Origin of the sequence: Flavonifractor sp. An91 (assembly GCF_002159225.1) — a bacterium.
Lineage (GTDB): Bacteria > Bacillota > Clostridia > Oscillospirales > Oscillospiraceae > Flavonifractor > Flavonifractor avicola.
Window position 1 is genome coordinate 1 of record NZ_NFHA01000013.1, and the last position, 55,664, is coordinate 55,664.

At 60.3% G+C, this 55,664-nt stretch carries 59 protein-coding genes and 1 other annotated feature (1 of these 60 running past the window's edge); of the genes, 40 read left to right on the forward strand and 19 right to left on the reverse strand.

The window, feature by feature from the left end:
* Positions 1–117: 117 nt before the first annotated feature.
* The 3 genes from B5G42_RS08970 to B5G42_RS08980 form a co-directional block, all read right to left on the reverse strand.
* Complete coding sequence (locus B5G42_RS08970) at positions 118–843, reverse strand: polysaccharide deacetylase family protein (protein WP_242961181.1); 726 nt, start codon at positions 841–843, stop codon at positions 118–120.
* Positions 844–921: 78 nt separating this feature from the next.
* A complete protein-coding gene (locus B5G42_RS08975) occupies positions 922–1,599 on the reverse strand; it encodes a DUF2461 domain-containing protein (RefSeq protein ID WP_087269249.1) in 678 nt (225 codons plus the stop codon).
* 74 nt (positions 1,600–1,673) lie between these two features.
* Positions 1,674–3,536: a VanW family protein gene (locus tag B5G42_RS08980; protein WP_087269252.1), complete on the reverse strand. Its 1,863-nt coding sequence runs from the start codon at positions 3,534–3,536 to the stop codon at positions 1,674–1,676.
* Between the two features lie 363 nt (positions 3,537–3,899).
* Here B5G42_RS08980 and B5G42_RS08985 point away from each other — a divergent pair, with 363 nt between their 5' ends.
* Positions 3,900–5,012 (forward strand): 5-bromo-4-chloroindolyl phosphate hydrolysis family protein, encoded by a 1,113-nt coding sequence (locus B5G42_RS08985; protein ID WP_087269254.1) that lies wholly within the window; start codon positions 3,900–3,902, stop codon positions 5,010–5,012.
* Between the two features lie 338 nt (positions 5,013–5,350).
* On the opposite strand, the gene B5G42_RS08990 is transcribed toward B5G42_RS08985, so the two are convergent.
* Positions 5,351–6,049 carry an Ig-like domain-containing protein gene (locus B5G42_RS08990; RefSeq protein WP_087269258.1) on the reverse strand — a complete coding sequence of 233 codons (699 nt, stop codon included), beginning with the start codon at positions 6,047–6,049 and terminating at the stop codon, positions 5,351–5,353.
* A 178-nt stretch (positions 6,050–6,227) separates the two neighbouring features.
* Here B5G42_RS08990 and B5G42_RS08995 point away from each other — a divergent pair, with 178 nt between their 5' ends.
* Positions 6,228–7,649 carry an AAA family ATPase gene (locus tag B5G42_RS08995; RefSeq protein WP_087269261.1) on the forward strand — a complete coding sequence of 474 codons (1,422 nt, stop codon included), beginning with the start codon at positions 6,228–6,230 and terminating at the stop codon, positions 7,647–7,649.
* Between the two features lie 39 nt (positions 7,650–7,688).
* On the opposite strand, the gene B5G42_RS09000 is transcribed toward B5G42_RS08995, so the two are convergent.
* Entirely contained in the window at positions 7,689–8,105 is a 417-nt protein-coding gene (locus B5G42_RS09000) for a hypothetical protein (RefSeq protein WP_087187848.1), read from the reverse strand.
* A gap of 183 nt (positions 8,106–8,288) precedes the next feature.
* On the opposite strand from B5G42_RS09000, the gene murI reads away from it, so the two are divergent.
* The 8 genes from murI (at position 8,289) to B5G42_RS09040 (ending at position 19,924) form a co-directional block, all read left to right on the forward strand.
* Positions 8,289–9,104 carry a glutamate racemase gene (murI, locus tag B5G42_RS09005; RefSeq protein ID WP_087269264.1) on the forward strand — a complete coding sequence of 272 codons (816 nt, stop codon included), beginning with the start codon at positions 8,289–8,291 and terminating at the stop codon, positions 9,102–9,104.
* A gap of 88 nt (positions 9,105–9,192) precedes the next feature.
* Entirely contained in the window at positions 9,193–9,636 is a 444-nt protein-coding gene (locus B5G42_RS09010) for a DUF1934 domain-containing protein (protein ID WP_087269268.1), read from the forward strand.
* 194 nt (positions 9,637–9,830) lie between these two features.
* Complete coding sequence (argS, locus tag B5G42_RS09015; RefSeq protein WP_087269271.1) at positions 9,831–11,579, forward strand: arginine--tRNA ligase; 1,749 nt, start codon at positions 9,831–9,833, stop codon at positions 11,577–11,579.
* 110 nt (positions 11,580–11,689) lie between these two features.
* Positions 11,690–13,117, forward strand: coding sequence for an IS1182 family transposase (locus tag B5G42_RS09020; protein WP_242961182.1), 1,428 nt, complete (start codon positions 11,690–11,692; stop codon positions 13,115–13,117).
* 354 nt (positions 13,118–13,471) lie between these two features.
* On the forward strand, positions 13,472–14,746 hold the full coding sequence (locus B5G42_RS09025) for a glycosyltransferase family 2 protein (protein ID WP_087269275.1): 1,275 nt from the start codon (positions 13,472–13,474) through the stop codon (positions 14,744–14,746).
* A gap of 129 nt (positions 14,747–14,875) precedes the next feature.
* A complete protein-coding gene (locus tag B5G42_RS09030) occupies positions 14,876–16,096 on the forward strand; it encodes a homocysteine S-methyltransferase family protein (protein ID WP_087269278.1) in 1,221 nt (406 codons plus the stop codon).
* Positions 16,097–16,318: 222 nt separating this feature from the next.
* On the forward strand, positions 16,319–18,640 hold the full coding sequence (locus B5G42_RS09035) for an anaerobic ribonucleoside triphosphate reductase (protein ID WP_087269282.1): 2,322 nt from the start codon (positions 16,319–16,321) through the stop codon (positions 18,638–18,640).
* 78 nt (positions 18,641–18,718) lie between these two features.
* Positions 18,719–19,924 (forward strand): class I SAM-dependent rRNA methyltransferase, encoded by a 1,206-nt coding sequence (locus B5G42_RS09040; RefSeq protein WP_087269285.1) that lies wholly within the window; start codon positions 18,719–18,721, stop codon positions 19,922–19,924.
* Between the two features lie 43 nt (positions 19,925–19,967).
* Here B5G42_RS09040 and B5G42_RS09045 read toward each other — a convergent pair whose 3' ends face one another.
* The 3 genes from B5G42_RS09045 to proB all read right to left on the reverse strand — a co-directional run bounded on the left by B5G42_RS09045 (position 19,968) and on the right by proB (position 22,518).
* A complete protein-coding gene (locus tag B5G42_RS09045) occupies positions 19,968–20,294 on the reverse strand; it encodes a hypothetical protein (RefSeq protein ID WP_087269288.1) in 327 nt (108 codons plus the stop codon).
* Between the two features lie 87 nt (positions 20,295–20,381).
* On the reverse strand, positions 20,382–21,629 hold the full coding sequence (locus B5G42_RS09050) for a glutamate-5-semialdehyde dehydrogenase (RefSeq protein ID WP_087269291.1): 1,248 nt from the start codon (positions 21,627–21,629) through the stop codon (positions 20,382–20,384).
* A 76-nt stretch (positions 21,630–21,705) separates the two neighbouring features.
* On the reverse strand, positions 21,706–22,518 hold the full coding sequence (proB, locus tag B5G42_RS09055) for a glutamate 5-kinase (RefSeq protein WP_087269294.1): 813 nt from the start codon (positions 22,516–22,518) through the stop codon (positions 21,706–21,708).
* A 193-nt stretch (positions 22,519–22,711) separates the two neighbouring features.
* Here proB and B5G42_RS09060 point away from each other — a divergent pair, with 193 nt between their 5' ends.
* The 5 genes from B5G42_RS09060 (at position 22,712) to eno (ending at position 28,321) form a co-directional block, all read left to right on the forward strand.
* Positions 22,712–23,206 (forward strand): tRNA (cytidine(34)-2'-O)-methyltransferase, encoded by a 495-nt coding sequence (locus B5G42_RS09060; RefSeq protein ID WP_087269297.1) that lies wholly within the window; start codon positions 22,712–22,714, stop codon positions 23,204–23,206.
* A complete protein-coding gene (locus B5G42_RS09065) occupies positions 23,203–24,474 on the forward strand; it encodes a phosphoglycerate kinase (RefSeq protein ID WP_087269300.1) in 1,272 nt (423 codons plus the stop codon). The genes B5G42_RS09060 and B5G42_RS09065 overlap by 4 nt, the downstream gene beginning before the upstream one ends.
* 87 nt (positions 24,475–24,561) lie before the next feature.
* Positions 24,562–25,335, forward strand: a complete 774-nt coding sequence (gene tpiA / locus B5G42_RS09070) for a triose-phosphate isomerase (protein ID WP_087187861.1) — start codon at positions 24,562–24,564, stop codon at positions 25,333–25,335.
* A 34-nt stretch (positions 25,336–25,369) separates the two neighbouring features.
* Entirely contained in the window at positions 25,370–26,890 is a 1,521-nt protein-coding gene (gene gpmI, locus B5G42_RS09075) for a 2,3-bisphosphoglycerate-independent phosphoglycerate mutase (protein ID WP_087269303.1), read from the forward strand.
* 129 nt (positions 26,891–27,019) lie between these two features.
* On the forward strand, positions 27,020–28,321 hold the full coding sequence (gene eno, locus B5G42_RS09080; RefSeq protein WP_087187863.1) for a phosphopyruvate hydratase: 1,302 nt from the start codon (positions 27,020–27,022) through the stop codon (positions 28,319–28,321).
* 503 nt (positions 28,322–28,824) lie between these two features.
* On the opposite strand, the gene B5G42_RS09090 is transcribed toward eno, so the two are convergent.
* Positions 28,825–30,483, reverse strand: a complete 1,659-nt coding sequence (locus B5G42_RS09090; protein WP_164475018.1) for a ribonuclease J — start codon at positions 30,481–30,483, stop codon at positions 28,825–28,827.
* Positions 30,484–30,827: 344 nt separating this feature from the next.
* On the opposite strand from B5G42_RS09090, the gene B5G42_RS09095 reads away from it, so the two are divergent.
* Together B5G42_RS09095 and B5G42_RS09100 are read left to right on the forward strand one after the other, a co-directional pair.
* Entirely contained in the window at positions 30,828–31,049 is a 222-nt protein-coding gene (locus tag B5G42_RS09095) for a DUF1653 domain-containing protein (protein ID WP_087269313.1), read from the forward strand.
* A 3-nt stretch (positions 31,050–31,052) separates the two neighbouring features.
* Positions 31,053–31,385: an arsenate reductase family protein gene (locus tag B5G42_RS09100; RefSeq protein ID WP_087269316.1), complete on the forward strand. Its 333-nt coding sequence runs from the start codon at positions 31,053–31,055 to the stop codon at positions 31,383–31,385.
* A gap of 1 nt (position 31,386) precedes the next feature.
* Here the strand turns inward: B5G42_RS09100 and B5G42_RS09105 are convergent, their stop codons facing one another.
* Positions 31,387–32,370 (reverse strand): helix-turn-helix transcriptional regulator, encoded by a 984-nt coding sequence (locus B5G42_RS09105; RefSeq protein ID WP_087269319.1) that lies wholly within the window; start codon positions 32,368–32,370, stop codon positions 31,387–31,389.
* Between the two features lie 172 nt (positions 32,371–32,542).
* Between B5G42_RS09105 and B5G42_RS09110 the strand changes: the two genes are divergently transcribed.
* Positions 32,543–33,310 carry a C40 family peptidase gene (locus tag B5G42_RS09110; protein WP_242961183.1) on the forward strand — a complete coding sequence of 256 codons (768 nt, stop codon included), beginning with the start codon at positions 32,543–32,545 and terminating at the stop codon, positions 33,308–33,310.
* A 198-nt stretch (positions 33,311–33,508) separates the two neighbouring features.
* A complete protein-coding gene (locus B5G42_RS09115) occupies positions 33,509–34,438 on the forward strand; it encodes an LCP family protein (RefSeq protein WP_242961189.1) in 930 nt (309 codons plus the stop codon).
* A 37-nt stretch (positions 34,439–34,475) separates the two neighbouring features.
* On the opposite strand, the gene B5G42_RS09120 is transcribed toward B5G42_RS09115, so the two are convergent.
* Both B5G42_RS09120 and aroF read right to left on the reverse strand, forming a co-directional pair.
* Positions 34,476–35,336, reverse strand: a complete 861-nt coding sequence (locus tag B5G42_RS09120) for a prephenate dehydrogenase (protein ID WP_087269328.1) — start codon at positions 35,334–35,336, stop codon at positions 34,476–34,478.
* 14 nt (positions 35,337–35,350) lie between these two features.
* Entirely contained in the window at positions 35,351–36,367 is a 1,017-nt protein-coding gene (aroF, locus tag B5G42_RS09125; RefSeq protein WP_087269331.1) for a 3-deoxy-7-phosphoheptulonate synthase, read from the reverse strand.
* A gap of 294 nt (positions 36,368–36,661) precedes the next feature.
* Between aroF and B5G42_RS09130 the strand changes: the two genes are divergently transcribed.
* Both B5G42_RS09130 and B5G42_RS09135 read left to right on the forward strand, forming a co-directional pair.
* Entirely contained in the window at positions 36,662–37,108 is a 447-nt protein-coding gene (locus tag B5G42_RS09130) for an RrF2 family transcriptional regulator (protein ID WP_087189295.1), read from the forward strand.
* Positions 37,109–37,180: 72 nt separating this feature from the next.
* Positions 37,181–37,891 carry a helix-turn-helix domain-containing protein gene (locus tag B5G42_RS09135; RefSeq protein WP_087269336.1) on the forward strand — a complete coding sequence of 237 codons (711 nt, stop codon included), beginning with the start codon at positions 37,181–37,183 and terminating at the stop codon, positions 37,889–37,891.
* A 42-nt stretch (positions 37,892–37,933) separates the two neighbouring features.
* On the opposite strand, the gene cysK is transcribed toward B5G42_RS09135, so the two are convergent.
* The 7 genes from cysK to rpsF all read right to left on the reverse strand — a co-directional run bounded on the left by cysK (position 37,934) and on the right by rpsF (position 43,405).
* Positions 37,934–38,848 (reverse strand): cysteine synthase A, encoded by a 915-nt coding sequence (cysK, locus tag B5G42_RS09140; RefSeq protein WP_087269339.1) that lies wholly within the window; start codon positions 38,846–38,848, stop codon positions 37,934–37,936.
* Positions 38,849–38,978: 130 nt separating this feature from the next.
* Positions 38,979–39,872, reverse strand: a complete 894-nt coding sequence (locus B5G42_RS09145; protein WP_087269342.1) for a MetQ/NlpA family ABC transporter substrate-binding protein — start codon at positions 39,870–39,872, stop codon at positions 38,979–38,981.
* A 71-nt stretch (positions 39,873–39,943) separates the two neighbouring features.
* Positions 39,944–40,187: a binding site (T-box leader), on the reverse strand.
* A 131-nt stretch (positions 40,188–40,318) separates the two neighbouring features.
* On the reverse strand, positions 40,319–41,074 hold the full coding sequence (locus B5G42_RS09150; protein WP_087269345.1) for a methionine ABC transporter permease: 756 nt from the start codon (positions 41,072–41,074) through the stop codon (positions 40,319–40,321).
* The gene (locus tag B5G42_RS09155; protein ID WP_087189290.1) at positions 41,067–42,071 is read right to left on the reverse strand and encodes a methionine ABC transporter ATP-binding protein; all 1,005 of its coding nucleotides are present in this window, start codon (positions 42,069–42,071) and stop codon (positions 41,067–41,069) included. Before B5G42_RS09155 ends, B5G42_RS09150 begins: the two co-directional genes overlap by 8 nt.
* 224 nt (positions 42,072–42,295) lie before the next feature.
* On the reverse strand, positions 42,296–42,535 hold the full coding sequence (gene rpsR, locus B5G42_RS09160; protein WP_007490771.1) for a 30S ribosomal protein S18: 240 nt from the start codon (positions 42,533–42,535) through the stop codon (positions 42,296–42,298).
* Positions 42,536–42,610: 75 nt separating this feature from the next.
* Positions 42,611–43,093, reverse strand: a complete 483-nt coding sequence (gene ssb / locus B5G42_RS09165; protein WP_087269348.1) for a single-stranded DNA-binding protein — start codon at positions 43,091–43,093, stop codon at positions 42,611–42,613.
* Positions 43,094–43,108: 15 nt separating this feature from the next.
* A complete protein-coding gene (rpsF, locus tag B5G42_RS09170; protein ID WP_087189288.1) occupies positions 43,109–43,405 on the reverse strand; it encodes a 30S ribosomal protein S6 in 297 nt (98 codons plus the stop codon).
* Between the two features lie 283 nt (positions 43,406–43,688).
* On the opposite strand from rpsF, the gene B5G42_RS09175 reads away from it, so the two are divergent.
* The 19 genes from B5G42_RS09175 to B5G42_RS09265 form a co-directional block, all read left to right on the forward strand.
* Entirely contained in the window at positions 43,689–44,429 is a 741-nt protein-coding gene (locus tag B5G42_RS09175; protein ID WP_242961184.1) for a PepSY domain-containing protein, read from the forward strand.
* A gap of 194 nt (positions 44,430–44,623) precedes the next feature.
* On the forward strand, positions 44,624–44,884 hold the full coding sequence (locus B5G42_RS09180) for an XRE family transcriptional regulator (RefSeq protein ID WP_242961185.1): 261 nt from the start codon (positions 44,624–44,626) through the stop codon (positions 44,882–44,884).
* Positions 44,881–46,134, forward strand: a complete 1,254-nt coding sequence (locus tag B5G42_RS09185) for a PBSX family phage terminase large subunit (protein WP_087269354.1) — start codon at positions 44,881–44,883, stop codon at positions 46,132–46,134. The genes B5G42_RS09180 and B5G42_RS09185 overlap by 4 nt, the downstream gene beginning before the upstream one ends.
* A 29-nt stretch (positions 46,135–46,163) precedes the next feature.
* On the forward strand, positions 46,164–47,339 hold the full coding sequence (locus B5G42_RS09190; RefSeq protein WP_087269357.1) for a phage portal protein: 1,176 nt from the start codon (positions 46,164–46,166) through the stop codon (positions 47,337–47,339).
* Positions 47,336–48,223, forward strand: coding sequence for a hypothetical protein (locus B5G42_RS09195; protein ID WP_087269360.1), 888 nt, complete (start codon positions 47,336–47,338; stop codon positions 48,221–48,223). Before B5G42_RS09190 ends, B5G42_RS09195 begins: the two co-directional genes overlap by 4 nt.
* An 87-nt stretch (positions 48,224–48,310) precedes the next feature.
* The gene (locus B5G42_RS09200; RefSeq protein WP_087269363.1) at positions 48,311–48,655 is read left to right on the forward strand and encodes a hypothetical protein; all 345 of its coding nucleotides are present in this window, start codon (positions 48,311–48,313) and stop codon (positions 48,653–48,655) included.
* Between the two features lie 18 nt (positions 48,656–48,673).
* Entirely contained in the window at positions 48,674–49,708 is a 1,035-nt protein-coding gene (locus B5G42_RS09205) for a phage major capsid protein (RefSeq protein ID WP_087269366.1), read from the forward strand.
* Positions 49,705–50,067 carry a hypothetical protein gene (locus tag B5G42_RS09210; RefSeq protein WP_087269369.1) on the forward strand — a complete coding sequence of 121 codons (363 nt, stop codon included), beginning with the start codon at positions 49,705–49,707 and terminating at the stop codon, positions 50,065–50,067. Before B5G42_RS09205 ends, B5G42_RS09210 begins: the two co-directional genes overlap by 4 nt.
* Complete coding sequence (locus B5G42_RS09215; RefSeq protein ID WP_087269372.1) at positions 50,064–50,393, forward strand: hypothetical protein; 330 nt, start codon at positions 50,064–50,066, stop codon at positions 50,391–50,393. The genes B5G42_RS09210 and B5G42_RS09215 overlap by 4 nt, the downstream gene beginning before the upstream one ends.
* A 55-nt stretch (positions 50,394–50,448) precedes the next feature.
* Positions 50,449–50,946, forward strand: coding sequence for a hypothetical protein (locus B5G42_RS09220; RefSeq protein ID WP_087269375.1), 498 nt, complete (start codon positions 50,449–50,451; stop codon positions 50,944–50,946).
* Positions 50,947–50,948: 2 nt separating this feature from the next.
* A complete protein-coding gene (locus tag B5G42_RS09225) occupies positions 50,949–51,971 on the forward strand; it encodes a phage tail sheath C-terminal domain-containing protein (protein WP_242961186.1) in 1,023 nt (340 codons plus the stop codon).
* 12 nt (positions 51,972–51,983) lie between these two features.
* Positions 51,984–52,373, forward strand: a complete 390-nt coding sequence (locus tag B5G42_RS09230; protein ID WP_087269381.1) for a hypothetical protein — start codon at positions 51,984–51,986, stop codon at positions 52,371–52,373.
* 17 nt (positions 52,374–52,390) lie between these two features.
* A complete protein-coding gene (locus B5G42_RS09235; RefSeq protein WP_242959096.1) occupies positions 52,391–52,810 on the forward strand; it encodes a hypothetical protein in 420 nt (139 codons plus the stop codon).
* Entirely contained in the window at positions 52,807–53,016 is a 210-nt protein-coding gene (locus B5G42_RS09240; protein ID WP_087269384.1) for a molybdopterin oxidoreductase, read from the forward strand. The genes B5G42_RS09235 and B5G42_RS09240 overlap by 4 nt, the downstream gene beginning before the upstream one ends.
* A complete protein-coding gene (locus tag B5G42_RS09245) occupies positions 53,013–53,525 on the forward strand; it encodes a hypothetical protein (protein WP_087269387.1) in 513 nt (170 codons plus the stop codon). The genes B5G42_RS09240 and B5G42_RS09245 overlap by 4 nt, the downstream gene beginning before the upstream one ends.
* Positions 53,526–53,536: 11 nt before the next feature.
* Positions 53,537–54,097, forward strand: coding sequence for a SafA/ExsA family spore coat assembly protein (gene safA, locus B5G42_RS09250; protein WP_087269390.1), 561 nt, complete (start codon positions 53,537–53,539; stop codon positions 54,095–54,097).
* On the forward strand, positions 54,097–55,044 hold the full coding sequence (locus tag B5G42_RS09255; protein ID WP_087269393.1) for a hypothetical protein: 948 nt from the start codon (positions 54,097–54,099) through the stop codon (positions 55,042–55,044). Before safA ends, B5G42_RS09255 begins: the two co-directional genes overlap by 1 nt.
* A 12-nt stretch (positions 55,045–55,056) precedes the next feature.
* Entirely contained in the window at positions 55,057–55,422 is a 366-nt protein-coding gene (locus B5G42_RS09260; RefSeq protein ID WP_087269396.1) for a hypothetical protein, read from the forward strand.
* A 4-nt stretch (positions 55,423–55,426) separates the two neighbouring features.
* Positions 55,427–55,664, forward strand: the 5' portion of a protein-coding gene (locus tag B5G42_RS09265; protein WP_087269399.1) for a hypothetical protein. 110 nt of this gene lie beyond the right edge of the window; only the first 238 of its 348 coding nucleotides appear in the window; its start codon is at positions 55,427–55,429; its stop codon lies off the right edge, out of view.

Here is a 55,664-nt window from a genome sequence, read left to right on the forward strand (position 1 = left end):
TAAAACGAAACCTGGCGTTAATTAACGCCAGGCCTCGCAAAGTTTTGAATTTCCATTCTGCCCAGGAATTATGGGACTTCGAACTCAATTCCTGTTGCATTTAGTTTGACAATTCACTCATGGGTAGGCATTCCAATATACCTCACCCGGGTCCAGGGAGAGTCCCCTGGCGGCAAAGAGCTGGTCAATGGTGCAGAAATAGTAGCCCTGGGCGTGGAGCTTGTCCACAATCTGCAACGCGGCATCCACCGACTCTGGATAGATGTCGTGGAGCAGGATAATGCCGCCGTCCCGGGCCTGGTTTACCACCATGTTTACCACCCGGTCGGTGTTTTTGTCGTCCCAGTCCTCCGGATCAATGGACCACAGGATGATGGGACAGCCCGCCCGCTTTTTTACGCCCTCATCCCACTTGCCGTAGGGCGGACGAAGGAGAAAGTCGTTGTGGCCCAGCAGATCCTTCAGCAGGGTGCGGGTGGACTCCACCTGGGCGTCAAAATCCGTCTGGTTCAAGTCGGTGAGCTGCACATGGTCGAAGGTGTGGATACCGATCTGGTGTCCCTCCCGGTCCATCCGCTCCACCACATCCTCGTTGTCCGCAATCTGACGGCCAATGAGGAAGAAGGTGGCTTTTACACCCCGCTCCGCCAGACCGTCCAGCAGACGGGTGGTGGTGGAGCGGCGGGGCCCGTCGTCAAAAGTGAGTGCAATGAGCTTTTGCTGAGGCAGCTGGGCGGGAGCGTCAACCGACAGCACACTCTGCCGGACCCCCAGGGAGAAGGTCAGACAGACTATAGAAACTGCCAGAATGACCACCATCCACCGCTTTTGAAGCTGACTCACGCCCCTCGCCCCCGTTTCGCCGTTGTGTGGCATAGTATGTGCAGGGCGGCGGGGAAGTTTTCACACAAAATCTGTCAGTTAGGCCTGGCGGGGATCGGGATCGCCGCTGAGGGAAAGAATGTACTGGTAATAGGGCAGCAGGAATTCGTAACTGTCCACCAGCACATCGGCCAGCTCATGGCTCCACAGCAGATCCTGATGGGGGGCGCTGTGGGAGATGGCAAAGCTCTTTTTATCATACCAGGGCTGCAGCAGGGGGGAGGGCGCAGCCTTGGGCCGTTTGTAGTCCGTACCTTCCAAGATAAACTGGTCCTGTTTATTGAGACGGCGGGTCAGCTGCTCCATGGGCTTGGGGTCCCGGTCCATCCGGGCCCGGAATTTGGCCATGGTTACCGCGGGAGCCATCCAGAACCCCATGCCGCAGGACCAGCCCTCCGGCTCCAGTTCAAACCAGAACACCGGCTCGGAACCGGCTTCCACATGGGGACGAACCAAACTCATCCACAGGTGGTCCTTGTAGGGGCCACGGCCAAAGAGCCGCCGGGCGTCCCGATAGATGCGGGAGACCTTGCACACCAGATCCAGGTCGGGGTGCTTGTCCAGAAAACGGGCGTATACCTCGTTGGCCAGCTCCTTCATAGGGCGCTGGAAGTGGGTCAGGTACTCCTCTTTATGGGCCTCAAACCAGGACTTTTCATTGTTGAAGCGGATGCCCCACATAAAGTCCACGGTGGCCCCGGAAAATCCTTCAAACATAGTAATTCCTTTCTCATTTCGTATTTGGGCAAGCAAGGCCCCCCGCCGGGCGGGGGGCCTTGCAGAAGGTTGTATCAGGCTGCGGGAGTCTCCGCTGCGGGCGCCGCGCTGTCCTCAGGCAGCATACCGGGACCGGTGATAGGTGTGGGCTCCGGTGTGGGAGTGGCACTGGGCGCTGGACTGGGCGTTGCCGAGGGTGTTGCGGAAGGTGTGGCAGAGGGGGTAGCCGACGGCGTTGCACTGGGTGTGGCCGACGGTGTAGCCGTAGGTGTGGGCGTGGGCTCCACCGGGGTCAGTGTTTTCAGTCCCGTAGAGGGATCAATGCCCCAGCGGGCTGCGTCGGCGGGGTTGTAGTAGTACACCGCGTCGGAGGACTTGTAGCTGTTGCGGTAGAGGAAGATGGTATCTACCGTATTGCCGTTTTTATCCACCAGCTTCTGGTACACATCCACGGTGACGCCGTTGTAGCGGGAGTAATTGGGGTCCCGCCGGGGCTCGGCGCCCGCAGGGTGGTTGGGATCGGGCTTATAGGTGTTTTTATAAGGAGTTGTAGAGACGGTAACAGAGTAGGGCTCGCCGTGGATGCCGGTGGTATCGGTGCCGTAGATGGTAACGTGGAGCTTGTGGTTTTTATCCTGATAGGTTTCGATTTTGATGGGATAGTCGGTACTGTTTTTGAATTTAAAGTCGATCTGGTTGCTCCAGACGGTGGCATCAGTGCCGATCACCGGCATATAGCCGCCATTGAAGGCGTGCTTGGATCGTTCCACGGTCTCCAGATTGGCCTTCAGGGTGACCCAGTAAATGGTGGAGGAGAGCTGGCAGATGCCGCCGGCGGTGGCGTCGATGCTCTGGCCGTTCTGGTAGGTGCCGGCGTCCTTGTAGCCGCTGGATTTGGTATAGGGGCCGGCCAGATCGTTGTAGGAGAATACCTCACCGGGCAGCAGGATGGTGCCGTTGACCCGGCTGGCAGCCAGGTCGATGTTGTACCAGCGATTGGAGGGACCGGCGCAGCTGGTGGTGCCGGTGCCCAGCACGTCCTTGAAGAGGTTGGCCTCCAGGTCGGCGGTGGTCATTTTGGGCTCAGTCTTGGTCAGGGGTACGGAGACATCGGAGCCCTCCGCCGCGCTGTCCAGGGCAGACTTGGCGGCGGCAGTATCCAAGCTGACGCCGGTGACAGAGGGCACGATCTGCTTGGTGCTCTTGTCTAAGTAGGCGTCGGCTGCCTCCACGGTGACCTCCTTCTGGATGGCATCAAAATCCGGGTCCAGGGGAGGGGCGGTGGTGACCTGGGTCTCCAGAGGAGTATTTTCCGTGCTGCTGTCGTTGAGCAGCTGAGTAAAGCGCTCTGCAGCGGCGTCGGTGAGGGCGTTTACGTCGATGGTGCGGCCGGTGACACCCTTATGGAACACCAGCTGATCGCCGGACACCTCCCAAGTGGTTTGAGCCTCCGGGTCTGCGTATTTTTTCACCGCCTCGCTCACAACGGCGGGGGTGTCCTTCAGCGTTACGGGGACGGAATAATGGGTGCCGCCGGTGATGGCCCCCAGATACTGGATGCCCCGGGTGAAGAAGTTGCCCGACTGCTGGTCCAGGGCCTCCTGGAGGGCGGATTCCACTGCCTGGTCATCCACCGTGGCGTCGCTGCCCGGGATGGTAAATTCCTGCCTCTCGCACACAAAGGATACGGAGAGCTGAGAAAGCCGGTCAGGCAGCTGGGTTTTGAGGGTATCCAGGGCCTGTTCCTGGGTTTGACCGCCCAGGTCGATCCCGGCGACGGTCGTATTGGGCAGGAAAGTGCCGCTGCCCGCGGCGGCGCACAGAATGAGGTAGCCGCCAATCAGGATGACGACCACCGCCAGTGCCACAATGAGGGCGATCTTACCGCCCCTGGGCTTTTCGGCCTGAGCGGTTCGCTTGCCCGCTGTTTGTGCCATATTCGATCACTCCAACTCGTATAATTGCCCGGCCTGGGGCCTGGGCAGAAAATCCGGCAGATCGTTACCAGAAAGACAGCAGAAACTGCCGGGCTGCATCAAAAATGATTCAGTAACCCATATTATAGGTGTTTCCTATGAGAAAAGCAATTACAGATTGGTTACATGGTCCGGCGGCGGAAATCGCTTTACAGAAAAGCGGATTCAGTGTATGATTATATGCACCTGGACGGCGGATCATATCGGCGATTGTCCGCTATTACAGCATGGCCCGTCCAGCGGATCATATCCAGCGAAACTTTGACACTTTTGTGATGGAATGACAACATTTTTTGACTTTAGAGAGCAAAAGGGGCGGTATCCATGTCATATGACCGATACAGACGTCCGGACGGGAACGGGGATCTGGGTTCCTGGATCGTGACGCTGATCCTGTTGATCAGTCCGCTGTGGTTTGTGGGGCTGATCCTGCTGTTCCGCAAGCTGAACGCGCTGGGCCGCAGGCCACAGTTTCCCTATCTGGGGCCAAGTCCCGGTACACAGGGATTTCACACCCCGCCCGCAGGGGCGGCGGGCAGGGGGCTGGGCCTTGGGAAAGGCAAGGCCATGACCATCGGCGGAGCTATCATGGCTGTTATCTTCGGCATTGCCACCGCGGCGGGACTGCCGGTGGTGAGCAGCATCATGGGCTTCCCTCTGTCGCTGGCAGCCATGTCTCCGGTGATCGGTCTGTGTGCCGGTGGCCTGGCCCTTATGCTGGCGGGCAGTCTCAATACCCGTAAGATCCGGCGGTTCCGGAAATATCTGGCCCTCATTGGCCGGAGGGAGAGCGTGTCGGTGGTACAGCTGGCCCACGCCATGCCGGTGCCTGTGCGCAAGGCGTGCAACGATTTGCAGGAGATGCTGGACCGGGGCATCCTGCCTGCGGGATATCTGGATATGTCCTCCTATCAGCTGATCCTCAGCGACGAGGGCCTGAAGGATGAGCCGGAACCGGCGGAAGAGACTCAGGACCAGAGCCCGGAAGAGGAGGAACCCCTGGATATCCGGGACGACGACGCGGTACTCCGGGAGATCCGCCGCCTCAACGACGACATCGACGACCCCGAGATGAGCCGCAAGATTGACCGGATCGGGGAGATCACCAGCAAGATCTATGGCTATGTAAAACAGAATCCCAGCAAGGAGGGGCAGCTGCGCTCCTTCCTCAACTATTATCTGCCCACCACCCTGAAGATCCTCAAGGCCTATGCCCGTATGGAAGACCAGGGCGTGGAGGGTGAGAACATCCGTACCGCCAAGGCCCGCATCGAAGGTATGATGGACAAGGTGGTGGACGGCTTCGAGAAGCAGTTGGACCGCCTCTTTGAGGTGGACACCATGGACATCACCGCCGACGTGGAGGTGCTGGAGCGGATGCTGGAGAAGGACGGCCTGTCCGGCGGCATGGACTTCGGACAGAAGGGTACTTCATAAAACGTTTACATAAGGTCCAAAAATTATCCATCACTCGACAGAGCGGCTGTGGTATCTTATAAGCACAGCCAAGCAAGAAGGCAAGGGCGCCGCGCCGGGAGCGTGCGGAGGACAAATGCCATCCAGAGCGCGTTCAACAGACCGGCCCGCCCTTGTGACTGCCCCCCGGCTGTGGGGGCAGACCAAAAACAACACCTGGCGCTGCCGAGTGATGAGATACAGATGGAATCCTCCAAACAAACAAAGGAAGCCCCGGACGGCATCGCCGTCCGGGGCTTCCTTTATAGATTCTACTCAGAAAAGAAAGCGGCAGCATCCTAAATACAGGCAGGAGAGATTCAGGGTGCGGCGGGAGCCAACTTATTCTGGACCTGGCAGGTACGGGTCACACCGCCGGGCATGGTGGCGGTCACGGTGGCGTAGCCCCTCTTGGAGCCGGCACTCACTGTACCGTTTTCATCCACGCTGACCACCTCCGGATCACTGCTGGTCCAGGTGATGGTGCCGGTGGAGCCGGCAGGGATAAAGGTGACCTTAATGGTGACAGGATTGGGATAGGTCTTGCTGATGGTAAAATCTTTCTGATCGAGCGTAAAATCAGTGGCCGTCTGGTCGGCGGGAATGGTCTCCGACGGTTCGGGCGATTCTGTGGGTTCAATGCTGGGCTGGGCGGAGTCGGTGGGCATAACACTTTCCACGCTGGCCGGATCGTCCACGGAGCCACCCTTGGTCACCAGAGGAATGACCACGGACACTACAATGATAACTGCCGCGATGATGACAGCCAGAGAGACGATGATTCCTGCCAGACGGAGGGGAGAGGGACCGCGGCCATAGCCGCCGCCTCTGGTGTTGGTTACCAGCCGCTTGCCGCCACGAGAGCGGCGGGGGAAATCCTCATCGCCGTCAAAGTCACCGTCATCTATCGGGACTTCATCGCAAAAAGGACAGTGTTTATAAGTAGAGGCGTAGTCTTCGCCGCAGTATTCGCAGTGGATCATTTGGGGGCGGTTAGTTTTGTTTCGTTTGGATGCCATAGGAAATCCCTCCGATCGACATTCTTGTGTCTATTGTACAACGCCGACGCGCGGCCCGTCAACGGTACTTCAGGAAATATAAAAGTTTTTTAACAATTATGTCAACTGATGGGCGGGGTTGCACCGTCAAAACAAATTGGATATAATAGCAGGCAGAACGGCAGGGGAGGCAGAGCATATGAAAGGTTCCATCAGTGCTGCGGAAGCCCACAAACAGTACAGCGAAGCTGTGGCTGCGTTCCGGCGTCAGATTCCGGACCAGGTGCTGCGGGAGCGGTTTGGCCGGGAGGCCGATCCCTTCTTTCGTGCCTGCGCTCTGGGCCTGTGGCAGCGGGATGGGGCCTCTCCCACCCCCAGATATGTGGAATTTTACAACGCCATCTACACCAAGGGCAATCCGGCCCCATCGGTGCTGTTTTGGGAGTTGTCCTCGGCGGTTGCAGGCTATCCCGGTTTCCGGCCGCCGGAATTTTTCAACCGGATGCGGGCCTGCGACAAGGTATCGGGCACCAGCCTGGCCCGCCGGTTTATCGATCTGACCACTCTGATGCTGCTGCTCTTTGCCGCGGTGGACGATCAGGTCAGCGAGGCCGAGGCCGGGTTTGTCAACCAGTGCGCCGATGCCCTCTCCGCCCTGTGTGATCAGGAGGGATTGAAGGGGGAGAAGGCGCCTCTGGACGTGGGGGACTTTGTGACCCGCAGGCCCGCCCCCCAAACGCCTCAGACCGCTCCGGCGGCGGAGCAAAAGGAGGAGGACAAGTCGGAGGAGCCGGAGCCTACTCTGGTGGAGCTGATGGCCCAGCTGGATGAGCTGTGCGGCCTGGAAAAGGTGAAGGCCGACGTGAAGAGTCTGGTCAACCTGGTGAAGGTGCGCAAGCTGCGGCAGGAGCACGATCTGCCGGTGCCGCCCTTGTCTCTTCACTTGGTGTTCATGGGCAATCCGGGCACCGGCAAGACCACCGTGGCCCGGCTGCTGGCCCAGCTGTACAAGGCCATCGGCGTGCTGTCCAAGGGACAGCTGGTGGAGGTGGACCGGTCCGGTCTGGTGGCCGGCTTCGTGGGACAGACCGCCATCAAGACCAGCGAGGTGATTCAGAAGGCCCTGGGAGGCGTGCTCTTCATCGACGAGGCCTACGCCCTGGCGGGTCAGGACAACCCCAACGACTTTGGCAGAGAGGCCATCGAGACCCTGCTGAAGGGAATGGAGGATCACCGGGCGGATCTGGTGGTCATTGTGGCGGGCTATACCCAGCTGATGGACCGCTTCCTCCACGCCAACCCCGGTTTGGAGAGCCGGTTCAACAAATATTTCTACTTTGAAGACTATAACGGAGAGCAGTTGATGGAGATCTTCTGTTCCATGTGCAGGAAAAATGGGTATACACTCAGTGATGAGAGCTGGAGATATGCCGAGGAGTATTTTAAAACGCTGTATGAGGAGCGGGATGAGAACTTCGGCAACGCCCGGGATGTGCGCAACCTGTTCGAGCGGGCGGTGGCCCGGCAGTCCGACCGGGTGGCCGCGCTGGAGGCACCCGGCAAGGAGGAGCTGATGGCGCTGACGGTGGAGGATCTGAAGGAGGACCAGCCGGAGGCATAAAAAGAGCCCCTGCCATATTGGCAGGGGCTTTGAGCCGTCTTACAGGTGATCGCTGTCTACCAGGATGTTATCGGTACCGTGTTCCTCAAATTCAGCGATATAGGCGTCGATGCGGCTGGCCAGTTCGTCATAATTGCTTTCGTCGATAGGGGCGTCGTCCATGTCCCGGCGGGCCAGGTCCTCCGCCAGAATATCGAAGAACACATTGTTTTCGTATTCCATGATGGCCTCGTGGATGCCGCCTTCGGCAAAGGCGCGGGAGGGGACCACTTCGCCCTGCCAGTCCTCGGCCAGCGTGGGCATTCCCTCCGCCCGGGCCTTGGCAAAGAGCAGGCTCTCTACCTCGTCATAGTCCCTGAACCGGTCGTCGCCCCGGGTGGAATTCAAGATCCAGTTGCCGATATAGGCCATATCCAGCAGACGGCGAAACTGCTTGGTCGTCAGTTCCAGCTTCATACCAATGCGACCTCCTCGCTGTCATGACGTTGGGGCAGGAGGGACCATACCCCACTCTCATATTATAATCACCCCCGAAGAAATGTCAAACCGGGGAGGGAAAAATGTGAAAATAACCCCTTGTTTTCCTGCCCTGTTTCCCCTATCATTAAAAGAACCATAGTATTACAAGGAGGGAACGACTTGGACAGTCGACCCATTGGCGTATTTGACTCCGGCCTGGGCGGCCTGACCACGGTGCGGGAGCTGTGCCGCCTGCTGCCAGGGGAGGACATCGTCTATTTCGGAGACACCGGACGGGTGCCCTACGGCAGCCGCTCCAAGGAGACCATCATCCGGTACGCCCGCCAGGACGTGGCCTTTCTGCGTACCTTTGATTTGAAACTCATCGTCATTGCCTGCGGCACCGTGTCCACCACGGCCCTGGACATCCTGGCCAATGAGAACCCCATCCCGGTGCTGGGTGTGGTGGCCCCTGCCGCCGCCGCCGCCGCGGAGACCACGCAAAACGGCAGGATCGGACTCATCGGCACCCAGGCATCCATCCGCAGCGGCGCCTATGAGGCCCTCATCCGCAAGGCCGACCCGGCGGCCCAGGTGACCGCCCAGCCCTGCCCCCTCTTTGTGCCCCTGGTGGAGAACGGGCGCTTCCGACCCGGCGATATCGTCATCGAGACGGTGGCGGGGGAGTATCTGGCCCCCCTGAAGGAGGCGGGGGTGGATACCTTGGTACTGGGCTGTACCCACTATCCGCTGCTCCAGGATGTGATCGCCGCCCAAATGGGGCCCCAGGTCCGGCTGGTCAACGCCGGAGCGGAGGGCGCCCGAGCCGCTGCCGCCCGGCTGGCAGCCGACGACGCTTTGTCCGGAAAGACGGAGGGAGGCAGCTGCCGGTACTTTGTCAGCGACCGTCAGGAGGATTTCTCCCGGCTGGCCTCCATTTTCCTGGGCTGGGACGTTACCGGTGCCGTAGGTCAGGTGGATATCAGCTGCTATTGAAAACCAGCCCTTTACATTAGGGCGGGAATTGGATATAATATGGTGCAATTTACGGCCGGAAGGGCCGATAAAGAGGGAACATAGAACCATGGAGAACAACGTTATCATATCCATTCGGGGCAAGCAGTCCTTTGAGGACCAGGAGCCGGAGGTCATCGAGCTGGTGACCGAGGGCAGACTGTCCCCCGATGGCGAGGACGGCTACACCCTCAGCTATCAGGAGAGCGAGCTCACCGGGCTGGAGGGTACCCTTACCACCTTCCAGATCGAGCCCGAGCGGGTAACTCTCCTGCGGGTGGGTGAGGTCAACTCCCAGATGGTATTTGAGGAGGGGCGGCGGCATCTGTCCATGTACAACACGCCCTACGGCGCTCTGGCGGTGGGCATCAACACCAAGAAGATGCGGACCCAGCTCAGCCCGGTAGGGGGCAGCATTGAGATCAACTATGCCCTGGAGATTGACCACTCGGTGGCGGGGGAAAATCTCTTCCACATCCGGGTACGGCAGAAGGGAAGCAGCATCCGGCAGTAAAACCCCGACAGATTCATCCCCAAACGGAGCAATAAAAATCCGTTTTTCCCGGGGACATGAGCCTCGGGAAAAACACCTCTCAGCCCCCAAGTGTGGGATCTGGCCGCCTTAGCGGACAGAGGACGCGCGCGGCGGGCTGCATTCTCTCCCAAAAATGCCTGCATTTTTGAGAAGTAAAAGAAAAGGTGATAGATATGTCCAATATGATCCAGGCGGCCCGGGAGCAGGTCGCCCAGCTGACCCAGGCGGCTTATGAGAAGGCCGCGGCTCAGGGCCTGCTGCCCGCAGGGGCGGAGGTCAAGGCCACCATTGAGATCCCCAAGGACCCCACCCACGGCGACTACGCCTCCTCCTTCGCCATGGCGGGCGCCAAGGCTCTCCACAAGGCCCCCCGGCAGATCGCCCAGACCATTGTGGACAATCTGGACCTGGCGGGTACCTTCTTTGATAAGGTGGAGATCGCCGGCCCCGGCTTCCTCAACTTCACCCTGGGCAGCAAGTGGTACGGCGAGGTCCTCACCGATATCCAGGCCGAAGGGGACACCTACGGCAAGGTGGACGAGGGCCACGGCGAGAAGGTGATGGTGGAGTTCGTCTCCGCCAACCCCACCGGCCCCATGCACATCGGCAACGCCCGGGGCGGCGTGCTGGGTGACGCTCTGGCCAGCGTTCTCACCCGGGCTGGGTACGACGTGTGGCGTGAGTTCTACGTCAACGACGCCGGCAACCAGATTCACAAGTTCGCCATGTCCATCGACGCCCGGTACCTCCAGATCGTGCTGGGTGAGGAGAACTATCCCTTCCCCGAGGACGGCTATCACGGCGACGACATCAAGGAGCTGGCCCAGGCCTTCTATGACCAGCATGGCCCCGACTGGAAGGACAAGCCGGAGGAGGAGCGCCAGGAGGCCATGGCCCAGTACGGCCTGTCCGTCAACATCCCCAAGATGAAGGCCGATCTGCGCCGCTACCAGATCGAGTACGACGAGTGGTTCCTGGAGTCCGGCCTCCACAGCTCCGGCTATGTGGCCGAGACGGTGGGGATGCTGGCCGGCAAGGGCTGGACTTATGAAAAGGGCGGCGCTCTGTGGCTCAACACCACCGATCTGCTCAAGCGGAAGTTCATGGCTGAGGGCAAGACCCAGGAGCAGGTGGACAAGCTGGACCTGAAGGACGATGTGCTCCGCCGGGCCAACGGCTTCTACACCTACTTTGCCGCCGACATTGCCTACCACCGCAACAAGCTGGAGAAGCGGGGATTCTCCAAGGCTATCAACATCTGGGGCGCCGACCACCACGGCCATGTGGCCCGCCTCCAGGCCGCCCTGGACGGCCTGGGCCTGGACGGCTCCCACCGGCTGGTGGTGGTGCTGATGCAGCTGGTCAACCTGCTGCAGGACGGCCAGCCCGTCCGGATGTCCAAGCGCTCCGGCAAGGCCATCGCCCTGCGGGACCTGCTGGACGAGGTCAGTGTGGATGCAGCCCGGTTCTTCTTCAACTCCCGGTCCTCCACCTCTGCCCTGGACTTCGATCTGGATCTGGCGGTGCGGCAGGACTCCGATAACCCGGTGTACTACGTCCAGTACGCCCACGCCCGCATCTGCTCTCTGGTGAGCCGCCTCACCGAGGAGGGCGCCCAGATGCCTGACGCGGCCGCTGTAAATGCCGACCTCTTCACCACCGCCGAGGAGAAGGCCCTCATCAAGACCCTGTCCCAGCTGCCCGAGGTGATCCGCATCTCCGCCCGGGACTATGACCCCTCCCACGTCAACCGCTACCTCATTACCCTGGCTGGCGACTTCCACCGTTTCTACAACGCCTGCCGCATCAAGGGGGAGGAGGCCGGCCTGCTGTCCGCCCGCCTCAAGCTGGCGGACACCGTTCGTTCCGTCATTGCCAACTGCCTGGCCCTCATCGGCGTTACCGCTCCTGAAAAGATGTAAGGAAAAAGATCCCGCCTTTTTTCAAAAAGGCGGGATCTTTCAGACTGTCGAAAAACTTCCAAAACGCCCCCGCATCTGGTAAAATGGTATCAGATGTGGGGGTGTGCTTTATGGAGCAATGGAGAAAAGATTCACGAAAAGAAGCAGTGGTAACAGATTTAGAAGCACTGGTGCCCAAAGATCATCTGCTTCGCAAAGTGGAAAAGGTCATGGACTATGAGTGGCTGTATGAGAAACTGGATCCATATTACTGCCATGACAACGGGAGACCGGGTATAGACCCCGTCGTGCTAATTAAAATGGCTCTGATTCAGCATTTGTTTGGGATTCCTTCGTTGCGGCAGACATACCGAGAGATTATTGTGAATCTGGCCTATCGTTGGTTTTTGGGCTATGGATTATTGGAGGAGATACCCCACTTTTCAACGGTGAGTTATGCCTTTTGCCATAGGTTCCCAGAAGACTTGACCATCGAAATTTTCGAGCACATTCTGAACAAAGCACTGAATAACCGCATGGTAGACCCCCGAACCGTGTTTATTGACGGGACACACATTAAGGCCAGTGCGAACAAGAAGAAGTACCAAAAAGAACAGGTGGCCAAAGCTGCCAAGGTATACGCTGAACAGCTCCGGGAGGAAGTAAATGCTGAGCGTGAAAAGTTGGGGAAAACGCCTATCGAAGAGAAAGATGACCACGATGATGATGATACCTCTGGGGGCGAGATGGCAGAAAAGACGGTATCAAGCACAGACCCAGATGCAGGGATGTTTATCAAAGGGGAACACGAACGGCAGTTTGCATACGAAGCGCACACGGCTTGCGACAAACATGGATTTATACTTGGGGTGGAAGTAACCGCAGGGAATGTTCATGATAGCGTGGCTTGGGATGCGGTATATGACGATATAACAAGTAGATTTGAATGTGCGAAGTACCTAGCAATGGATGCAGCGTATAAAACACCGTGGATTGCCAAGAAGATTCTGGAGGATGGGAGAATTCCCATTATGCCCTATACCCGATACAAGGGAGCAAAAGAACGGTACAAGCCCTGGGAGTATGAGCACGATCCTGTAACAGACAGCTTCATTTGCCCTCAAGGTGGTGTATTACGGCACACCACAACAGACAAGGAAGGAAAGCGCACTTACCGCACTACTCCGTCCAAGTGCAAGTCCTGTCCTTGCAAATTCAAATGTGGAGCCAACGAAAAAGGACAGAAGGTGATGACCACACATATCTGGCAGGAATATCTGGATATTGTGGAGGCTATCCGGAAAACCGAAAAGGGCAAGAAAATCTATGCCCAACGAAAAGAAACCATTGAGCGTGTTTTTGCAAACGCAAAGGAGAAACACGCCATGCGTTATACGCATCACAGAGGTCTAGCCGCCGTTACCAGGTGGGTTAGGCTTAAATATGCTGCCATGAATCTGAAAAAGCTGGCAAATTGGAGTTGGAGGAACTCCAATTTGCGCATCATATTTGCCGTTGTTTCCCCAAATATGACCAGAACCCCTGTTTTTGCTTCATGAAAACAGGGGTTCTTCGACAGTCTGAAAGATCCCGCCTTTTTTCAAAAAGGCGGGATCTTTTTTTGTAAATTTTCGTCCAAGAAGAAACCGCGATGATACAAGAATATTATGTCTACCTGAAACTATGCTGAATGTTTCAAAAACAGACGAATTAGAGGGATATGGAATCTGTTTACAGAGGAGAGGTCGGATTTCTTACATTTGTATAAAAGAAATAAAAACTTTCCCTTAATCTTCTGTTAATTGGTATGTAACACTCTTGTAATCTTTTTTGGGTGTGGTATGATATGCAATGCACGCGGCTATCCACCGCGGGCAGGTTCCTTCAGCGATCAACAGACGGAGGATCATGGAATGACGATATTAGAATTTGTAAAAGATTTGAATTTTGCAGTGGTGTTGCTTTTTACCCTGCTCTATCTTTACCAGGGCTTCTATGTGGTGGTGGGGCTGGTGCGCCGGCGCTGGAAAGAGACCCATCAGCCTGAAAAGCTCCATCGCTTTGCTGTGGTAGTATCCGCACGCAACGAAGAAGAGGTAATCGGTGAACTGCTGGATAGCTTAAACAAGCAAAATTATCCCAAAGAGCTGCTGGACCTCTATGTGGTGGCCGACAACTGCACTGACGATACCGCCGGTGTGGCCCGCAAGGCCGGTGCCTTTGTGTATGAGCGCTTCGACCAGCAGAAGAAGGGCAAGGGCTACGCGATGGATTACCTCTTCCACCGTCTGGAGGAGGAGGGTAAGGACGTCTACGACGGTTACTTCGTCTTTGACGCCGACAACCTGGTGGACCCCAATTTTGTGGCTGAGATGAACCGGACCTTTGACAAGGGGTACGACGCCATCACCTGCTACCGCAACTCCAAGAACTTCGGGGACAACTGGATCTCCGCCGGATACTCCATCTGGTTCCTGCGGGAGGCCCGCTTCCTCAACTTCCCCCGTACCCTGCTGGGCACCAACTGCCATGTGTCCGGTACCGGTTTCCTGGTGTCCTCCAAGGTCATCCGGGACAACGGGGGCTGGCCCTTCCACCTGCTCACCGAAGATATCCAGTTCTCTGTGGACTGTGCCATCCAGGGCCGCAAGATCGGCTACTGCGATACCGCCGTGGTGTACGACGAGCAGCCAACCACCTTCCGCCAGTCCTGGGACCAGCGGCTGCGGTGGTCCAAGGGCTTCTATGAGGTGGACCGGGATTATACCGTGCCCCTGCTGAAGGGCTGTTTCCGCCCCGGACGGCTGGGTACCTCCTGCTACGATATGTTCGTGACCGTGGCCCCCGGTATGCTGCTCACCCTGGTGATGATCCTGTTCAACGGCATCATCCTGGCCAGCTGCATGACCCAGCCCGCCTATATCGCCGCCAAGGTCATCGATGTAACTGTCGGATTTATGCTGTCTGCCCTGTGGAACTTCTATGTGGGCCTGTTTTTCTACGGCCTGCTGACGGTGCTTTCCGAATGGAAACACATCAGTGCGACTCCTCTGCGGAAGCTGGGTTACGTCTTTACCTTCCCCATTTTCATGTTTACGTATATTCCCATCTCCATCGCCGCTCTGGTGAAAAAGGTGGAGTGGAAACCCATCTACCACACCTCCACCAAGCGGGTGGGGGCGGGCTGAACCGGGACCACTGGAAAGAGACCTGCTTGACTGCAGGTCTCTTTTGCTTTCGCAATCAGGCTTGCATTGAATCGTGAAACTGTGATATAATACCATCCAAATGTGCAATACAGGAGGAACCGAGCAATTATGGACACCATTCCCTTATCCATGCCCATTCTGATGGACGGCGCTACCGGAACCGAGTTGCGCCAGCTGGGTATGCCCGACGGAGCCTGCACCGAACAGTGGATTCTGGAGCACCCCAAGGCTCTGCTGGAGGTACAGCGGCGCTATGTGCAGGCGGGCAGCCGTATTCTGCTGGCCCCCACCTTTGGGGCCAACCGGGCCAGCCTGGAGCGCAGGGGCATCATGGGACAGGTAAGAGAATACAACCAGCGGTTGGTGGAGCTCACCCGGCAGGCTGCAGGCGACGGCGTACTGGTGGCGGGTGACATGGCCCCCGCCGGGCTGACGCTGGTGCCCTTTGGCGAGAGCAGCTTTGAGGAATTGGTGGCAGTCTACACGGAGCAGGCCGCCGCTTTGGAGGCTGCCGGGGTGGACCTGTTTTTCCTGGAGACTATGATAGACATGGCTCAGGCCCGGGCGGCGGTGCTGGCCTGCAAAAGCGTATCGGACAAGCCGGTGTGGGTATCCTTCACCTGCGACGACGAGGGCCGTACCCCCGGCGGCACGGATGTGCTGGCCGGACTCATCGTTATGCAGGGCATGGGGGTGTCCGCCTTCGGGCTCAACTGTACCAGCCCCGCAGACACGGCGGAGCAGCTGGAGCGGCTGACGCCTTATGCCTCCGTACCTCTGATCGCAAAACCCTCTGCCGGGCTGCCCGGGGCCTGCTGTACCCCGGAGGAGTTGGCGGGCTTTGTACCCCAATACGCCGCCGCCGGAGCCCGTATGTTCGGCGGATGCTGCGGGGCGGGACCGGAGCATCTGGAGGCAGTGGCACGGGCCATGGCTCAGGTAGACTTTTCTGCCTTCCAGCCGGTGGAGCGGGACCCGGATGTGATTCCCTGCGCCAGCGAGAAGGAGGCCCGGTTTATTACCCCCGATGTAGATGTGGGGGAGACCATCGAGTGTACCCCCGACCTGATGGAGGACATCCTGGAGGCCGAGGAGGAGTCCCCCCAGGGTGCACTGAAGATTGCCATCCTGGAGGAAGACGACCTGGACATCTTTGCCGAGAATCAGTATGTGGTGAAGGATGCTCTGTGCCTGTGGTCCGACGTACCCGAGCTGCTGGAGAAAGCCCTGCGGCTCTACCAGGGGCGGGCCTTTTGGGACGGTACCGGGGATCTGGAGGAGGATTTCCTCCGGGAGATGGCAGGCCGGTACGGCCTGGTGCTGCTGTAAAAAGCCCTGTCAAGGGACCTTCGGGCCCCAAAATAAAATCAGCGAAACAGACAAAAAGCACGTCCCCTTTTTGGGACGGGCTTTTTGTTTTGCGCCTTGACGGCACATATCAAGATACTGTATCATGGATGTTGCGCGAAGAACCAAAACACAAGATATTGTGTCAGAATATAACGGGCGGTAATCGCCTGCAACCGTGGAGCGGGAAAGGAACGGATCGCAATGACACTCACCAAAATCAGAAAACGGGACGGCCGACTGGCGGAGTTCAACGAGGACAAAATCGCCGGCGCCATTGACAAGGCCTTCCGAGCCACTTACAAGCCGGGCAAGGAGGCCGAGGCCAGACGGCTGGCCGACGAGGTCCTCTCCATCCTGGAGGTGGAAGGGGAGAAGCAGCCCGGCGTGGAGCACATTCAGGACCTGGTGGAGCGGGTGCTGATGGACAACGGCTACATCCAGACCGCCCGGGCCTACATCCTGTACCGGGAGGAGCGCAGCCGCGCCCGGGAGATGAATACCCGGTTGATGAAGACCTATGAGGACATCACCTTCTCTGCTGCTAAGGATTCCGACATCAAGCGGGAGAACGCCAACATCGACGGTGACACCGCCATGGGCTCCATGCTCAAGTTCGGCTCCGAGGGCGCCAAGCAGTTCTATGATATGTTCGTCCTCAACCCCGACCACGCCCGGGCCCACCGGGAGGGTGATATCCACATTCACGACCTGGACTTTTTGACCCTCACCACCACCTGCTGTCAGATCGACATCAAGAAACTCTTTGAAGGGGGCTTTTCCACCGGTCACGGCACCCTGCGGGAGCCCAACGACATTGCCTCCTACGCCGCCCTGTGCTGCATCGCCATCCAGTCCAACCAGAATGACCAGCACGGCGGCCAGAGCGTGGTGAACTTCGACTACGGCATGGCCGATGGTGTCCGCAAGACCTTCAAGCGGCTGTACCGTCAGAACCTGGCCCGGGCCCTCATGCTGCTGGAGGATGAGAGCGACCCCGAGCAGGAGTTGAAGGCCGTCATGGCCGACCTGGAGAAGGAGACCGGCCTGTGCCCCATTCTGGCGGGCAGCGAGGAATACTTTGCCGCCGAGCGGGCCGCTCTGGTGCCCAAGTTCGGGGACGAGGCCACTGTGGAGAAGGCCCAGAAGTTTGCCCAGCAGCGGGCGGTGAAGGAGACCGACCGGGCCACCTATCAGGCCATGGAGGCCCTGATCCACAACCTGAATACCATGCACTCCCGGGCTGGCGCCCAGACTCCCTTCTCCTCCATCAACTACGGCATGGACACCTCTCCCGAGGGCCGCATGGTGATGAAGAATGTGATGCTGGCCACCGAGGCCGGCCTGGGCGGCGGCGAGACTCCAATTTTCCCCATCCAGATCTTCCGGGTGAAGGAAGGGGTCAACTACAACCCCGGCGAGCCCAACTACGACCTGTTCCAGCTGGCTATGCGGTGCTCCGCCAAGCGGCTGTTCCCCAATTTCTCCTTCATCGACGCTCCTTTCAACCTGCAGTACTATAAGCCCGGCCATCCCGAGACCGAGATCGCCTACATGGGCTGCCGCACCCGGGTCATCGGCAACGTATACGACCCCGAGCGGGAGATCTGCAATGGCCGGGGCAACCTGTCCTTCACCACCATCAACCTGCCCCGGCTGGCCATCAAGGCCCGGGGGGATCTCAACACCTTCTTCGAGTCTCTGGACCGGATGATGGACCTGTGCGTGGACCAGCTGCTGGAGCGGTTTGAGATCCAGTGCCGCAAGCACGTCTACAATTTCCCTTTCCTCATGGGCCAGGGGGTGTGGCTGGACAGCGAGAAGCTGGACTGGAACGACGAGGTGCGGGAGGTCCTGAAGCACGGCACCCTGTCCGTAGGCTTCATCGGTCTGGCCGAGACTCTGAAGGCCCTCATCGGCGTCCACCACGGCGAGAGCGAGAAGGCCCGGGTGCTGGGTATGGAGATCATCTCTCATATGCGGGCCCGGATGGACGCTGAGAGCGAAAAGCGGGGCCTCAATTTCTCCCTGCTGGCCACCCCCGCCGAGGGGCTGTCCGGCCGCTTTGTCCGGATGGACAAGGCCCGCTTTGGAGTTATGGAGGGCATCACTGACCGGGACTACTACACCAACTCCTTCCATGTGCCGGTGTATTACCCAATCTCCGCTTACGACAAAATCAAGATCGAGGCGCCCTACCACGCCCTCACCAACGCCGGACATATCAGCTACATTGAGATGGACGGCGATCCCACCGACAACCTGGAGGCCTTTGAGAAGGTCATCCGCTGCATGAAGGAGAGCGGCATCGGCTACGGCTCCGTCAACCATCCGGTGGACCGGGACCCGGTGTGCGGCTTCTCCGGCATCATCGGGGACCGCTGCCCCGGCTGCGGCCGCACCGAGGCCGACGGCGTGCCCTTTGAGCGCATCCGCCGCATCACCGGCTACCTGGTGGGCACCCTGGACCGCTTCAACAACGCCAAGCGGGCCGAGGAGCACGACCGGGTGAAGCACGGCGTGTAACCTGACCACGGCTGAGAAGGAAAAACCATAGGGGCGGGGCAGAGCCCCGCCCCATTTTGAATAGAGAGGATTTTGTGTATGGCTGATATGCCTGCTATCCGCCTGAAGCGGGGAGAGGGCCGCTCCTTCAAGGCCGGCGGCCCCTGGATCTATGACAATGAGATCGGTGAGATCGTGGGGCAGCCCGCCGACGGCGACGTGATCCGCATTGAGGACTACAACGGCTACCCCCTGGGTGTGGGCTTCCTCAACCGCACCTCCACCATCACGGTGCGGGTACTGTCCCGGAAAGCGGACACCGTTATTGACGAGGCTTTTCTGGAGATGCGGGTGCGCGCTGCCTGGCAGTACCGCAAGGACACGGTGGACACCTCCTCCTGCCGCATCATCTTCGGTGAGGCCGACTTCCTGCCCGGCCTGGTGGTGGATAAGTTCTCGGACGTGCTGGTGGTGGAGTCTCTGGCTCTGGGCATTGACCGGATGAAATCCACCATTTTGAAGCTGCTTGTGGATATTCTGGCGGAGGACGGCATCGCCATCCGGGGCATCTATGAACGCAGCGATGCCAAGGTGCGCCTGAAGGAGGGCATGGAGCGGGTGAAGGGCTTCCTGTCCGAGCCCTTCGACCCGGTGGTGGAAATTATGGAAAACGGGGTCCGGTACCAGGTGGATGTAGCCGAGGGCCAGAAAACCGGCTTCTTCCTGGACCAGAAGTACAACCGGCTGGCCATCCAGCCTCTGGCCAAGGGAGGACGAGTGCTGGACTGCTTCACCCACACGGGCGCCTTTGCCCTCAACGCCGCCAAGGGCGGCGCCAGAGAGGTGCTGGGCGTGGACGCCTCCCAGCTGGGTGTGGATCAGGCCACCCGCAACGCAGAACTCAACGGCATGAGCGACCGGGTGCGATTTGAGTGCCATGATGTGTTTGAATTGCTGCCTGAACTCGAAAGAAAGGGCGAAAAATTTGACTTGGTGATCTTGGACCCGCCCGCCTTTACCAAGTCCCGGGCCTCCGTCAAGAAGGCGGTGACCGGCTACCGGGAGATTAACCTGCGGGGCATCAAGCTGGTGAAAAACGGAGGCTATCTGGCCACCTGTTCCTGCTCCCACTTCATGGCCCCCGAGCTGCTGGCCAAGACCATCGGGGAGGCCGCCCGGGACGCTCATCGCCGCCTGCGGCAGGTGGAATACCGTACCCAGGCTGCCGACCATCCGGTGCTGTGGGGGGCGGACCAGTCCCTCTATCTGAAATTCTATATCTTCCAAGTCATGGACGAACAATAAAAACCACAGGGGCCGCTGCCAATGGCAGCGGCCCCTGTATTTTTTAAAGTAAACAGCGCTCGTTCCGGTCCATATAGTGGGCGTCGGCCCGCAGAGTGAAGGGCCGGTCGATCCCTTCGGGCAGGTAGAAGCGCAGGCCGGTGAGCCTGAGATCGGCGGCGGCCGGTTCATGGTGGGGCGGGATGGTGAACAGCCGGGTTCCCAGACAGGTATCCCCGTCCATCACTTCCGCCGCCAGGGCTACCCGTCGCTCCGGAAGCACCTGGGTCAGGGTCAGGGTACAGTCGATGATCTGCCCGTCCGTCGGGCACAGCTTGCCCAGATCGCAGTACACCAGGCCGCCCTCCGGCTTGATCTGGCGTTCCAGCATGGAAGCACCCCCTACAAATTCATACGGCGGGCATTGCTGCCCGCCGTATGTAACAAGAATTCCGTATGGGGCCGCTCCATTCTATGCTCAGCGGATCTGGCCGGTACCGTAGATCACGAACTTGCTGGAGGTCAGTTCCTCCAGGCCCATGGGGCCCCGGGCGTGCATCTTCTGAGTAGAGATGCCGATCTCGGCGCCCAGGCCGAACTCGTTGCCGTCGGTGAAGCGGGTGGAGGCATTGACGTACACCGCCGCCGCGTCCACCTGGTCCAGGAACTGCTGGGCGGCAAAGTAGTTGTTGGTGACGATGGCCTCGGAGTGGCCGGTGGCGTGGGCGTGGATGAACTCCACCGCCTCGTCAAAGCCGCCCACCACCTTGACAGCCAGGATATAGTCGCCAAACTCGGTATCCCAATCCTCCTCGGTGGCGGGGACCACGAAGTCGCCCAGGATGGCCCGGGTCTCGGTGCAGCCCCGCAGTTCCACGTTCTTGGTCTGGAGCAGCTGCCAGGCCATGGGCAGGAAGTCCCGGGCCACTGCCCGGTCCACCAGCAGGCACTCGGCGGCGTTGCACACCGAGGGCCGGGAGGTCTTGGCATTGTGGATAATGCGGGCGGCCATATCCAGGTCGGCCTCCCCGTGGACATACACATGGCACACGCCCACGCCGGTCTGGATTACCGGCACCTTGGCGTGCTCTACTACATTTTTAATCAGACCGGCGCCACCCCGTGGGATGAGCACGTCCAGATATTCCGTCAGGTTCATCAGCTCTGTGGCACTTTGGCGGGTGGTGTCGGTGACCAGGGCCACGCAGTCCCGGGGCAGGCCGGCGGATTCCAGGGCGTCCCGCATGATGGAGACAAAGGCCTGGTTGGAGTGAAAGGCCTCTTTGCCGCCCCGGAGAATGACGGCGTTGCCCGACTTCAGGCAGAGGGCGGCGGCGTCCACAGTGACGTTGGGCCGGGCCTCATAGATGATGCCAATGACACCCAGAGGCACCCGGCGCTTGCCGATGACCAGGCCGTTGGGCCGGGTGGACATCTTGGTGGTCTCACCGATGGGATCGGGGAGGGCCGCCACCTGCCGCACACCGTCCACGATACCTGCGATGCGGGAGCCGTCCAGCGCCAGCCGGTCCTGGAGGGAGGGGCGCATTCCGGCGGCTTTGGCGGCGGTCATATCTTCCTGGTTGGCGGCCAGAATCTCCTCCTGGCGGGCCTCCAGAGCGGAGGCAATGGCCTCCAGAGCGGCGTTCTTCTTGGCGGTGCCCGCAATGGAGAGCACCCGGCTGGCGTTTTTGGCGGCCAGACCCTGCATTTCCAGCTGCGTCATAACTTGTCACTCCTTTTATAATGAGGTGGAAGCGGGCCGATGTGGGCATCGGCCCCTACGGGATGTGTCATGTAATTCAGGGGGCGGCAAAACGGGTGCCGATGTCGGCGCCGTTTACAATATCATAAAGAGACTCGATGTTGCTGCCATTGGCAATGACCATCTCGATACCGGCGTCCAGAGCGATCTGGGCGGCGTTGAGCTTGGTGGCCATGCCGCCGGTGCCCCGCCAGGTGCCGGCGCCGCCTGCCATGGCCCGCAGCTCCGGGGTGACAGCCTCCACATGGTGGATCAGCTGGGCTTCCGGATGGGTGCGGGGGTCGGCGTCGTACAGGCCGTCGATATCGCTGAGCAGCACCAGCAGGTCGGCCCCGCATAGCTGGGCCACGATGGCGGACAGGGTGTCGTTGTCGCCCAGCACCTTGCACTGGCCGGTCTCGATCTCCGCTGAGGACACCGAGTCGTTCTCGTTGACCACCGGGATGACCCCCAGCTCCAGCAGGGCCTCAAAGGTGTTGTGCAGGTGCTCCGACCGGACGGGGGCGTCCACATCCTCGCCGGTGAGCAGGATCTGAGCCACGGTGCGGTTATACTCTGCGAAAAGCTTGTCGTAGATGTGCATCATCATGCACTGGCCCACGGCGGCGGTGGCCTGCTTCATCCGCAGTTCGGTGGGGCGGGCATCCAGCCGCAGCTTCTTGGTGCCGATGCCGATGGCGCCGGAGGAGACCAGCACCACCTGATAGCCCATCCCCTCCAGATCGGAGAGCACCCTGGCCAGTCGTTCCATATTTTGAAGATTGAGGCTCCCGGTGTCCCGGGTGAGGGTGGAAGTGCCCACCTTGACCACCAATCGGCGTATCTCTTTCTTGCGCTGCAAAGCGTTCATCCTCCTTGCCTGATCTTGCGTCTGAGAGCATCATACCACAGTTTCGCAATGCAGTAAAGGAAAGAAGTGATGGTTTGCGCAAAGAAAACTATACGTTTTACCACTTTTTCATGCTTTTGCGGTTGAAATCCACGGAATTTTGGAGTACAATAGCCTGCGCTGAACAGTGATAGAGGTGTAAAGAGGGAATAAAATGCTGAATATCGTGCTCTACGAACCGGAAATACCCCAAAACACCGGCAACATTGCCCGTACCTGCGCTGTTACCGGGATTCGACTTCACCTGATTAAGCCGTTAGGCTTTGATATCAGTGATAAAGCCGTAAAAAGGGCCGGCTTAGACTACTGGCATCTGGTGGATCTGCGGGTGTATGAAAATCTGGAGGACTTCTTTCAGAAAACCGGCGCAGAGGATATCTGGCTGGCCACCTCCAAAGCCCCGAGGCCCTATACAGAGGCCACGTTCCGGGATGGGTGCTATCTCATCTTCGGTAAGGAGACCGCCGGGCTGCCGGAGGCCTTCCGGGAGAAATACCGCCAGCGCTGTATTCGTATCCCAATCCGGGCGGAGGCCCGGTGCCTCAATCTTTCCAACTCAGCGGCGATCCTAGCGTACGAAGCCCTGCGACAACTGGATTTTCCCGGATTGACCGGGGAAGGCGAGATGAAAGGAGCTAGTATAGTATGAACTACAACAAGAAGACCGTAAAAGACATCGACGTAGCCGGCAAGAAGGTGCTGCTGCGCTGCGACTTCAACGTGCCCATGGCCAAGGACGGCAGCGGCGTCATCACCGACGACAAGCGTATCCGCGCGGCCCTGCCCACCATCCAGTACCTGCTGGATCAGAATGCTGCCGTCATCGCCTGCTCTCATATGGGCAAGCCCGTGGCTACCTTTGACTCCTATGTGAAGAAGCAGGCCGAGAAGGGCAAGGACCCCGCCTCCATCACCGAGGAGGAGTGGAAGAAGTCCCTGGCCAAGCTGTCTCTGGCTCCCGTTGCCAAGCGCCTCAGTGAGCTGCTGGGCCGCGAGGTCATCATGGCCGCCGATGTGGTGGGCCCCGATGCCCAGGCCAAGGCCGCCGCTCTGAAGCCCGGCCAGATCATGCTGCTGGAGAACACCCGCTTTGAGAAGGGTGAGACCAAGAACGATCCCGCTCTGGCCAAGGCCATGGCTGATATGGCTGAGGTGTATGTGTCCGACGCCTTCGGCGCCGTCCACCGCGCCCACGCTTCTACCGCCGGTGTGGCTGCTTACCTGCCCGCCGTGTCCGGCTTCCTGATCCAGAAGGAGCTGGAGATCATCGGTGGCGCTCTGGCCAATCCCAAGCGTCCCCTGGTGGCTATCCTGGGCGGCTCCAAGGTGTCCTCCAAGATCGGCGTCATCAACAACCTGCTGGAGATTGCCGACACCATCATCATCGGCGGCGGCATGACCTACACCTTCCTCAAGGCTCAGGGCGGCTCCATCGGCAAGTCCCTGCTGGAAGAGGACTGGCTGGACTACTGCAACGACATGATGAAGAAGGCCAAGGAGAAGGGCGTGAAGCTGCTCCTGCCCGAGGATACCATCTGCGCCAAGGAGTTCTCTGCCGACGCCGAGCCCATCCTGGTGGACAGCATGAACATCCCCGACGACTGCATGGGCATGGACATCGGTCCCAAGGCCATTGCCGCCTACGCTGACGCTGTGAAGGATGCGGGCACTGTGATCTGGAACGGCCCCATGGGCGTGTTTGAGTTCCCCGCCTTTGCCAAGGGCACCCAGGCTGTGGCCGAGGCCCTGAGCAACAGCAACGCCATCACCATCATCGGCGGCGGCGACTCCGCTGCCGCTGTGCAGCAGCTGGGCTATGCCGATAAGATGACCCACATCTCCACCGGCGGCGGCGCTTCCCTGGAGTTTATGGAGGGCAAGGAGCTGCCCGGCGTGGCTTGCCTGCTGGACGCCTAAATAGATAAGCGCTGCTACAGCGTGACATCAGGCCCAACCGGGTCTAAACCTAAGAGAGAAGATTTGAAGAAAGGGGCCCATTTACCCATGAACAGAAGATATCGCAAGACCATCATTGCCGGTAACTGGAAGATGAACAAGACCCTCTCCGAGACCCGCGCCTTTGCTGAGGAGCTCAAGCCCCTCATCGGCAAGCCCAAGTGGTGCGAGGTTGTGCTGTGCGTGCCCTCTGTGAACCTCCAGGCCGCTGTGCGCCTCTTCAAGGAGAGCCGCGTGGCCATCGGCGCCGAGACCTGCCACTATGAGTCCCACGGCGCCTTCACCGGCGAGGTTTCTCCTGAGATGCTCAAGGAGATCGGCGTGAAGTACGTCATCATCGGCCACTCCGAGCGCCGTCAGTACTACAATGAGACCGACTTCACCGTCAACAAGAAGGTCCACGCCGCCCTGGAGGCTGGCCTGTACCCCATCGTGTGCGTGGGCGAGAGCCTGGAGCAGCGTGAGCTGGGTGTCACCATGGACCTGATCTCCTATCAGGTGAAGGCCGCTCTGGCCGGTGTGCCCGCCGACAAGATGCGTCATGTGGTCATCGCCTATGAGCCCATCTGGGCCATCGGCACCGGCAAGACAGCCACTGCCGAGCAGGCCAACGAGGTGTGCGAGGCCATCCGTGCCGTCATCCGCAAGCTGTACGGCGCCCGCGTGGCCCGCTCCGTCACCATCCAGTACGGCGGCTCCATGAATGCCAAGAACGCCCAGGAGCTGCTGGCTCAGCCCGACGTGGACGGCGGCCTCATCGGCGGCGCTTCCCTGAAGGCCCCCGACTTCGTGCAGATCATCAACGCTGCCAATCAGGAATAAGCCCCCGCTTTTGTGCAGAGAACAGAGGTAAACTATGAGTAAAACACCGACTACCCTCATTATCATGGACGGCTTCGGCCTGCGGGGCGACAAGACCGGCAACGCCATCGCCGCCGCCCACACCCCCAATCTGGACAAGATCTTTGCCGAGAACCCCGGCTGCAAGCTGGCGGCTTCCGGCATGGATGTGGGCCTGCCTGAGGGACAGATGGGTAACTCCGAGGTGGGTCACACCAACATCGGCGCAGGCCGGGTGGTGTTCCAGGACCTGCCCCGGATCACCAAGTCCATTCAGGACGGCACCTTCTTTGAGAATGAGGCCTATATCGAGGCTATGGACGACTGCAAGGAGCGGGACGGCGCGCTGCACGTGTTCGGCCTGCTGTCCGACGGCGGCGTCCACAGCCACATCACCCACATCTTCGCCCTGCTGGAGATGGCCAAGAAGCGCGGCCTGCACAAGGTGTTCGTCCACTGCTTCCTGGATGGCCGTGACGTGCCCCCCGCCTCCGGCAAGGAGTACGTGGAGCAGCTGGTGAACAAGTGCAAGGAGCTGGGCGTGGGCCAGGTGGCCACCGTCATGGGCCGCTTCTATGCCATGGACCGTGACAAGCGCTGGGACCGCCTGCAGCGGGCCTATGACGCCATCGTGCTGGGCGTGGGCACCGAGAACGCCGATCCTGTGGACGCCGTTCAGAAGTCCTATGACGCCGGTGTCACCGACGAGTTTGTGGAGCCTGTGGTGTGCACCAAGGAGGGCAAGGTGAAGGAGGGCGACTCCATCATCTTCATGAACTTCCGCCCCGACCGGGCTCGGGAGATCACCCGCTGCTTTGTGGACCCCGCCTTCACCGACGTGGAGCGGAAGAAGGGTTACTTCCCCGTGACTTACGTCTGCACCACCGAGTATGATGCTACCATGCCCAATGTGCTCATTGCCTTCCCCCACCGGGAGCTGGAGAACATCTTTGGCGAGTACATTGCCCGCCAGGGCTACACCCAGCTGCGCATCGCCGAGACCGAGAAGTATGCCCATGTGACCTTCTTCTTCAACGGCGGCGCCGAGCAGGTCTTCCCCGGCGAGGACCGGTGCCTGATCCCCTCCCCCAAGGTGGCCACCTATGACCTGCAGCCCGAGATGAGTGCCCCCGAGGTCACCGAGGAGGCCGTTAAGCGCATCGAGAGCGGCAAGTACGACGTCATCATCCTCAACTTCGCCAACTGCGACATGGTGGGTCACACCGGCGTGTTTGACGCCGCTGTGAAGGCCGTGGAGGCTGTGGACGAGGGCGTGGGCAAGGTGGTGGAGGCCACCACCAAGATGGGCGGCGTGACCCTCATCACCGCCGACCACGGCAACGCCGACCGGATGCTGGACGACGACGGGGTCACTCCCTACACCGCCCACACTACCAATCTGGTGCCCTTCTACATCGTGGGCGCCGACGTGAAGCTGCGGGACGGCCGCTTGGCCGACATCGCCCCCACCATGCTGGATCTGATGGGCCTTGAAAAGCCCGCAGAAATGGACGGAGAGACCCTGATCCTCAACTAAGCGGTATCCGGCGGAAGTTCCGCCGTACCAAATATTGACCCGGCGGGCCGAAGGCCCGCCCCCCACAATCCGATACCCCTGTATGGCGGGGGTCATCCCCCGCCGCCAATACGAAAGGAGTTTTTTACCATGAAGCAGATCATCGAGATCGTTGACGTTCTGGGCCGTGAGATCCTGGACAGCCGCGGCAACCCCACCGTTGAGGTTGAGGTTTATCTGGAAGACGGCACTGTGGGCCGCGCTGCTGTGCCCTCCGGCGCTTCCACCGGCATCTATGAGGCCTGTGAGCTCCGCGACGGCGACAAGAGCCGTTACCTGGGCAAGGGCGTCCTCACCGCTGTGAAGAACGTCAACACCGAGATCGCCGAGTGCCTGGTGGGCATGAACGTGCTGGACCAGACCGCTATCGATAAGGCCCTCATCGCTCTGGACGGCACCCCCAACAAGACCAAGCTGGGCGCCAACGCCATCCTGGGCGCTTCCCTGGCCTGCGCCAAGGCCGCTGCCGAGAGCCTGGGCACCTCCCTGTACAACTACATTGGCGGCGTCAACGCCAAGACTTTGCCCGTGCCCATGATGAACATCCTCAACGGCGGCGCTCACGCCACCAACAACGTGGAGATCCAGGAGTTCATGATCATGCCCGTGGGCGCCTGCTGCTTCCGTGAGGCTCTGCGGATGTGCGCCGAGGTCTTCCACAAGCTGAAGACCACCCTGAAGGAGAACGGCACTCCCGCCGCCGGCGTGGGCGACGAGGGCGGCTACGCTCCCAACCTGAAGAAGGACGAGGACGCTCTGAAGGTCATCGTGAAGGCCATCGAGGAGGCCGGCTTCAAGCCCGGCGAGGACTTCATGATCGCCATCGACGCCGCTTCTTCCGAGTGGTGGAACGAGGAAGAGAAGTGCTATATCCAGCCCAAGTCCGGCAAGAAGATGACTCAGCAGCAGCTGGTCAATATGTGGAAGAAGTTCGTGGAGACCTACCCCATCATCTCCCTGGAGGACGGCATGGCCGAGACCGACTGGGAAGGCTGGGCTATGCTGACCAAGGCCATCGGCGACAAGGTGCAGCTGGTGGGCGACGACCTGTTCGTCACCAACGTCACCCGTCTGGCTACCGGCATTGAGAAGAAGGTTGCCAACTCCATCCTGATCAAGGTCAACCAGATCGGCACCCTGACCGAGACCCTGGACGCCATCCAGATGGCCAACCGCGCCGGCTACACCGCCATCGTGTCTCACCGCTCCGGCGAGACCGAGGACGCCACCATTGCCGACATCGCTGTGGCTCTGAACGCTGGCCAGATCAAGACCGGCGCTCCCAGCCGCACCGACCGTGTGGCCAAGTACAACCAGCTGCTCCGCATCGAGGAGGAACTGGGCGATGTGGCTCAGTACCTGGGCAAGGACGCTTTCTTCAACCTGAAGTAAGTTTCGACAAGCACAACGGGGCCGCTGCCAATGGCAGCGGCCCCGTTTTTTGTATCGCCCGGCTCCTCCTGGGCCCCATCATGGATGGGGCGGCGCTTTGCGCCGTACAAGCGTTTTGGGCTTGCCCAAAACCTTGGCGCAGGGGCAATTCATTTGCCCCGAGCAAGTAAAATCAATTTGGGCCCCCGCAGAAAGCTACAGCTTTCTGTGGGATTGCTGGGCGATGTGGCTCAGTACCTGGGCAAGGACGCTTTCTTCAACCTGAAGTAAGGAGAAGCGCTGAGCGCCCGGGAGCAGGCGCACAGCGAGCCGCGGAGACAAAAAAGCAGTTTGGTCGCAGGCCAAAGGTGTTTTTTGCGCAGCGGTGAGCTGTGTGCCGTCGCGGAGGGCGCGAAGCGTGACAACAGAAGACAAGCACAAGGGGCCGCTGCCATTGGCAGCGGCCCCGTTTTTTAGTGAAAAGAGCGGCTGCCGCATTTGCGGCAGCCGCTTCTTATTTGATATTAGACCTCCATGATAACCGGGAGGATCATGGGGTTGCGCTTGGTTTTCTTGTACAGGAAGTTGGACATGGAGTTTTTGATCTCCGACTTGATAGCGGCCCAGTCGGTGAGGCTATCCCGCTGGCAATTCTCCAGGGCGGTGACGGCCACCTTCCGCAGTTCCTCCATCAGACCCTCGGACTCCTTCACATAGACAAAGCCGCGGGTGATGATATCGGGGCCGGACACCACAGTGCCGTCCTCCCCGGACATGGACACCACCACCACGATCATGCCGTCCTCGGCCAGATGCTTGCGGTCCCGCAGCACCACGCTGCCCACATCGCCTACGCCGTAGCCGTCCACAAATACACGGCCGGCGGGCACAGTGCCGTTGATCTTGGCTGAGTTGGGAGTCAGCTCAATGACCTTGCCGATGTCGCTGATGATGATATTCTTGGGGTTCATGCCCATCTGCTGGGCCAGCTTGGCGTGGATCTTCAGCATCCGCTGCTCGCCGTGAACGGGGATAAAGAACTTGGGCTTCACCAGAGCGTGGATGATCTTCAGCTCCTCCTGACAGGCGTGGCCGGAAACATGGAGGGCACGCTCACGCTCGTTCACCACTTCGGCATCCTTGCGGTAGAGCTCGTTGATGACGCTGCCAATGGCATTTTCATTGCCGGGAATGGCGGAGGCGGAGAGAATCACCCGGTCACCGGCCTGGATATCCACCTGGCGGTGGGTGTTGAAGGCCATACGGGTGAGGGCCGACATGGTCTCGCCCTGGCTGCCGGTGGTGATGATGCAGATCTTGTTCTTGGGCAGGCTCTTGATATGAGCCAGATCCACCAGCACCCCGTCGGGAATCTTCATATAGCCCAGCTCGGTGGACACCTTCATGGCGTTCTCCATGGAGCGGCCGGTCACGGCCACCTTGCGGCCATACCGGGCGGCCACGTCGATGATTTGCTGGATGCGGTCCACATTGGAGGCGAAGGTGGTGATAATGATGCGCTGCTCACAGCCCCGGAACAGAGCGTCGAAGGAGTCGCCTACGCTGCGCTCGCTCTTGGTGAAGCCGGGACGCTCCACATTGGTGGAGTCGGCCAACAGGGCCAGAACGCCCTCCTTGCCCAACTGCCCCAGACGGCCCAGGTCGATCATACCGCCCTGGATGGGGGTGGGGTCGATCTTGAAGTCACCGGTATGGATGACGGTACCCACGGCGCACTTGATGGCAAAGCCGCAGGCGTCGGCAATGGAGTGGTTCACATGGATGAACTCCACGGTGAACTTGCCCGCCTTCACGGTCTCTCCAGCCTCACAGGTGATGAGCTTGGTCTTGTTCACCAGACGGTGCTCCTCCAGCTTCAGTTTCACCAGACCGGCGGTCATGCGGGTGGCGTAGATGGGGACGTTCACATCCCGCAGAAGATAGGGGATGGAACCGATGTGATCCTCATGACCGTGGGTCAGGAAGATACCCCGAATACGGTCCTTGTTCTTGATCAGGTAGGAGAAGTCGGGGATGACCACGTCAATGCCGTACATATCGTCATCCGGGAAGCCCATACCTACGTCCACGATGATCATATCCCCGCCGTATTCATAGACGGTCAGGTTCTTGCCGATCTCGTTCAGACCACCCAGAGAAATGATTTTCAGTTTTTCAGCCATAAAAGTCTTACTACACTCCTTTACAATCAATCCGTTTTTCGTATTTATCAGTGGGCACGGTCCGGATCTGAGCGCACAAAAAGAAAAGCGGTGGTATTCCGCTCTTTCCGGCCCTGCCTCGCCGGAAAAAGGGAACGGCCATGCACCGCTTGGCGCCTCTATCCATGCTGTGTCCTTGCCTTATTCAAAGCGCAATGTTGCGCATAAAGCCATAATTAGCATCTGTATTATACCACGCAAACCGGGGAAAGTATACCATTATTTTGCGACAGGGTTCCCCTTGGTTGTTCTGGAGGTGCGGATATGATACAATACCGAAGAAAATGGAAAGGAGCGTGGAATGAATGGAAGAGGCGCAGCTGCGGCCTGGCCGTTACCGCCACTTTACGGGCAACGAATATCAGCTGCTCTATGTGGCCCGCCACTCGGAGACGCTGGAGTGCATGGTGGTCTATCAGGCCCTCTACGGAGAGCGGGGCATCTGGGTGCGGCCGGCGGCCATGTGGAATGAGATTGTGGAGCGGGACGGCTATCAGGGCCCCCGGTTCACCTATATAGGAGAGTAAGCCATGAACATTCAGATTTTTGGAAAGAACAAATGCTTTGACACGAAAAAAGCGGAGCGCTGGTTCAAGGAGCGACGCATCAAGTTCCAGGCGGTGGATCTGGGTAAGTACGGTATGAGCGCCGGGGAGCTCAAAAGCGTGGTCAATGCGGTGGGACTGAATAACCTCATTGATCAGAAGCATCCGGACGCCGCCCTGCTCAACTACCTGGCCTATGACTCTGACAAGCTGGAGAAGCTGCTGGACAATCCCAAGCTGCTCAAGACCCCCATCGTCCGCAACGGCAGGCAGGCCACCGTGGGCTACTGCCCGGAGGTATGGGAGAGCTGGAGCTGAGTCAGCTCTGGTACAGCCCGGTTACCGCAGAAAGCTGCTGCTGAAGGGCCTCCACCGCCCACTGGGGCCGGAGCAGCTGCACCCCATCCCCCAGGCCGAAGAGCCAGCCTAAAAACTGAGGGCTGACCACAGCAGAGACCGTAACGGCAAAATGATCCTCTCCGTCAGGCACCAGAATGGCATCCAGGCCGAAGCGGTCCAGCACCACGCCCACCAGGCTGGAGCGGCAGCGGAGCGTGACCTGTCCCTCCCGGCCGGAGAACATACCGAAGTGTTTTCCCGCATAGGCTGCCATATCAAAGTGTTCCGGCACCCCGGTGAGGGGCAGGCAGGTGACGGCCAGATCGGCCATTTTGTCTACCCGGTAGTGGCGCAGCTCCTTGGAGCGGTGGTCATAGCCGGCCAGATAGTAATTCTCGTTGTCCCAGATCAGACCGGCGGGGGAGACGGTGTACCGGCGGCCATCATGGCGGAACACCTTTTCCTTGCGGACGTTATACTCAAAGTAGAGAAAAGTCACGGTTTTCCGGTTTGCAATGGCGGTATGGAGCTTGTCAATGGTGTAGTAGATGCTCTCGTTCATGGTCTTTACCCGACGGTCCACATAGACCTGGCGCTGGAGCTGGCGGGCCTGGTGGATGCTGGCCTGGGACTCCAGCTTATGGATCAGCTGGCTGCTCTTCCGCTGGGTGATGAAGCGGGAGGATTGGACCGCGTCCACCAACAGCTTCAGCTCCGCCAGCTGGAAGGGGCGCTCCCCCAAAAACCAGCCCGGCGAGCGGCCCTTCCGGCACTGCACATCCAGCCCAAACTGACGCAGGGCTTCCATATCGGAGTAGATGCTCTTCCGTTCGGCCTTGATGTCCCACTCCTCCAGACGGGAGATGATTTCAGGGACGGTAAGGGTGTGCTCCTCGTCGGTGCTCTCCCACAACAGCTTGCACAGACAGAGCAGTTTCAACTTTTGATTGGCGCTTTTCGGCATGGAAGCGACCCCCTTTATTACCGTGTTACCAGTTAGACTATCACATTTACTGTCCCATAAACCGTACATTCAGCATACCACAAATAGGTGGAGATTGCGAGGGCCTATGATATATGTTGCAGCAGTTCCCCTCTGCCCCCTTCATGCGGGACCGGGTGGGGAGAAAGAACGGGTGGACGAGATCCTGATGGGTTGGCCGGTCTATGGACCGGAGGAAGCCCAGGGCGACTGGTGGCGGGTCCGTACCCACTACGGCTATTCCGGCTGGGTGCGGCGGGAGCAGCTGGCCCCGGCGGGGGAATGGCCCCTTCAGGGGAAAATGGTGGTGACCGCGCCCTTTGCCGATGTACTGGCCGGGCCGGAGGTGGAGCGGCCGGTGCTGACTACCCTGCCCCGGGGCAGTCTGACCGCTGCCATAGAGGAAGCTGTTCCCGAGGGCTGGCGGCTGATTGAACTGCCAGATGGACGGAAAGGCTATACAAAAGGTAGTTTCCTGGAGGAATATTGCGCTAAACCCTGTGATTTGCCGGAGGAACAGCTCCGGGCCAGGGTGGTGGAGCGGGCCAGGAGCTATCTGGGCACCCAGTACCGCTGGGGCGGAAAGTCCCCCATGGGAATCGACTGTTCGGGGCTTACTTTTATGTCCTGGTTTTTCAGTGGAGTGCTCCTCTACCGGGATGCCCGCATCGTGCCGGGATACCCGGTGCGGCCCATCCCGCTGGAGGAGTGCAGGCAGGCGGATCTGCTCTATTTTCCGGGGCACATCGCCCTCTATCTGGGGGAGGGAAGGTATATCCACTCCACTGCCCGAGCGGGCAGCGACGGGGTGGTGGTCAACAGCCTGGACCCGGCACAGCCTGACTACCGGGCGGATCTGCGGGAAAAGCTGCTGACGGCGGGCACTGTCTTTCCACTGGGAGGGGAGAATCTGACAACTTGATAAAAATTTGCGGCAAACACTTGCCAGATGGGCCATTCTCCTCTATACTGATACTGTTTGTTGACATAATGCGATTGGAGAAAGGGGCGCGCCTCAGTGGCCCAGACACACCGAAAGAAACGCCGCCGCCGGACTTCCCCGGCACGGCGGGCGGCGAAGATTTTTTATGGAATTCTTGTGGTCATCTCAGCTTTGATCGTGACGCTGTTCTGCGTCTACAAGCTGCTGGCCAAGGAGCCGGAAATGGCGGCGGAACCCACGCCGGAACCTGCTCAGCCGGGGACCAGTGCCGAGCCCACCACAGGCCGGCAGCGAAAACCTTATACCTATACCTTTCTGCTGGTGGCCAAGGATCAGGTGGGCAGCAATGCTGATACCATGATTGTCTGCACCTATGATACGGTGGCGCAGACGGTGGGCATGGTATCCATCCCCAGAGATACCCTGGTGGAGAGCGGCAAGCTGAACGCAGTCTACCAACAGGGGATCGAGGCCCTGCGGGACACCATATCGGATATGCTGGGTATCCCCATTGACTTCTATGTGGGAGTCAACATGGATGGATTCAAGGAGCTGGTGGATGAGTTGGGGGGCATTGAGTTCAATGTGCCCGTCCACATGGCCTATGACGATCCCACCCAGGATCTGCACATTCACTATGAGCCGGGCCTCCAGCATCTGGACGGGCAGGACGTGCTTAACGTGGCCCGGTGCCGGAAAAACTCCGATGGACCTGGTACCTATCCCGACAACATCTACTCCGCCTATCCGGACAACGACATCGGACGTACCAGGACCCAGCAGCAGCTGATCGGTACCATCCTGAAAAAGGCCCTGTCCAACCCCCAGAAGATCAATCGCTATATCGAGATCTTCCTGGAGTATGTGAACACCAACCTGGAGTTCGGTGAGATGCTGTGGTTTGCGGAGCCTGCCCTGGGCTTTGACTTTGAGAACGGCATGACCAGCGCCACCCTTACCGGAGACGGAAACACCTACTATCCAGGCTGGGGCCAATACTGCTATCAGCTCTACCCGGAGGAGACCCTGGAGACCGTCAACCAGCTCATCAATCCCTACGACCAGGATCTGACTCTGGAGGATATGAATATCTTTCAATATCAATAATCAAAAAGGACGTGCCTCAAAGGCACGTCCTTTTGATTTACTCCAGCAGATCGGGACCGGGCAGGTCCATCTGCCGCTTGCGGGCGGCGGAGAAGGCCAGCTTCTCTGCCAGGGCCTTCCGGTCGCCGGTGGCCAGCACCTCCCGGTAGGACTGGAGATTGCCGATGAGCCGGTCCAGCACCTCCAGCAGAGCGGGCTGGTTGAGGGAGAAAAGCTGGGTCCACAGTCCCACATCCAGAGCGGCCACCCGGGTACAGCCACGGAAGGAGGAGCCTTCGTAGCCCTTGCAATCAAAGAGGGTGGGGTCATCACACACCGCCACGGCGATAATGTGCATGACCTGGCTGGTATAGGCGATGAGGGCGTCGTGGGCCTGGGCGGTGGTGCGATGGACGTCCTTGCAGCCCATATAGGCGGCCAGACGTTCCAACAGGGCCAGGTGCTCCGGCTGGCTGGTTTCCCGGGGGATCAGCAGGAAGTGAGAGCCCTGAAACAGCTCGGCAAAGGCGTGTTCCACGCCGGAGAACTCAGTACCAGCCATAGGATGGCAGCCAATGAAGTCCACCGTGTCGGGCAGACAGTTTGCTCCCTCCAGAATGGCCGACTTAACGCCGCACACGTCCCACACCAGTGCGCCGGGCTTGAACTGGTCTTTGTAGGTGTGCAGAAAGTCCAGGATGCCCTGGGGATGAAGGGCCAGAGCCACCACATCGGCCTGGGGGATCACATCGGCGGCGTACTCGGTGACCCGGTCGCCCACGCCGTGTTCGCTGGCGTAGCGCAGGGTGGGCTGGGACACGTCCACGCCTACGATCTCATAGTCCTCAAAGCCCTTCAGGGCCAAGGCCATGGAGCCGCCGATCAAACCGAGGCCTACGATAACAAGTGTTTTTTTCATGTTGCGGCCTCCTTTTACAGGGTACGGCCCACGCAGGGGGCCAGGGTACGCAGCTTGTCCATCAGAGCGTCAAACTGGGCGGGGGTGATGGACTGGGCCCCGTCACAGAGGGCATGGGGAGGATCGTTATGGACCTCCACAATGAGGCCGTCGGCCCCGGCAGCCAGGGCCGCCATACTCATCCGCTCCACCATCCAGGCTTTGCCGCAGGCGTGGGAGGGGTCCACCACCACCGGCAGGTGGGACAGCTGCTTCACCGCCAGCACTGCCGACAGATCCAGAGTATTGCGGGTGAAGGTCTCGAAGGTGCGGATGCCCCGCTCACACAGGATGACCTTTTCGTTGCCGCCGGCCATGATGTACTCGGCGGACATGAGCCACTCCTCGATGGTGGAGGAGAGACCGCGCTTGAGCAGAATGGGCTTGGTGGTCTTGCCCAGCTGCTTCAGAAGGTCGAAGTTCTGCATATTCCGGGCACCCACCTGGATCACGTCCACACACATCTCGAACATCTCCACGTTGTCGGTGGACATGATCTCGGTGACGATGGGCAGGCCGGTGACTGCGCGGGCCTCCTGAAGCAGCCGGATGCCGTCATTGCCCATGCCCTGGAAGGAGTAGGGGGAGGTGCGGGGCTTGAAGGCGCCTCCACGCAGGGCGGCGGCTCCGGCGGCCTGGACGGCCTGGGCCACGCCCACGATCTGCTCCTCACTCTCCACCGAGCAGGGACCGGCAATGACGGCCAGCTTCTCGCCGCCCACCAGAGCGCCGCCCCCCAGGTCGATGATCGTATCCTCCGGGTGGTACTTCCGGTTGGCCTTCTTATAGGGCTCGGTGACCCGCATCACCCGGTCCACGCCGGGCAGCAGGGACAGCTTCTCCTGGTCAATGCCGTCGGCATTGCCTTCGGCACCCAAAATGGTGGTCTCAGCGCCCTTGGACACCATGACCTTGACGCCGCCCTCCTCCATGGTGAGGATGGCTTTTTCCAGTTCCTCAGGGGTAAAGCCCCGCTTCATAATAACGACCATATGTGTTCTCCTTTCCAAATACAAAAGATCCGCAGCCGCCCAAAGGCAGCTGCGGATCTTTTCCGTCCGTTATCAGAACGAAACCCGGTCAGCCGGTTATGGGCAGGCAGAAACACCGCTGGCAAAATAGCAGCGGTAATAGCCGTATCCATAACCGGTACGCTTCAGCATGACGGGCACGCTCCTTCCTTTGAAAGAGACTTTAGCACTTTTTGGTGCGAAAGTCAAGGGGAAATTTTGCTTGAAATCCTACCAGTATTATGGTATTATATTTGAAAAGTCAGGAGGGATCGTATGAAAATTTCTACCAAGGGACGATATGCCCTGCGGCTGATGCTGGACGTGGCGCTCCATAGCCACGGTACTGCGGTGCCTCTGCGGGATGTGGCCCAGCGGCAGGATATTTCCGACAAATATTTGGAGCAGATTGTGACCCAGCTCTCTCGGGCTGGTCTGGTGCGCTCGGTGCGGGGCGCCGGCGGCGGCTACCTGTTGACCCGGGAGCCGGAGGAATACACGGTAGGCGAGATCCTGCGGGTGCTGGAGGGTAATCTGGCTCCGGTGAGTTGTGCCGATGCCGACGATGTGTGCCGGTGCGGACGGGCAGACAGGTGCGTTACCGTGGAGATTTGGAGGGAGATCCAGGCTGCGGTGTCCGGGGTGGTGGATCATGTGACCCTGGCCGATCTGGTCCGCCGGCATCAGGAGAAGTGTCCGGAGAGTTGCGAAAACGCCGACTGAGTTCCTATGTAAAAGGTTCTTTGCGTGACAAATCCGAAGGTCCGGCTTATCCTGTAGACGAGGTGAGCGGATATGCGGGATATTGGAAAGAACATCAGGACGCTGCGGGAGAAAAAGGGCATGACCCAGGAGGAACTGGCGCAAGCTCTATTTGTTACCCGACAGACGGTGTCTAACTACGAGACGGGCAGGAGCAGGCCGGACATTGAGATGCTGGTCAGGATCGCCCAGGCGCTGGAGACTGATGTAAATCAGGTGTTGTATGGCTTGCCTGTGGAGCAGGACAAGCAGCGGGAGGCCAAGCGGCTGGCAGTGGGCTGTCTGATCCTGGCGTCGATTTTTCTGCTGCTGACGCTTCCTGCGCCGCTGCTGAATGAGATGCTAAAGCGTGGCAATGTAGGGGCGGTGCTGGTGACCGCCCTTACCAACGGTTTGCTGAGGCCCGCCTTATGGCTGATATTGGGCTGGTGCGCCCTTCAGGGGCTGTGGCTGCTACGAGTGATCCGGCCGCCGGAAGAGCGGACGTGGATGGCCTGGGCCCGGCGGGGTGTGTTGCTTCTGATGGCGGTATATGTGGTACTGCTGCTTCCGCCGCTGGTGGTGGGACTGATCCAGGTGATCCAGACCGCATTGGGCGTGCCCTATGATGCGCTGGTAGAAGTTCCTCAGATCCCGGCGTATATATGGCTCATGAATCGCCAGTTGGTATTCCTTGTGCTCCGCCCTCAGATATGCGCCATCCCTGGCGCAGCCCTGTGGCTGCTGGGGGTTCCAAAACGCTGAGGAAAGAAAAAAGGACGCTGCGTGAGCAGCGCCCTTTCTTTTTTATGCGTAGATGCCGGTGGAGAGGTAGCGCTCGCCGGTGTCGGGCAGAACGGCTACGATGGTCTTGCCCTGGAAGTCGGGCCGCTTGGACAGCTCCCGGGCCGCCCAGGCGGCGGCACCGGAGGAGATGCCCACCAGAATACCCTCGGCCCGTGCCAGCTCCTTGGCGGCAGCAATGGCCTCTGCGCCGGGGACGGGGAGGACCTCGTCTACCACCCCCATATCCAGGGTACCAGGGACGAAGCCGGCACCGATGCCCTGAATCTTGTGGGGGCCGGGCTGGCCGCCGGACAGGACAGGGGATTCAGCGGGCTCTACCGCCACTACCTTGATGTGGGGGTTCTGTTCCTTCAGGAAGCGGCCCGCGCCGGTGATGGTGCCGCCGGAACCTACGCCGGCCACCAACACGTCCACCGTGCCGTCGGTATCCCGCCAGATCTCAGGGCCGGTGGTCTCATAATGGGCCTTGGCGTTGGCGGGGTTGTTAAACTGGTCGGGCATCCAGGCGGAGGGGTCGGCCTCCAGCAGCTCCTTGGCCTTGGCAATGGCACCGCTCATGCCCTTAGCACCCTCCGTGAGTACCAGCTCTGCCCCCAGAGCGGACAGCAGGGAGCGGCGCTCCTGGCTCATGGTCTCAGGCATGGTGAGCACCACCTGATAGCCCCGCTGGCGGCCGATATAGGCCAGGGCCACGCCGGTATTGCCGCTGGTGGGCTCCACGATGGTGGCACCCGGCTTCAGCAGGCCGGCTTCCTCAGCGGCCCGGATCATATACAGTCCCGCACGGTCCTTGGCGGAGGACAGGGGATTAAAGCTTTCCAGTTTGCCCAGGATACCGCCGCCGGGGGCAAAGCGCTCCAGACGGAGCAGGGGGGTATTGCCAATCAATTCAGGAATGGAATGGGCGATTTTCATGGTAGATTGCCTCCCATCATTTTTCTCAGGTTGCTATCAGCATACCACATAAATCCCACGAATTCAATAGGAATTTTGGACAATAAGCAAGGCCCACCATCCGGCGGGCCTTGCTTAGATGCTGGAAAGATTAGAACATGGGGACAACGGCGCCCTCGTAGGTCTCATCCATAAAGGTCTTGACCTCGTCGCTCTTGAGGGCCTCCACCAGGGCCTGGATGGCGGGATCGTTCTCGTGGCCCTCCTTGACGGCCAGCACGTTGACGTAAGCCTGGGCGGCCTCGCCGTCGGCGGACTCAACGGCCAGAGCGTCGGAAACCTTCAGGCCGGCGTCGATGGCATAGTTGCCGTTGATGACGGCCATATCCACATCGCCCAGACGGACGGGCAGCTGGCTGGCTTCCAGCTCCACGATGTCCAGATTCTTGGGGTTCTCAGCGATGTCGGCCTTGGTAGCGGTGATGCCGGCACCCTCCTTCAGGGTGATCAGGCCCTCCTGCTGGAGCAGGAGCAGGGCGCGGGCCTCATTGGTGGTGTCGTTGGGCACGGCGATCTGAGCGCCGTCAGCCAGCTCGTCGATGCTGGCGGTCTTGCCGGCATACAGGCCGAAGGGCTCGTAGTGGATCTCAGCGGCGCTGACCAGGTGGGTGCCGTCGCTGACGTTGAACTCGTTCATGTAGGTGATGTGCTGGAAGTAGTTGGCGTCCAGCTCACCGCTCTCCACCGCCAGGTTGGGCTGGATGTAGTCGTTGAACTCCACGATCTCCAGGGTGATGCCCTGCTCAGCCAGGATGCCCTTGGCTATCTCCAGAATCTCAGCGTGGGGGGCGGGAGTGGCGCCGACCTTGATGGTGGTGCCCTCCAGAGAGGCGGTGTTCTCCACAGCGGGGGTCTCGGAGTTGCCGGAGGGGGTCTCGGAATTACCGGCGGGGGTGTTGGCGGAGCCGGAGTTGCCGCCGCCGCAGCCGGCCAGCAGGCCGAAAGACAGAGCGCCGGTCAGGAGCAGAGAGACAAGCTTCTTCATGGTATATTTCTCCTTTTCATGTTCACAGGTGTTACCCAAATCAGAGTACAAAAAAACGCCCTTGAAGAATGTTCAAGGACGAGAGCTTTCCGCTTCGTGGTACCACCTTGTTTCACCTCTGCCTCACGACAGGGGCCTTATGGAGTACAGTCATACTCCTGCGCGCTGACGGGCGCTCCCGTCGCAGCCTATACCAAACGGTAGTCGGTGCGCCGCTCCAAGACCATCTTCACCAAAACCTTCCGTACCCGTTCCCACCATACCGGGCTCTCTGTGCCGTATCTTTCTGGTTACTCTTCTCTTCATTGCGTTTGAGGGGCGTTATTCAGTTCCCTTTGGGTTGCATTTAGTATATGCCTCCCTCACTCATTCGTCAAGTGGACAGTTTCAACAAAAGAACGGGGTACGCATACCAAAAAGTTTGCGCACCCCGTCCAAACAGATGATTATTGGATTCCGGACTTTTCCGCCCGGTTGGTCTTGAGCTTCTTCTTCCGGTCTGTGCTGCGGATACGCTTATCCAGCCGGACAGAGGCCCGGGTACCGATGGACTGGAAGATCTGCACCAGAATGACCAGCACCACCACAGATACCCACAGGATGATATTCATGCGGCGCTGGTAGCCCAGATTCAGGGCCATGGAGCCCAGACCGCCGCCGCCGATGGCGCCCGCCATGGCGCCGTAGCTGAGGATGGTGATGAAGGCGGTGGTGAAGCCGGAGATCAGGGAGGGACGGCTCTCAGGCAGGATCACCTTGGTGATGATCTGGAAGGGAGAGCAGCCCATGGACTGGGCGGCCTCCACCACGCCGCTGTCCACCTCACGGAGAGAGGCCTCCACCAGACGTGCTACAAAGGGGAAGGCAGCCACGATTAGAGGCACAATGGTGGCCACCGTGCCGATAGAGGTGCCCAGGATCAGCCGGGACAGGGGAATAACCACCACCATCAGGATGAGGAAGGGCACCGAACGCAGAATGTTGATCACAAAATTCAGCACTGCCATCACCGGACGGGGCAGAGGCAGTACGCCATTGGGCTCACCCACCACGGCGATGACACCCAGGGGCAGACCGATGACATAGGCAAAGAAGGTGGAGATCACCGTTACATACAGGGTCTCCCAGATGGCAAAGAGCAGGCCGTTTTTGCTCAGCTCCAGCAGACGGAGGACCTCTTCATTTTGCAGCAGATCAGCCATGGTAATCAGGCACCTCCTCCACAGTCACGTCCTTCTGGGCGCGCAGATAGTTCATGGCCTTGGCGGCCTCGGTTTTGTCCTCAGGCAGGCCAAGCAGCATGGAGCCGAAGGCCTTGCCGTTCACGTTGCGGGTATCGGCACCCAGAATGTTGACCTTGACCCCACAGTCGATGGCCAGAGAGGCGATGAGAGGCTCATAGGAGGAGCCGCCGTTGAATACCACCCGCACCACGCTGGCCACGGGGAACTGGTCGATATGAGCGCCCTCGGGGAACACCAGCTTGCGGCCGGCCTCGGTCTTGGGGTTGGAGAAAACCTCCTCCACGGTGCCGGTCTCCACCATATGGCCGTGGTCCAGAATGGCCACATGGGTGCAGATCTCCTCCACCACCGCCATTTCGTGGGTGATGACCACCACAGTGATGCCAAGGCGCTTATTGATGTCCTGGATCAGCTTCAGGATGGAGCGGGTGGTGGTGGGGTCCAGAGCGGAGGTGGCCTCATCGCACAGCAGCATCTTGGGGTTGGAAGCCAGAGCGCGGGCAATGGCAATGCGCTGCTTCTGGCCGCCGGACAGCTGAGCGGGGTAGGCATTGGCCTTGTCAGGCAGGCCCACGATATCCAGGTACTCCAGAGCCCGCTTTTTGGCCTCCGCCGCCGGAACACCGGCGATCTCCATGGGGAAGCAGATGTTCTTCAGGCAGGTCCGCTGCATCAGCAGGTTAAACTGCTGGAAGATCATGCTGATGGACCGGCGGGTCTGGCGCAGACGGGCAGGGGAGAGTTCCATCAGGTTCTCTCCGTCGATGAGGACCTCTCCCTGGGTGGGTCGCTCCAGCAGGTTGATGCAGCGCACCAGGGTGGATTTACCCGCGCCGCTCATGCCGACGATACCAAAGATATCCCCGTCCCCAATGGTCAGGTTGATATCCGACAGGGCCTCAAAGTCCCCGTCCGCCGTGGGAAAGACCTTGGATAAGTGTTTCAGTTCGATCACAGGTCTGTTCTCCTTCGTCTGATTTGTATGTAATACCTCCGGTTTTGACAAAACACCGGGATGTTTGCATCGGGAATATTCTATGACAACCGGGACGGGCTGTCAAGGTGTTTCGGGAGGGAAGAGACGGGCCGATGTGGGCATCGGCCCCTACAGAGGTACTGGAGGATGGTCAGAGCAAAAAGAAACAGCCGGGCCATTGGCCCGGCTGTTCAATGACGCTATTAGTCGGTCACGAAGGGCAGCAGCGCGATCTGACGAGCACGCTTGATGGCCTCAGTGAGCTGACGCTGATGCATGGCGCAGGTGCCGGTGGTGCGGCGGGGCAGGATCTTGCTCCGCTCGGACAGGAACCGACGCAGCTTCACGGCGTCCTTATAGTCGATGTGCTCCACCTTGTCCACACAGAAGGTGCAGACCTTGCGGCGCTTGCGGCCGCGGGGGCGCTCTCTATCCATAGCCATAACTGGAAAACCTCCCTTGTTCCGGGCCTATAGTCCGGCTTGTTTTATGATGCGGCATCCGCCGCTGTGTTCGGTTTAGAAGGGCAATTCGCCGTCATCCTCAGTGAGTTCGGCAAACTGGTCGCCGCCGGCAGGGGCGGAATAGCCGCCGCCAACAGGGGCCGCGGGGGGCGCATAGCCGCCGGGCGTGCCGTAGCCGCCGGAGGGTGCGCTGTATCCGCCGCCCTCGGCGTCCCGCTTGGAGTCGCCAAAATACACGTTGTCGGCCACCACCTCGGCAGTGCGGCGCTTGTTGCCGTCCCGGTCGGTCCAGTCACGCAGCTGGAGCCGGCCCTCTACCACGGCCATACGGCCCTTGGTGAGAAAACGGGAGACAAATTCCGCCGTCTGACGCCAAGCCACAATATCAATGAAATCGGTGGCCTTTTCGCCGGTGGTCTTGTCCTTAAAGTCCCGGTCCACAGCCAGAGAAAAGGAGGCCACAGCCGTCCCGGTCTGAGTGTGCCGGAGTTCAGGGTCACGGGTCAGACGACCCATGAGAATAATACGGTTCAGCATGAAGCCTCTCCTCTCTTACTCGTCCTTGCAGACGATCAGGGAGCGCATCACGCCGTCAGTGATCCGCAGGATACGATCCAGCTCACGGGGGAACTCGGGCTTGGACTCGAAAGTCATCAGCACGTAGTAGCCCTCAGTCAGGTCATTGATGGGATAGGCCAGGTGGCGCTTGCCCCACTCGTCGACCTCAGCCAGGGTGCCGTTCTGCTCCACCAGAGTCTTGAACTTCTCCACCATGGCAGCAGTGGCCTCCTCACCCAGGTTGGGATTGAGGATGTAGACCACCTCGTAGTTACCGCTGAGTTTTGCCATTTTCTTTGCACCTCCTTATGGACATATGGCCCCCGCCCTTTGCGGGAGCAAGGATGGCTTGTCACAAACAAGCCCTATTATTATATAAGATATTTGGAAAAAGTCAAGATTTTTTCGCGGGAAAATAAAAAATAAAAAACTTTCAGATTCTGTGCAATATTTGGGCGGGCTGCACCATTGTATAGGCAGAAGGGCCGGTGAGGCCCATGAAGTAAATCATAAATTTCATTGTAAAGGAGTTTTTCAGATGAAAAGAGGTTTTGGAAAAGGTTTTGTGTCCGGTATGTTGGTTGTGTCTCTGGCAGTGGGATTGGGAGTTACCGCGATGGCGGCTACCAGAACCATCAAGGTTGAGGATGATATTCAGGTGACCCTGAACGGCGCACGGTTCCAGCCCAAGGACGCCGATGGAAATGAGGTACCCCTTTTCTCCTATAACGGTACTACCTACGCCCCCGTTCGGGCCATCTGCGAGGCCGCCGGTCTGAAGGTGGATTACGATTCCGCCACCTATACTGCTGTGCTTACCACGCAGGACCAGTATATTGCATCCACTCCCGGCGCCTCCAACTATATTACCGTGGAACAGGCCAAGAATGCGGCCCTCAATCATGCGGGCGTGAAGGCCAGCGACGCCATCTTCGTAAAAGCCGGGCTGGACTGGGATGACGGCCGGGTACACTATGAGGTGGAGTTCTACGCCGGCAACACGGAGTACGACTACGATATCGACGCCACCAGCGGCGCGGTGCTCTCCTATGACCGGGAGTGGGATGACTTTTCCCTGAAGGGCAGCGGCAGCAGCACCGCCACCCAGGACGACCTCATCACTGCGGCCAAGGCCAAGGAGATCGCCCTGGCCAAGGCTCCTGCCGGCACCACCGTGGTCAAGTGCGAACTGGACCGGGACGACGGCCGGTATGTGTACGAAGTGGAGATGCGCAACGGCAACATGGAGTACGACTGCGACATCAACGCGGTTACCGGCGTGATCATCGACTGGGATGCCGACCGGGACGACTGATCCGGTAACACAGACAAGTAAATAAACCAAAATTTGGAACCGCTCCGGTCACCCCGGAGCGGTTCCAAATTTTTTTTGACTTTTTTTCTCCTTCGGTGTACGCAAACATCCAACTTTTGGCCCTGGGACGCCAAGGGTGAGGAGTGAGTGCGGTGGACAGTGAGAGGGGCAGGCTGTTAAAGCAAATAGAAAAATTGGCCAGGTGCAAAGCAAATGACGCGGTCAAGCTGGCCTTTTTGGAAGAAGGAGAAGTGGAGGAAATCGACAGCCTGGATTTGACGGCGCTCACTGGATTCAAACGCACCGACAAAGGAGCTGTGGAAATTCAGTTGGTGGATCGACTGACGGTACTCAAACTGCTGGTGGAACTGGCCGGAGGTCAGGAGGAAAAGGCAGTGGAGTTCTTTCGAGCTTGGGAGCGAAAGGCGGAGGAAGGGGTACAGGAGGAGACATGAAGTTTCGGACTTTTTCCCCCAAACAGAAGCAGGTGCTCACCTGGTGGTGCGACCCGGCGGTGCGGGACAGGGAAGCATTGATCTGCGACGGGGCGGTGCGCAGCGGCAAGACCATGTGTATGGGGCTGTCCTTCTTCTGTTGGGCTATGCGGACCTTCCATGGTCAGGCCTTCGGCCTGTGCGGCAAGACGGTCACCGGCCTGCGGCGCAATCTGCTGGGTGGGCTGCTGCCGGTACTCAGGGAGCTGGGCTTTCAGTGGGAGGAGAAGGTGTCCAAAAATTTGATTACCGTCCGCTTCGGCGGGCGGGAGAATACCTTCTACCTCTTTGGTGGCAAGGACGAGGGAAGCGCCGCCCTCATCCAGGGTATCACCCTGGCGGGGGTGCTGTTGGACGAGGTGGCCCTCATGCCCCGGTCCTTTGTGGAGCAAGCCTGCGCCCGGTGCTCGGTGGAGGGGAGCCGGATGTGGTTCTCCTGCAACCCGGAAGGACCGGAGCACTGGTTTTACAAGGAGTGGATTCAGAAGAAAGAGGAGCGCAACGCCCTCTACCTCCACTTTACCATGAGAGACAATCCGGCCCTCTCGCCCAAGGTCATCCGGCGGTATACCCGCAACTTCAGCGGGACCTTTTACCGGCGGTTCGTGCTGGGAGAGTGGGCGGCGGCAGAGGGGCGGGTATACGACTTTTTTGATGAGAGCTATGTGAAGCCTGTGCCCCAGGGGGAGATGGAACAGTGGTGCATCTCCTGCGACTACGGGACGGTGAATCCCTCTTCCTTCGGCCTGTGGGGTCTGCGGGATGGCGTGTGGTACCGGGTCAAGGAGTTTTACTACGACTCCCGGCGGGAGGGCAGGCAGAAAACCGACGGAGAGTATGCCCACGATCTGGAGCAGCTGGCGGGAGGGAGGACCATCCGGCGGGTGGTGATCGACCCATCCGCCGCCAGCTTTATCGAATTGCTGCGGCGGATGGGCTGGCGGGTAGAAAAGGCCAACAACGACGTATTGGCCGGTATCCGCATCACCGCCGAACTGCTGCGGCAGGGAAAACTGGTCATCTGTACCCCCTGCCGGGACGCCATCCGGGAGTTTTCCCTCTACCGCTGGGATGAAAAGGCGGTGGGTGACAAGGTGATCAAAAGGCACGACCATGCAATGGATGATATCCGCTACTTTGCCGTGACGGTGGCGGCAGGGGGCGAGAAGGGATTCTTTGGCGGGTTGTGCGTGGAGCGGGGCCGGTTTTAGAACGGTCAAGGCAGCAAAGGAGTGTGGTTATGGGACTGTTCCATAAGAAAAGTGGGCCGGAGAGCGGCGGACTGGCGGTCCAGATCCGGGAGGGCGGCAGGCATCCCTTTGGAGTATTGGACGGCTATGTGCCCCTGCAGCAGGGAGAGATTGCCCTTTACCGCAGTATTCGGGAGGCGGTGCCCATTGTGGATGCCGCCATCTGGAAACTGATCCGGCTGGCAGGCGGGGTGATTGTGCAGTGCGGAGACAAACGGGCCCAGGAGGAGCTGGAGTGGTTTTTACAGCACGTAGATACCGGACGGGGCCAGCGGGGCATCCAGTCCTTCCTGGACTGCTATCTGGACTCCATGCTTACCTGCGGCCGGGCGGTGGGGGAGATCGTACCCGACCGCAGGCGAAGAGACATTGCAGCTCTGCTTTGCGGCAATGTGGCGGACATCGAGATCAAAGAGGGGGCCACCCCCATGGAGTTTGCCATCTGGGGCCGGGGGACCGACGGTACCATGCGGGAACTACCCCGGCAGGAGCTGCTCCTCTTCACCCCCTTTCAGCCTGAGACGGACAGCCCCTATGGGGTGAGTCTGCTGCGGTCCATGCCCTTCCTGACTGAAATTTTGCTCAAAATTTATCAGGCCATGGGCATGAACTGGGAGCGGATGGGCAATGTCCGTTTTGCGGTGGTATACAAACCGGGGGACAATCCCCTGGATCAGAGCATGGTGCAGGAGCGCAGCCGCCAGATCGCCCGGGAGTGGTCCGCTGCCATGCAGGCGGGTAAGCACGGCAGCGTCCGGGATTTTGTGGCGGTGGGCGACGTGGACATCAAGGTCATCGGCGCCGACAACCAGGTGTTGGACAGCGAGGTGCCGGTGCGGCAGATCCTGGAACAGCTGGTGTCCCGCACCGGCATCCCTCCCTTCCTCCTGGGATTGTCCTGGTCCTCCACCGAGCGGATGAGTACCCAGCAGGCCGATATGATGACCAGTGAGATCACCGCCATCCGCCGGGGACTGGAGCCGGTGGTGGAGCGGATCTGTGAATTATGGCTCACCCTCCACGGCTATCGGCCTCAGGTAAGCGTGGAGTGGGAGGATGTGAACCTCCAGGATCTGGTGGAGGAGGCTCGGGCAGAGCTTTACCGCCAGCAGGCCAGGACCGTGGAGATGGACAACGAGGCCAGAGAGAAGGGAGAGACGGTATGAACATCAACAAGCAGGCGGGGGTGGATCAGGGTACCGCCCTGGATCAGACTGAACTGGGGCTCATCAACGCCATGAGCCGCAAAAAGCTGACAGAGGAGGAGGTATACACCTTCGCCGTGCGGCTGTGCGACAATGAGGTGGATCGGGACGGGGAGCGGTTCCCGGCGGAGACTCTGGAGGAGCTGGCCCCCCTCTTTGTGGGTAAGAGCGGTATTTTCGACCACCAGTGGAGCGCCGCCGGACAGACCGCCCGCATCTACCGCACCGAACTGGTGCGGGATGAGAGCGTCCTCACGGCGGCGGGGGACGCTCTGTGTTACCTGAAGGGCTACGCCTATATGCTGCGGACCGAGAGCAACAAGGACCTGATTGCTGAGATCGAGGGCGGCATCAAGAAGGAAGTGAGCGTGGGCTGCGCGGTGGAGGAGGCCAGATGCTCCATCTGCGGGGAGAACATTCATGACAGAAGCCGGTGCGCCCATGAGAAGGGCAGGGAGTACGGCGGCAAGCTGTGCTGGGCCGATCTGGTCCACGCCACCGACGCCTACGAGTGGTCCTTTGTGGCGGTGCCGGCCCAGAAAAACGCGGGGGTGATGAAGAGCATGAGACAGGATATGGAACAGCTGGAGCGGGAGGCCGCCCTGGGGCGCAAGTACCTCCAGCAGCTCAAGGACGAGGTGGTGCGCCTGGGCGGCGTGGCCGGGCTGGCCCTGGAGCAGGAGACGCTGAAGGGCATTGTCCGGAAGCTGGAGGAGCCGGAACTGGACGCGCTGAAGAAGGCCTTTGAGGTCCAGGTGGACAAGGCCTGGGGCGTGGAGACCCAGCTGCCCGCCTGGGAGCAGCAGGTCCCGGCGGAGGGACGGGACGGGGCATTTTTGATCTGAAACCGACGATAACGGATTGCCGCGCCAGTGTGCGCACTGGCGCGCAATGACGGGGATTGGCCCCGACAAAAAGAAAGGAGTAGAAACATGAGCAGCAAGATTTCCTTTGAAGGTATCGGCGAAGTGGTGGCTACCTTTGCCTGCGGCGAGGGTGTGGCCGCCGGTCAGGTGGTCAAGGTAACGGAGGACGGCACGGTGGGTGCCTGCTCCGCAAGCGAGAAGTTCTGCGGCGTGGCCCTGTCTGCCGAGGACGGATATGCTGCCATCCAGCTGGGCGGACTGGTAAAGGTGCCTGCCAGCGGCGGCAGCATTACCGCCGGCTGGTGCAAGCTGTCCGCGGACGGTTCCGGCGGCGTGAAGCTGGACACCTCTACCGGGACCGAGTATCTGGTGGTGCGGGTGGAGACTGACGCGGCCGTGATCTGTCTGTAAGAAAGGGAGGATGGGAATATGAGCTATCGGTTTGATAATCTGAGACTGGAAAAGGGTATGTACAACGAGGCGGGCCGCACCTTTACCCAGGTGCTGGAGCGGGAGGATCCCTCGGAGCAGTACAAGGGCACTCCTCTGGAGGGCCTGGACGCCTATCAGCGTCAGCTCAAGCGCTTTGACATCAAGGTGAAGGGTGCGGGCAGTGACGTGGTGGAAAAGTTTTTCTCCACCAGCCAGTCCGCCGTCCTCTTCCCCGAGTACATCGCCCGGTCGGTGCGCCAGGGTATGGAGGAGGCCGACCTGCTGCCCCACATCACCGCAGCCGTCACCCGCTTCGATGGCATGGACTACCGCTCCATTGCCTCTGTGCCCGAGGATGACCAGAAGGCCCTGCGCCATGTGGAGGAGGGCGCCACCATCCCCCAGACCCAGGTCAAGACCCAGGAGAACCTAGTCAAGCTCCACAAGCGGGGCCGGATGCTGGTGGCCTCCTACGAGGCCATCCGCTATCAGAAGCTGGACCTGTTCTCCGTCACCCTGCGGCAGATCGGCGCCCACATCAACCGGATGCACCTGGAGGATGCCATTGATGTGCTTCTCCACGGCGACGGCAACGAGAACCCCGCCAAGGAGTATACTGTGGGCTCCGACCCCATTGGCGGCTCCTCCGGTACCCTGACCTACGACGATCTGGTGGACTTCTGGGCCCAGTTTGACCCCTACGAGATGAACACCCTGCTGGTGTCCGGCGACATGATGCGCCAGCTGCTTAAGATGGACGAGTTCCAGAATCCCCTTACCGGCCTCAACTTCCAGGGTACCGGCAAGCTGGCCACCCCCCTGGGGGCCACCCTGCTGCGCACCTCCGCTCTGGAGAGTGGTAAGCTCATTGGCCTGGACAAGAACTACGCTCTGGAGATGGTACAGGGCTCCGACGTGATGGTGGAGTATGACAAGCTCATTGATCGCCAGCTGGAGCGGGCCGCTATCACCTCCATCTCCGGCTTTGCCAAGTTGTTTACCGATGCCGCCAAGGTGCTGAAGCTGAAATGATTGAGGAGATTATGGCCATGGCCCAGAGTCTGGGTCATGTAGACGACGGCCAGCAGGCGGCCCTGGAGGCCCTGTGCCGGGCGGCGGAGACTGAGATGACCGGCCGGCTCCGGGATGGGGTAAGTCCGGAGGACTGCGGCCCGGCCTTCGTGCTGGGGTGCGCCTGGGTGGCGTTGGCAGGGCTGGCCGGAGGCCAGTACGGCGGCGGGACCGAGTTTACTGCCGGAAGCGTTACCATCCGGGAGGCAGACTGCGTCCAGGATCGGGAGCGCTCCGCCGCCCTCCGGCTCCAGGGCGAGACGGTGCTGGGGCCCTATCTGAAAGACCGGGGGTTCCTGTTCCAGGGGGTGGAGGGATGACCGGACGCTGGGAACGGATTTTATCCAGATATGGTCAGACCATCACCCTCTACCGGCAGGGACAGGAGGAGGGCACGGCGTGCCGGGCCTTCCTCCAGCCCGTCCTGGAGAAGGGGGCGGATTTCTTCCAGCGGCAGCCTACCCCTTTGGGTCTGGTGCGGCAGGACCGGTGGATCTGTCTGGGCGGACCGGATATGGCTCTGAATGAGCTGGACGGCGGGTACCTTGCCTGGGGAGACCAGACCTTTACGGTGCGCAGCGCCCAGCCGGTATACCTGGGGGAGGAACTGGTGTACTGGTGGGGACTGCTGGCGGTCAGGGACTGAGCGGAACCTTGAGTGTTTTGACGGGTGGAAAGACTGTGGGAAGCGGGGGAGAGCAATGGAGTTTGGAACGATCCGGGAGCGGATGGCGGACTATCTGCAGGAGCAGGGCATTGACGCCCAATGCGCCTACCCGGAGATGAGGCGGGCTCGGAGAGATGGAGTGGTAACCGCCGTTTCCCTCCGGGCCTGCCAGGGGGGGCCGGAGGGGTTCCGAGATTACCTGGGAGAGCGGTACGACGAGGAGAGCGGCCAGTGGCAGGAGCTGTACGGGAGAAAGATTGTCCTCACCTTTGGGCTGGACCTGTACGCCCCCCAGGGCTGCGGCGCGGCGGGCATCCAGGAGACCTTCGACCGGATGGCTGAGGCCTTGCAGCGGGAGGGACCTCCCGGCCTCACCCTCCAGGAGCTCTCCTGCGGAGAGACGGAATTTGACCAGGGGGCCGGCCTCTACCACCGGACGGTGGAGGCGGTATGCCGGGGCTACCTGTATGCGGTGGCCCAGGAGGGCGGCACCTTCCTGGACTTTATTGTGAGAGGAGAGAGCCGGATTTGAGTATGACGATCCATGAACGGCCTGGAGTATACTCCAGCTACGACGCCTCCACTGTGATCAGCGGCAGCGGCGGCGGCCGTACGGTGGGCCTGGTGGGACTGGTTACCGAGGGGGAGAGCGGCAAGCTGTATACCCTCAACCGCTACGAGGACGCGGTCACCCAGTTTGGTCAGGAGGAGAACCTGACCAAACTGGTGCAGGTGCTATTCCGCAACGGCGCGGCCAAGGTGGTGGCGGTACCGGTGAGCGGCCAGGAAAACTATCAGGGAGCCTTCGACCTGCTGGCGGTAGAGGAGGATATCTCTGTGGTAGTGTGCGACAGCACGGAACTGACCGTCCAGCAGGCTCTGCGGCAGAGCGTCTGCGACGCGTCCCAGGCCCGACGGGAGCGCATCGCCGTGGTGGGCGGCGCTCAGAGCGAGAATGTGGAGGCCCTGGTCCAGCGGGCGGAAGGGCTTAACAGCGAGCGGGTGGTGCTGGTGGCCCCCGGCGATGACACCGGCCTGGCCGCTGCTGCCGTGGCAGGGGCCATTGCCGGAGAGAGTGACCCCGCCATCCCTCTGGGCGGCGCGGAATTGAAGGGCCTGGAGGGGATGGAGGCCCGGTACGCCGACACCGAGATCGATACCCTGGTGCGGGGCGGCGTTACCCCCCTGGAAAATGTGAGCGGCGTGGTCAGCGTGGTGCGGGGCGTTACTACCCGTACCAAGACCGGAGAGGCGGAGGATGCCACCTGGCGGGAACTGACCACCATCCGCATTGTGGACGACGTGATTCCCACCATCCGCAACTCCCTGCGGGCCAAGTTCCGCAGGACCAAGAACACGGAGCAGACACGGGGAGCTATCCGCTCCCAGGTGGTGCTGGAGCTGGAGAACAAGCTGGCCAGGGAGATCATTACCGGCTACGATCAGGTGACGGTGGAGGCGGACACGGAAAATCCCACCGTCTGTCTGGTGGACTTTACCTTTACGGTGGCCCACGGCCTCAATCAGATCTGGCTCACCGCCCACATCACGGTATAAGGAGGCAACGGCATGAAGATTTCTGGTTTTCCCACCAGCAGCGACATCTACCTGGAGATCGACGGGAAGAAGGTGGCGGTGGTCCAGAGCTACACTGCCAAGACCACCCGCTCCAGCCAGAGCGTGGAGGCCTTCGGCGAGGAGGAGCCTGTGGCTACCATTCCCGGTCCGCGCACCCATGTGCTGGAGCTGACCCGGCTGTACGCCACCGATGAGGCCATCCGGGACGGCATCAACTTCCACGACCTGGAGGATTTCAGCCTGGTGATCTGCAAGCCGGACCGGAAGATCATCTACTCCGGCTGCCAGTGGAGCGCCATCGGCGAGACCGGCGCTCTGGGGGCCATGGTGGTGGAAAAGATCACGGTGGTGGCGGCCAAGCGGATCGAGACGGCGGTATGAGTGGGGGAGACTGCAAGATGGAGTCCCTGCTGAATCGAAAAGACCGGCTGACCCTGGAGGACGGCACCCAGCTGCGGCTGCTCTCCGCCCTGGAGGTGCTGGAGGCACGCCGGGAGGGGGAGGAACTGGCTCAGGGCGAAGGGGAGCGGGCTCTGTGCGCCAATGCCTGCCTGCTGGCCCGCGCCCTGGAGGAGAACGGCAAGCCCCTGTTCTCCTCCGGCCGGGCGGTGCTGGAACATCTCAGCGCCCGGGAGGTGGCAAACCTGGCCCGGCTGTGGGATGAGCTGGATCGGGCGGAAAATCCCTCCCCTGAGGATGGGGAGGAGGAGACCCAACCCATAAAAAAAGCCTGGAGCATACGCCTTATGAGCGCCTTCGCTGGCGTGTGCTCAAGACGTTTGGGGCTCTTCCAACGGAGGAACGGGCCCAAAAAATGAAGGCCAGAGACTACCTGTGGTGCGCCCTCAACCTGATGCTGGACCGGGAGGAAGTGCTGGAGCAGCTCTGTCCCTCCTGCCGGCAGAAGGCGGAGGAGGTGTGCTGCCCGGTATGCGGACAGCCGGCGGGGACCACCATGGGTGGACAGAACGCCTCCTTCGATCAGGAGCGGTTTGAACGGCTGATGCGGGGGGAGCAGGCATGATCGACTATATTGGACAGCTGCTGGAGCAGCAGCTGGAGCGGGAGGAAAGGGACGGGGTCTGGAAGACCGGCCCGGTGCGGGTCCCCCTCCCTGCTGTGGGAGAAGAAGAGGCTGGACAGAGCGGAGAGAACACAGAAGAAGCTGTCTTGTCCAGTCTGGAGGGCAGGGACGGGGCCGGTTTGGCTCTGACGGCGGGCGGTTCCGGAACTGTCACCGGCGGAGATATCCGCCGGTGGGCGGCGGGGTTAGACGTACTGGGTCAGGCCGGGGAGCGCCGGACGAATGGCGGGCCGGAGACTGACCGGGCCTGGACGGAGGCTGTCCGGGAGCTGGATCAGGCGGTACGGATCAGCCTGGCGGGCCTTCCGGTGGCGGAGCGGCAGACCCAAGTGGTGACATTGGAGCCGCCGGGCAGAGAACAGAACGGCGGTCAGGATGGGCTGCGGCGGCTGGACCGGCTGGTGCGGCGGGACGCACGAAGATTTGACGGGGGGTTTCAACTGCTGTGAGACTGGCGGCAATGCGCTATAAAAACTATGTATGGCCCCACAATCCCAGGGTGTATTCCATCTCCTATAAGCGGAAGGTGGGGGCCAGAGAGGTGCCCTTCGGCCACTATGCCCTACAGGATCTGGGCCCCTCCTACCGCATCATGCGAGGAGAAGGAGAGTTTGTGGGGGAGGGGGCCTACGACGAATTCAAAAAGTTGGCCACCGTCTTTTACAACCAGGGGCCAGGTATCCTGGTCCACCCGGTGTGGCAGACGGCGAACGCCTACTTTGTGGAGCTCTCCCTCAGTCAGGAACCCAGAGCGGACTATGTGAAGTACACCTTCACCTTCTGGGAGGAGTTCGGTGGGCACAGCACAGGTACCCGAGTGACCACCACCTCCGGCGGAACGACGGGAGGCACGGCCCAGACTGGTTCTACCGGCGAGCAGTGGTACACCGTGGTACGGGGGGACACCATGTGGGGGATCGCCCGGCGGTATGGGGTAGGTCTGAGTAATCTGATTGCCCTCAATCCCCAGATCAAAAATCCCAACCTGATCTACCCGGGGCAGAAAGTGCGGGTGGCGTGATGGAGGCCGTACTGCATTGCTGGGACGGAAGTCAGATTGCGCTGCCCCAGATAACGGAATGGAAGTTTCAGTATGGGCTGGGCACCCCCTGCGACAGCTTCGAGGTGCGCTGCCTGTGGGAGCCGGAGGAGGATCTGCTGGCGGAGACAGTCAGCTTTACCGCCGACGAGGGAGGTCAGCGGGTATTCACCGGCCTGGTGGACGAGTGTGAGCGGGGTTGGGATGAACAGGGCGGTTTTTTGACCATATCCGGTCGAGGTATGGCGGCCCGGCTGCTGGACAACGAGGCTCTGGGTATGGACTACCAGGTGGCCACCTGGCAGGACATCCTGCGGGACCATGTGACGCCCTACGGGCTGGAGGCGGCGCCGGGGGCCAAACTCACCGCCGTGCCCGGCTTTTCCGTGGCGGTGGGAAGCAGCGAGTGGCAGGTGGTCTATGAGTTCTGCCGATATTACGGCGGGATTACCCCCCGGTTTGACCGGCTGGGGCGGCTGGTGGTCACCCCTTGGGAGACAGGGGAGAAGCTGGTGCTGTCCGAGGACACGGGGGTGACCGCACTTACCCTGCGGGATCAGCGGTACGGTGTTCTGTCCCAGATCCTGGTGCGGGACAGAACCACCGGAGCGGTGCAGACGGTGGAAAACGAGGACTTCGCCCGGCGGGGCGGACGGTGCCGGAGGGTGCTTACCATGCCGGGGAAGAGCAGTTATCAGACCATGCGCTATTCCGGCAGCTATCAGCTGGAGCGGTCGGCGGAGGAACTGAGGCAGCTGGAGCTGGAATTGCCCGGGGCCTTTGTGACCTGGCCGGGGGAGTTGGTAGAGGTCCACCTGAACAAACCGGTGGGTCGGGGTACCTGGCGGGTAGCGGAAATGGTGAGCGGAATGGACGAAAAGGGAACCTACACCCGGCTGGTGCTGGGGGACCCGGCGGCATTGAAGTAGGAGGGAGACAAGATGTGGCTGGCACAGCAGCAGCGGCGTAGAAGAAAAGATGGAGGTTCTCAGGTGGGCACCGTTACCCTGGGGGGCGACCCGGCAGGGGTATGCCTGGACGGCGAGCGGCGTGACCTGCCGGTATTTGCCCCCGGCGGCTATGTATGGCGGCCAGCCCGGGGTGACCAGGTGCTGGTCCTCAAGACTGGTTCCGACGGTGAGGCCCCCTGCGTAGCGGGGGCACGGTGTGCCGAGGAGTACGGCGTGGCGGAAGGTGAGGTGCTGCTCTACAGCGGAGGCACCTCCATTCGCCTGGGCATGGACGGCACGGTGTCCGTGACCGGCAAACTGCTGGTCAACGGCAAGGAGGTCATGACAAGGGAGTGAGCAGATGGAACTGATGGTAAGGGACGGCGACTATGTGCCCGACGAGGGGGGCGGCTACCGGCGGGCGGAGGGCAGCCAGGAGCTGCTCCAGAGGGTGCTGTGGAAGCTATCCATCCCGCGGGGCAGCTTCCCCTTTCTGCCCAACCTGGGCAGCCAGCTCTACCAGCTGGGCCGCTGCAAGCCCGCCCAGCGACAGAACCTGGCCCAGCAATATGTGGCCCAGGCCCTGGAGGACGAGCCTG

Excerpts from the sequence above, each read along its gene's own strand:
- rpsR (WP_007490771.1), bottom strand. The coding sequence starts at position 42,535 with ATGGCTATGGATAGAGAGCGCCCCCGCGGCCGCAAGCGCCGCAAGGTC.
- B5G42_RS09035 (WP_087269282.1), top strand. The coding sequence starts at position 16,319 with ATGACACTCACCAAAATCAGAAAACGGGACGGCCGACTGGCGGAGTTC.
- gpmI (WP_087269303.1), top strand. The coding sequence starts at position 25,370 with ATGAGTAAAACACCGACTACCCTCATTATCATGGACGGCTTCGGCCTG.
- B5G42_RS09260 (WP_087269396.1), top strand. The coding sequence starts at position 55,057 with ATGTGGCTGGCACAGCAGCAGCGGCGTAGAAGAAAAGATGGAGGTTCT.
- B5G42_RS09210 (WP_087269369.1), top strand. The coding sequence starts at position 49,705 with ATGATTGAGGAGATTATGGCCATGGCCCAGAGTCTGGGTCATGTAGAC.
- B5G42_RS09245 (WP_087269387.1), top strand. The coding sequence starts at position 53,013 with ATGATCGACTATATTGGACAGCTGCTGGAGCAGCAGCTGGAGCGGGAG.
- B5G42_RS09100 (WP_087269316.1), top strand. The coding sequence starts at position 31,053 with ATGAACATTCAGATTTTTGGAAAGAACAAATGCTTTGACACGAAAAAA.
- B5G42_RS09235 (WP_242959096.1), top strand. The coding sequence starts at position 52,391 with ATGGAGTCCCTGCTGAATCGAAAAGACCGGCTGACCCTGGAGGACGGC.
- B5G42_RS09130 (WP_087189295.1), top strand. The coding sequence starts at position 36,662 with ATGAAAATTTCTACCAAGGGACGATATGCCCTGCGGCTGATGCTGGAC.
- B5G42_RS09135 (WP_087269336.1), top strand. The coding sequence starts at position 37,181 with ATGCGGGATATTGGAAAGAACATCAGGACGCTGCGGGAGAAAAAGGGC.
- safA (WP_087269390.1), top strand. The coding sequence starts at position 53,537 with ATGCGCTATAAAAACTATGTATGGCCCCACAATCCCAGGGTGTATTCC.
- cysK (WP_087269339.1), bottom strand. The coding sequence starts at position 38,848 with ATGAAAATCGCCCATTCCATTCCTGAATTGATTGGCAATACCCCCCTG.
- B5G42_RS09020 (WP_242961182.1), top strand. The coding sequence starts at position 11,690 with ATGGAGCAATGGAGAAAAGATTCACGAAAAGAAGCAGTGGTAACAGAT.
- B5G42_RS09175 (WP_242961184.1), top strand. The coding sequence starts at position 43,689 with ATGTTGGTTGTGTCTCTGGCAGTGGGATTGGGAGTTACCGCGATGGCG.
- B5G42_RS09195 (WP_087269360.1), top strand. The coding sequence starts at position 47,336 with ATGAACATCAACAAGCAGGCGGGGGTGGATCAGGGTACCGCCCTGGAT.
- B5G42_RS08980 (WP_087269252.1), bottom strand. The coding sequence starts at position 3,536 with ATGGCACAAACAGCGGGCAAGCGAACCGCTCAGGCCGAAAAGCCCAGG.
- rpsF (WP_087189288.1), bottom strand. The coding sequence starts at position 43,405 with ATGGCAAAACTCAGCGGTAACTACGAGGTGGTCTACATCCTCAATCCC.
- B5G42_RS09225 (WP_242961186.1), top strand. The coding sequence starts at position 50,949 with ATGACGATCCATGAACGGCCTGGAGTATACTCCAGCTACGACGCCTCC.
- B5G42_RS09215 (WP_087269372.1), top strand. The coding sequence starts at position 50,064 with ATGACCGGACGCTGGGAACGGATTTTATCCAGATATGGTCAGACCATC.
- B5G42_RS09200 (WP_087269363.1), top strand. The coding sequence starts at position 48,311 with ATGAGCAGCAAGATTTCCTTTGAAGGTATCGGCGAAGTGGTGGCTACC.
- B5G42_RS09190 (WP_087269357.1), top strand. The coding sequence starts at position 46,164 with ATGGGACTGTTCCATAAGAAAAGTGGGCCGGAGAGCGGCGGACTGGCG.
- B5G42_RS09030 (WP_087269278.1), top strand. The coding sequence starts at position 14,876 with ATGGACACCATTCCCTTATCCATGCCCATTCTGATGGACGGCGCTACC.
- B5G42_RS09240 (WP_087269384.1), top strand. The coding sequence starts at position 52,807 with ATGAAGGCCAGAGACTACCTGTGGTGCGCCCTCAACCTGATGCTGGAC.
- B5G42_RS09025 (WP_087269275.1), top strand. The coding sequence starts at position 13,472 with ATGACGATATTAGAATTTGTAAAAGATTTGAATTTTGCAGTGGTGTTG.
- aroF (WP_087269331.1), bottom strand. The coding sequence starts at position 36,367 with ATGGTCGTTATTATGAAGCGGGGCTTTACCCCTGAGGAACTGGAAAAA.
- B5G42_RS09095 (WP_087269313.1), top strand. The coding sequence starts at position 30,828 with ATGGAAGAGGCGCAGCTGCGGCCTGGCCGTTACCGCCACTTTACGGGC.
- B5G42_RS09000 (WP_087187848.1), bottom strand. The coding sequence starts at position 8,105 with ATGAAGCTGGAACTGACGACCAAGCAGTTTCGCCGTCTGCTGGATATG.
- B5G42_RS09065 (WP_087269300.1), top strand. The coding sequence starts at position 23,203 with ATGAACTACAACAAGAAGACCGTAAAAGACATCGACGTAGCCGGCAAG.
- B5G42_RS09090 (WP_164475018.1), bottom strand. The coding sequence starts at position 30,483 with ATGGCTGAAAAACTGAAAATCATTTCTCTGGGTGGTCTGAACGAGATC.
- B5G42_RS09045 (WP_087269288.1), bottom strand. The coding sequence starts at position 20,294 with ATGCTGGAACGCCAGATCAAGCCGGAGGGCGGCCTGGTGTACTGCGAT.
- B5G42_RS09185 (WP_087269354.1), top strand. The coding sequence starts at position 44,881 with ATGAAGTTTCGGACTTTTTCCCCCAAACAGAAGCAGGTGCTCACCTGG.
- B5G42_RS09040 (WP_087269285.1), top strand. The coding sequence starts at position 18,719 with ATGGCTGATATGCCTGCTATCCGCCTGAAGCGGGGAGAGGGCCGCTCC.
- tpiA (WP_087187861.1), top strand. The coding sequence starts at position 24,562 with ATGAACAGAAGATATCGCAAGACCATCATTGCCGGTAACTGGAAGATG.
- B5G42_RS08990 (WP_087269258.1), bottom strand. The coding sequence starts at position 6,049 with ATGGCATCCAAACGAAACAAAACTAACCGCCCCCAAATGATCCACTGC.
- B5G42_RS08985 (WP_087269254.1), top strand. The coding sequence starts at position 3,900 with ATGTCATATGACCGATACAGACGTCCGGACGGGAACGGGGATCTGGGT.
- eno (WP_087187863.1), top strand. The coding sequence starts at position 27,020 with ATGAAGCAGATCATCGAGATCGTTGACGTTCTGGGCCGTGAGATCCTG.
- B5G42_RS09050 (WP_087269291.1), bottom strand. The coding sequence starts at position 21,629 with ATGACGCAGCTGGAAATGCAGGGTCTGGCCGCCAAAAACGCCAGCCGG.
- B5G42_RS09150 (WP_087269345.1), bottom strand. The coding sequence starts at position 41,074 with ATGGCTGATCTGCTGCAAAATGAAGAGGTCCTCCGTCTGCTGGAGCTG.
- B5G42_RS09105 (WP_087269319.1), bottom strand. The coding sequence starts at position 32,370 with ATGCCGAAAAGCGCCAATCAAAAGTTGAAACTGCTCTGTCTGTGCAAG.
- B5G42_RS09220 (WP_087269375.1), top strand. The coding sequence starts at position 50,449 with ATGGAGTTTGGAACGATCCGGGAGCGGATGGCGGACTATCTGCAGGAG.
- B5G42_RS09010 (WP_087269268.1), top strand. The coding sequence starts at position 9,193 with ATGGAGAACAACGTTATCATATCCATTCGGGGCAAGCAGTCCTTTGAG.
- B5G42_RS09255 (WP_087269393.1), top strand. The coding sequence starts at position 54,097 with ATGGAGGCCGTACTGCATTGCTGGGACGGAAGTCAGATTGCGCTGCCC.
- B5G42_RS09060 (WP_087269297.1), top strand. The coding sequence starts at position 22,712 with ATGCTGAATATCGTGCTCTACGAACCGGAAATACCCCAAAACACCGGC.
- proB (WP_087269294.1), bottom strand. The coding sequence starts at position 22,518 with ATGAACGCTTTGCAGCGCAAGAAAGAGATACGCCGATTGGTGGTCAAG.
- ssb (WP_087269348.1), bottom strand. The coding sequence starts at position 43,093 with ATGCTGAACCGTATTATTCTCATGGGTCGTCTGACCCGTGACCCTGAA.
- B5G42_RS08995 (WP_087269261.1), top strand. The coding sequence starts at position 6,228 with ATGAAAGGTTCCATCAGTGCTGCGGAAGCCCACAAACAGTACAGCGAA.
- B5G42_RS08975 (WP_087269249.1), bottom strand. The coding sequence starts at position 1,599 with ATGTTTGAAGGATTTTCCGGGGCCACCGTGGACTTTATGTGGGGCATC.
- B5G42_RS09205 (WP_087269366.1), top strand. The coding sequence starts at position 48,674 with ATGAGCTATCGGTTTGATAATCTGAGACTGGAAAAGGGTATGTACAAC.
- B5G42_RS09230 (WP_087269381.1), top strand. The coding sequence starts at position 51,984 with ATGAAGATTTCTGGTTTTCCCACCAGCAGCGACATCTACCTGGAGATC.
- B5G42_RS09120 (WP_087269328.1), bottom strand. The coding sequence starts at position 35,336 with ATGAAAAAAACACTTGTTATCGTAGGCCTCGGTTTGATCGGCGGCTCC.
- argS (WP_087269271.1), top strand. The coding sequence starts at position 9,831 with ATGTCCAATATGATCCAGGCGGCCCGGGAGCAGGTCGCCCAGCTGACC.
- B5G42_RS09145 (WP_087269342.1), bottom strand. The coding sequence starts at position 39,872 with ATGAAGAAGCTTGTCTCTCTGCTCCTGACCGGCGCTCTGTCTTTCGGC.